Here is a 55849-nt window from a genome sequence, read left to right on the forward strand (position 1 = left end):
TCGAGAGCCTGAACCTGGACATCACCCAGATCAACGCGCTGAACCAGCAAGGCGTGGAGAACCTCAACGAGACCCTGCGCCACTGCGACGCCCTGAGCCAGCAGGCCGGGCGGTTGAAGCAACTGGTGAGCAGTTTCAGGATCTGAAACACCGGAGGGTTTTATCCAGGGCCAGTCGTGGGTACATGACTGGCCTTGCTGCCTAGGAACCCTCCGAAACAAACTTCCTGCCGAAAACCACATCGCCAGCCAAATAGGCAAGTGTGCCTTCCCGCTCGGTGTACCAAGCTCATCAAGACTCGCGGGCATTTCCCGAATGATGACGCGGCGACCAAACTGATTCGGTTGGGATTGAGCAACATAACAGCCAATTGGAGGAAACCTGCACATGATTGGAAAAGCGCGATGAATTAATTTGCGATTCTGTACGGAGACCGGTTTATCAGGCCGACCTGGTGAGAATCAGGGCCTACCTGACGGCAGGCCGTTACCGGCCCGAACACAAAAAATTGACAGACCCTGGAGCGCTTACAACCCGACTTAGTTGCTTCCCGAACCCGCCCAACCAACAGCACTCTATTGCACAGCCAATAGGTCACACCCTAAACAAACCATGCATGAAATAAAATCATAAAAACACTCAAAGTCACAACAAAATTGAACTCCCATTCGAAACCATGGCCATATTCAAACGAATAGTCAATAAATCCCGACCCACCGAACAATTTCAAATACACCGCCATCATAAAGATACTGAACAGGCTCATGACAATGGCCAATAGTCTCCAGCGCAGCACTAGCTTGGCAAGACACAGAGTACACAAGACATCAAACCCAATAAACATAAGAAAATACGGCATAGTCACTTTCTGTACTCTTTATACAAATCGATAGCAGCAGGGGTATTGACAGCTCCCTCTCCCCTAATCTACGACTCGACGTGCGTAATACGCCAACTCCCGATTGAACTGCAATGGTTGTTCACTCCAGGAGGCGTGCTCGGTGGTGCCGGCGGCGTGATGAATCCAGCTGATGGACCGATAGCTTATCAACAATCGCTCCTCGGCATCCTGGTCGGTCAATAGCACCCCGTGAGGCACTTCCAGTTCTTGGCTGACGATCAACGCACCCTCCAGCCTTACGGAGAAGTACTTCTCTCGATGGCCCGCCGAGTGATTGCGGTACAGATGGATATCGCAGTCGCCCACTTCCCGGCTATCCACAGCCTGAGCCAGCAAAGGCATGGCCTTGTCGATAAGCCTAGTGATGACGACGGGCTGATGCCGCGCTCGTTGGCCATTACCGAAGTTGGAAGTACCGTGATTGAAAGACAGCACCGTTATCTCGTTCTGGTGCACGAGCTGGTACTTGTTACCAATGGATGGCTGGGTACTACACCCCGCCGAGATCAACCCCTGCCGCTTGCCGTTGATACTCATGTAGCCGTTGAACGCCATGGACTGCACTCCTTGTAGACAAGGAATACAGCCTACGAAAACGACAACATGGCGTATGCCAGCCGCTTCCCAAATTTTCGCGGGTTGCGGAACACTCTGTTTACTGCAGCCAGAGGCACTGCAGGAGCGGAAGACGTCAGATCGCAGCACAGATACGCCCAAAGCATGATGCCATTCTGACGTCATGCCACGCTAATCTAGGAGCACTGCCAGCCTGTCGCCATTCAGCAGAACATCAGGCCAAGCAGCACCTGGGAGGCGCCTTTAGCCCACCCAATCCGTATGGATTTCCTTCCCTTTCCCCGTCACACCGCTCAGAAGGTATGGACACACGATGGCAACCTCAGGAATCGATTGCGACGACGACTTGTTCACCAGCCTGATCAGGGCCACCCCCGAAGAAGTGGACGTGCTGGTGGACATCATCACCGATTTCTCCCGGGGCCGCGCCGGTCTGGATGCGGACATCAAGAAGCAGCTGGTACAAGCCAAGCACAGCTCACGACCAGCAGGCTATACCGAGCAGCAACTCGATCTGCTTGGCCATGAGCTGCAGCAGTTCGGCGGACATTCGGCAATGAACCTGGCCCGACGTCTGTTGAAGAAATCGGCGGTCCCCTATGCCGAAATCGTCAATGACGTGTACCAGAAGCTCAACGGCAGTGGCGCAACCAGCGTGGCGGACAAGGAACGCCAGATCGCCCTGGCGCTGTTCGGTGCCGGCTGGCGGGAGCTACCAGCCAGCGAACGTTTCGAACGGGCCACCAGCACCAAGGTGCTGACCGGGCTGTTCAAACTCGAAAAGGCGCTGCCCAAAGGGGCCGCCAGCATGATCGGCCTCTCCGCCTCGCGCAGCGCTGCATTGTTCACCATGGCCGCAACCACCGGATTACGCCTGAACCCCTTTGGCGCCGCCTTCACAGCTGGCGTGGGCTTGCACAGCAGCGTGGCTGAAGCCTACCGCGTGACCGTGCCCTTCGTTGCCCAGATGGGCTGGATCCGCCTGCGCCGGGAAACGCCCGCGACGCCCACGGCCACACGCCCTGATAGCCGGCCAGTGGCCTCTCCCTCGCCGACCATTGCTGACCTGGTGATTCAGGATAATCAGGGCGGCACATTGCTCAAGCTCACCGCACTGCAACGCCCGCCCGCAGGCCTCCACCGGTCGCTACCAACCGACCAGATCAACGCACTCAACCCTCTGTTGGCCAATGTCCCCGGGCTGGCCGCCATGGGCGAGCTGAGCAACGGCAACTACGTGATATGCAGCCTGCCATTCGAGACACTGACCAAGAACGCCAACGGCGACGGCAGCGTCCGGGCCTTCGTGCGTACCCGCGGCAAGATCAGCGAACAGGCCAGCCTGTCGCTGCCTGAAGACCTGCAGAACGTGCTACTCAGTGGCGTGGTCTGGAACGCGGTGTCCTCGGCGGTGGGCCAGAAGCACTTGCATGACATCAACGAGAAGCTGAATGCCATCAAGCGTCAACTGGATGCCGTGCAGCACGATCTGGACGAAAAACAGTGGGAAAAGCTGACCGGGATGTTCGAGTACACCCAAGGCGTGCTCGATCACTATCCGCAAGAAGGCATCGACAGCACTGCCCGCCAGACACTGGAAAATCACCATAGCCAGATCACCTCCCTGGCCCAGTACTTCGCTCGCAAGATGAACGAAGAACTGAAGCGCGCCCAGGATGTGCAGGCAGACAAACTGTTCGGCGTGGACAGCACCCGCCAGGCCTTGCAGGGCAGCCTGACGAAGATGGAGGGCTGGGTCAGCGGTTACCTGCAGACCGCACAGTTGCAGGTGGTCAGTAGTGCCTTGCGCTACCTGGCCGAGCCACTGCAGCGCTATCGCGCCCAGGCGGCCAAGGCTCTCGAAAGCCTCGGCCAGCTGGAAGAAATCGGCAACCAGAGCCGTAGCATCTACAACTCGCAGATGGAACTGACCAGCTCACGCATGTTCAGCCTCGACGCCTCGCTGAAACAGAGCTTCACAGCGCAACTGGACGGCCTGACCAACGTCTTGACCCATGGCCCGCGGGACACCCAGCAACTACAGCAGTCACTGTTCGATCAAGGGGAACGCCAGGTACTGCTGCGTTATGAAAACGGACAGATCACCGAGGCCCAGCTGCTGGAACATGCAGTCTGAAGGCGACCAACGTAGCCTTTGGCGTAAGCGACAAGGAGGACGGCACAGGCAGGACTGAGGGGCGCGAGTATGCATTACCGTTCGATCGGAACAGGCGCTTGCTCTACATCGCAGCTGAACGCTAATGGCCTTTGGCCATTAGCACAATCGCCCTAATCGACCTTACTCACCCAGTGCTCGTATAGTCCCTTTTGGACTATAAAAACCAGGAAAGGACGCCATGGGCCACAAACTTCCCCCCCTCTGCCAATGGCTAGCCATCCTGGCCCTCACCTGTAGCACCCCGGCCCTGGCCGCACCCGCCTCAGGCGACTACTGGATCATCTACGGCAAAGGCGAACGCCTGCACAACGAGGTATACGTCGCCGACGCCGCCGGCATCGTGCAAAAGCCCGGCGGCGTGCAATCGGCCCAGGTCATGCAACTGTTCGAAGACCCGGCCTTCCCGACCCTCGTCGCCTACGAGGTGCAGGCCAAGTGCAAACAGCGCCAGATCCGTCTGGACAGCGCCCGGGCGATACGTCGCTTCGACGGCGCCGTGCGCGATGTGAAAACCAATGCCAAAGACTGGGTCGCACCAAAGGACTACTGGTTGCAGCGCTCCTTCGCTTTCGTCTGCGCCCCCGACAACCGCGCGCGCAACCAGATGCTGTCGATCGGCAAGATGCCGGCGGCGAAGATGGTCGCCACCATCCAGGCCATGTTCATCCAGTTGATCGGCGTCCAAGCCAACAGCCAGGCGGTGCAGGAGCTGGATGACATGCTGGCGAATACCCCACGATGAGCACGCCCCCTCTGCTGTTCCTTGGCCTGTTGCTGCCGGCGTTGGCCGGCTGCATCCCGACCCTACCGGAGCTGATGGCGGGCAACCAATGGCAAGGCCGCGACGCCAAGCAGGCCATAGACTTCTTCGGCCCGCCCATGCGTATGGAGCCGTTGCCCGACGGAGGTGGGGTGCAGTTGGGCTGGTACCGCGATACCACCTACGTGCAAAAGGAGGTGGTCGGCAGCACCGCCGAGATGCAAGGCAACGTGATGGTCCATACCAACTACTGGGACGACGTGGCTCATCCTGGCGGCTGCACGATCCTGATGTCGGTGAACAAGGCGCGACAGATTAACGATTTCGCCACCAAGGGGCGCTGTAACGGGGTAACCTTGGCGCCGTAGCGGCTTGCCGAAACGCAGGAGCAGGCCTGTGAGATCGGCTTGTGGGCACGGATTTGTAAGAGCAGACTCTTGGGAGCGGGCTTGCCCCGCGATAGCGTCCACCCAGGCAACCAAGCCCCAAGCCAGATACCCTCCCCCTACTCACCCCCCTCCCAACCATCAACCCATGATTCACATCTTGAGCCAACGCCTTGGCCATGCCGCTGAGGTAATGCACCGCCGTCAGCAGCGTAGGCGGATGATCCGTCTCAACCATCGCCAGATCACTGATCTTGTGCACCGCACACATCAGGACGGTCGCCTGCTCCACCGCATGGTCCAGCGGATGCCCCGCCACCACGCGGAACAGCGGGTCTTGCACACCCACCTCCGCGCCTTCGCCGAAATGCCCGACGCCGGTGGTGGCGAGTTTCTTGATGCGCGGGGTTTGCAATTCCTTATCCATACCATTCCTCCTGCGGCCCCGCGAACGGCGCGGGGCCTGATCGGTGAACATCAAGTGCGAGCCCAGGCTCGGCAGGTCAGTGGCGGGATTGCAGGCGGCTCAGCGCCACTTCCACCAGGGTGCGGGCGCTGTCGATTTCGTGCATGGCGGCGAGGGTCAGGACCTGGCCTGGGGGTTTGGCATGGAGCAGGACGGTCTGCTGGCTGACGGTCAGGGCGCAGACTAGGTATTCGGAGATCTGGACCAGGAGGTCTTCGAGGGTGTGGGTGGTGTATTTGTCGTGTTGGGGTGGATCGGGGACGATCTTTAACATGATAAAGCTCCGATATCTGATTGGAGCTACCACATCTCTGCTGTCAAACAAATGGGTGGCAGCGGTGCGTGGGTTGACAGACCGAGGATATCGGAACTCGGCGCACCGAAGTGCCCCACGCACTGCCGCCATAAAGCGTTGCGCGTGTCCGATATCAAGGGACGGTCTGTCAAAACCGTGTCGTCGAATTTGCGGCGACTTGGCGAGACTAGATGGCTGATGGGACAGCTGCAATGGCTGCAAAGCGCTAGGAGTATGTTTCGGAAACGGACTACATAGAAGAGGGAAAATCCGATTCCGTAGACGCTGAGCACGCCTGCTAGCACAACGCGTATGTCCCTGAAATGCATACGAGCTCTCGCGAGGTCACCACTATCGCAGTGGCGCTTTGCCAGTTTTTCTTGAACCGTTTGATCAATTTGGCGACGATGGGGAAATTTCCTACAAGCATCGGCGACAAAGGACAGCAAACGTGGCGATCAAAGCTGTATCGAAGGAACGTATTGACGAGGCTTTGCTGGAATTTGACCGCGACTACAGAGGCAGACGAGAGTGGCTTGGTTGGGAGACGAACCTGGCCCACCGCTACGCGATTGCTGTAGGGGGTACATCGTATCCAGCAAAGAAAATAGTCTCCTTAGCTACCGGCATCGCAGCAAGCCAATTTCCGGGCGGACACCTCACAAACCGCTATTTAGAAAAGCGTGGGTTTACCATTATCGAGCTGCAAAGCACTGGTCTAGAGCCAGTCCTGCAGTTCGAGCCTGGGGCCATTTACGATCGCGTAAGTGAAATCAACGGACCATTCGGGGGTAGCCGGCAGAGCGGCATAGCGGCATCCGCTACCTACCCGGCGATTTTTTTGTTTACTGGCGATAGTGGCGAGCAATACGGCTATGCCGACCGCTGGGACAACGGTGCGTTTCTCTACACGGGTGAAGGACAGCGTGGGCCTATGACGTTGAACCGTGGCAACAGAGCTGTCGCTGAGCATGCTGAGACAGGCCGTGCGCTCCATCTGTTCACATCGCTCGGTAAAGGAAAAGGTAACCGTTATGTAGGTGAGTTCAGTTGCGCCGATGTCTTTGAACGAACCCAGCCGGATGTTGATGGCAAGGATCGTACTGCTCTTGTATTCAGATTGGTACCTGTGGGCAGTCCAGAACTGGATATCGAAACTGAGTTGGAGAGAGGGGTTGAACTCGCAGATTCGTTAGCTGCGGCTCGGATAGCTGCTCTGGCTGCCTGTAAGCCGGTAACTAATGCAATGGACCAATCAGCACAGCGCAAAATTTACCAACGTAGCCGAAAGGTCGCTCACTACGTTCTCATGCGTGCCAAAGGCTTATGTGAAAGCTGTGAAAAGCCAGCTCCCTTCATTAAGAAGGATGGAACCCCGTACCTGGAGCCGCATCATGTAAATCGGCTCTCCGACGGAGGCCTCGACCACCCTCGGTACGTAGGTGCTGTCTGCCCATCTTGCCATCGCGAGATTCACTCAGGTTTAAACGGGGTGTCGCTCAACGAGAAGTTGAAGCAGCGACTTCACGCAATTGAAGGCTGAGTTTAATTTGTCAACCTGGCAGATCCGTCATTACCTATAGCCATATTCTAGAACTTGCCGTCGAAGTCTCGGAGCACGCGCCTCTTCGGTGAAAGAGTGGGACGAAAGCAGCGCCCTATAATCTGCTATACACTGACAGGCCGTTCCGTATGCAAGGAATCTGCGTTTACTTTTATAGTGGCCAAATGACATGATCTGTCCCCAGGTAAGTGTCCGCTTTCGATCCTAAGCTGCCGGTGGGCATAGGCAGAAATCGGCCAGAAGCTGCCGCTCACGCCAGGTCGATTCTGACTCGACTCGGAAACTCATTAACTAAAATAGTATAAATGTCCCATTCGGTAATGATTTTAGCGGATACCTAGCCAGCCAATACGATTGAAGTGAGGGAACATGGAGACGGCACCGACAACCGAAGAGTTGGTTGAGCTTTTCAAGCGCGGAGAATTGGCTAGTCAAATGGCACGCCGATTTGGATTGAGTGGCAGGTCGGACACCAGAGTGATCGAAGAGCGTTGCATCGCTTTGCACAACGCAAGAACCATCGATTTGTTAGCGCTTGTTGAAAACAATGCCTTGCAAAAGCTTGCTGGCACTGATTTTTTCTTGGCTTCGCACTTTTTCTGCCAGCTTTTGCCCGAGTTACAGGCTGAGCCCGGACGAATGATGGCTTGTGTCGACGCACTTGTAACGCGTGGAGGGGAAGACGGTGCCGCTAATCAGCCCAATGGCGCGTTTCAGAAATGGTGTGCGAATGTTCCCCAGCGTGCTAGCGAGGTCATTGCCGGAGCGCATCAAGGTGATGAACTCTCGAGTCACCATCTTTCGTTCGCGCTAACGGCAACTAGCGATTTGGCTGAGGCGCGCCGCATTGCTGTCGGATATGAAGATGTACGTCGTCACGCAGCCATTGCTGCCTTGGGGCGTATTGAACACCAAAATTCAGAGTCAAGCTCTGATACTTTTGCAGTTTTCAAGGCACTGCTAGAGCTAGGTATTGGCGACCCCGTTAGGGCGAGCGTATTGCATGCGACTATGGAAATCTTGGCGCGCTGCCCTGACATCGCACCGGCAGATGCGAACGTATTTATAAGCCAGTTGGTGATGAATCCCGGCAAGTTCACCATACACCAGTGTGCACGTGCGCTTTGGGTCTACCGGGAGGCGCTCACTCCGGATATTGTCGCTTGCTTACTGGGGGCATTGGATCATCTAGAGTCAGCCAACAAGGGGACCGTAGAAGAGCTAGATATGGGCCTCCAGGTGCTTATGGAGCACGGGCATGCCGAGGCTGCATTATCTTTCGTAACAAGGCTGCTCTCACGCACAGATGATGATCTAGAACTTGAAACCTTGGATAGTTTCACTAGGACATTACTGGCCGGCTCTTCTGATGTTCTCAGTCGAGTAGTAGTTCGGTGGCTAAAGCTTGGCGCCCCCCGCCTCTGTGGTGGTCTCGCTAAGGCCATACAGGGCCCAGGGCTAGACGGCGCGCCCCTAAGCCTAAAGGCTGTAGACCTGGCAATTTCTCCCACCGAACAATTGTTCATTTGTCGAAAGGCTGTTGGCTGGTTCTTTTTCAAACCGACCACCGCCTCTTCCGTCTTGGTCTCGGTGCTACGGGTCTGCGATATGGATACATGCCGAGAGGTGCGGAAGCTGCTGGTTGATCCGTTGCTCCAAAACTATGGTGGTGTGCGGGAGTATCTTGGCAGCCTTGCACCCGAGGATGCTGCGAGCGAGGCTGTGACCTGGGCTCTCGCTCAAAACGACTCTTATCTCGAAGCACAGCGGACCATTCCACCCATCGTCGAACTCCAACCATCGGAGCACCATTGCCGCATAGAGCGACTGCGCATTTCTGATCAGATGCGAGATGCTCATAAACAGGCGGAAAGCGGGTCGGTTTTCTTGAACCTAGTGAGCCGCTCTGTGCTGCTTTATGGCAATCGCTCACTTACCTTTGTAGACGATGGCCAAGACAATCTTCGCCCTATGGAAATCAACCTTCACTCCCACGGAATCTCCTACGAGATGCCGCGAATGGAGGTCATTGATCCTGTGGGTCTTGAGTATGTCCTCCGCATTTTCCGCCATGAGAGGATGGAAGAATGAAGCTCCTAATTCGTGATTACTTGGGATCGTTAAGGGAACGAGATGAGCTGGATGCAATCCTCCCCGATCTGTTGAGTGAGCTTGGCTTCCATGTCTATTCACGCCCTCAGAGAGGTACAAGCCAGCTTGGAGTAGACATTGCGGCCGTTGGGAAGGACGACGACGGAGAGAAGAAAGTTTTTCTGTTTTCCGTCAAACAGGGCGACCTTACGCGTCAAGACTGGGACGGAACTCCGCAAGCTCTACGATCATCTTTGGATGAAATTCTAGATGCATACATCCCTCACAGAATTCCCGCCAGATACAAAGGATTGAAGGTTGTCATCTGCCTGGCATTTGGAGGAGATGTGAATGAGCAAGTGCGAGAGAAGCTAACGGGTTTCATCGCAAGAAACACCACCGCGAGAGTCACTTTTGATGAATGGAATGGCGATAAGATCGCCGGAATGATTCTGAAAGGAATACTGAGGGAGAAAATTCTTCCAAAACCGTTGCGCAGTAGCTTCCAGAAAGCCGTTGCTATGGTCGATGAGCCTGAGGTCTCTTATGAGCACTTTAGTCGATTTGCAGGGGATTTATGTCAGGCAGGCACCATGTCGGGAAAAGCCCGCGTGCGTGCTGCCCGGCAGTTAAACATCTGCCTGTGGATCCTTTTTGTTTGGGCCCGCAGTGCAGGCAACATCGAATCACCTTATCGTTCGAGTGAACTGGCTCTGCTCACATCGTGGGAATTGCTCCGACCTACCCTCGGCAGCAATGGCCGGGAAATAAAGGCGCTTAGCATCGTTGTTCGGCAGATGATCGAACTTCATCTTACCATCTCTATGGAATTCATCGAATCGCGGGTGTTGCCGTACGCGAAAATACGCCATGGGATATCGATGGCAACAGGCTCCCGAAGCTCGCTTGATGTAAACCTTGCTCTATTTGAGGTACTGGGTCGTATTGGTTTGGCGGGCCTATGGCTCCACTGGATCGGAGAAAGGAGTGACGAAGCCCACCAGGGGAAAATCAGAAGCAGTGTCGTACAGCTCACACAAACGGGCCTGGAGCTAATTCGAAACAACCCCGCTTTGTTTCTGCCGATAGCAGATAGACAAGGAACCAACATCGCCCTTTTCCTCCAGCTTTGGCTGGCTAGTGAGGTTGATGCGACAGGCGTAACTTCTTGGCTCGAAGAAATGGCTTATCGTCTGAACTTCTCTATTCACACAAGAAGTCGTTACACCAGTTCTTTCACAGATTACCGTGACCTTGCCGAACACCCGCGCGATAGATCCGACGAGTATTTCAAAGAGGCTATGGCAGGAAGCACAATTGTTCCATTACTTGCTGCTTGGTTGCATGCGCTTGGTGCGACTGAGGCGGTCGAGGCGCTGAGCCGCCTTGCTCAGAAGGAGTTGAAGCACTGCACCTTGCAGCTTTGGCTACCGGACGCCTCGTCGGAAGAGAATCTTTATGTAGGTAACAGCTCTCATGGGCGGGCCCTTTGTGGGCTGCCGTTGAACAAAGGTGGACACCAACTCATTGCCACCATAGCAGAGGCATGCAGTACGGATTCGGGCTTGCAGGGTCTGTCGCCTATCAAGTCGGGTTTCTGGCCAGTGGTCATGGTCGCCTGCCACCATCATCAGCTACCAATCCCTCCGGGGTTTTGGATCAGCTCTCTAATGGAGCCTGAGTCGGAGCTTGAAACTGATTAGCATCGACCCTCTGTTGGTGTCGCATCAACCTTAAGCGGGCCCGTGTGATGAGTCCGCTCTTGGCCGATAGCTGTCCTTGGTGAAGGGCTGCTATGGGTCGAAAGCAGCCATCCACAACCGGCAGCTAACGTTCTATACAGGACAATAATGACTGACCCTCATCGGCCAATAGCTACTATCAAAAAAGACCACCGTTGACTAGATGCTATCAGTTACTGGAACCAGTCTCGACCGAGACCTTGAAATATATATTAAGTAGCATACAGTCCCAAAAACGTCACTTTCACCCAAGCCCACACACAGCAGCGCGAATTGACATGGCAAGAGTAAAAAAAGAAAGACCAGTTTTTGACGCAACCAGTATTAGCCTCGAAGAGTGGCTCTCTATGGTTTTCACTTATAAAGAAAATAGAAAATATAGATTCATAGATTACCGCTTTCCAACAGATACACATGCAGCCGAATATCTGGCCTCGGCAGAAGTAAGATCGGAGCTTGAAACTAAGCACCTAATACGCTCATTCCTGATCCCCCCTGGGATTCAAGGACATGATCATCAATTCTTCCACCTTTGGGTAGATAATGGTGACATCGCCAAAATGATGGAGACGAGCGAGTACGCTCGCCGCCTTTTCAGAAATGAAGGCTGGGAAGGCTTGACTTGGATATTAGATCTCCTCCCAGATTGGCCTCAGCACGCTATTGACGCGCTGGACGCCTTCATACGAGCGCATACACTTTACCTTTCTGATGACCGTATATTGGGCCTCTGTGACGTGATTTCTATAATTCGCCACAAGTACCTACTTTCATCAAATCCTCGCGACATACTCAATGATGTTTCATCAAGGGATTTTGAGTTCCTCATCGCTGCCTTGTTTAGAAGGCAGAAGTACAATGCAGAAGTCACTAAGCAGTCGCGGGATGGAGGAGCTGATATAATATGCAGCTCACTAGAAACCCCCATCAAGCAAAAGGTACTTATTGAATGCAAGCACCACACAGGCACCATTGGAGTTGAAGTAATTCGCAAGCTGGCAGGAGTTGTGAGTGAAACCGGAGCCACAAGCGGCTGGGTTGTGACCTCTAGCAAATTTAGTTCGCCAGCGGTGGAGTTTGCTAGTACGACAGGGAGAATTCAGCTTCTAGATTACAAGGCATTGAACCTTAAATTTAACGAGTATTTTGGTGCGCGTTGGAGTGAGCGTTTACCATTTCTAATCAGCGAGGGGCAACGAACTCAAGTCAAGAATGCAGCTAAAGACAGTTGAAAGCGCTTAGTACGTATCGGGCAGATCCGACCAGGGCTCCCTCACCCCTACTGCTCTAGAGGAGGGGCAGTTCTGGATCAAAAGCGGCCAAAATTCATCATTTGCAGATCAGTTGGATGCGAGCATCTGCCCCCCCTTGAGGTAAACGGCCCTGAGCAGCACTCCGTCATGGATTTCGATGTGCTGAGCAGCCCGCGAAATCTGATCAACATCTCGGTGGGGCAGAAAGTGAGGCAAAATTTCTATCAGCGGCAAAATGTGCAGGCATAAAAAAATCCAGTCACCGCTAAGTGACTGGATTCTTTGGAGTATTTTGGTCGGGACGGAGTGATTCGAACACTCGACCCCTTGCACCCCATGCAAGTGCGCTACCGGGCTGCGCTACGCCCCGACATCATTCTCGATACCGCTGAGAACTTTGAAGAATTTAACCTAACCTTTTGAATAATGGAAGCTTTTTTTCAAAAATTTCCACTCGTCGCCAACCAGATCACTTCTTCAGAACCACCAACACATCCTCCAACTCCGCAATCATCTGCCGAATCAGCTGCTTGTACTGGCTGGACTCATCCTTGACCTCATCACTGGAGAGCCGCAACCGCGCCCCGCCAATGGTAAAGCCCTGGTCATACAGCAAAGCGCGGATCTGGCGGATCATCAGCACGTCCTGGCGCTGATAATACCGCCGGTTGCCACGGCGCTTCACCGGGTTGAGCTGCGGAAACTCCTGCTCCCAGTAGCGCAGCACGTGCGGTTTTACCGCACAGAGCTCGCTGACTTCACCGATGGTGAAGTAGCGTTTGCCCGGGATGGGGGGCAGCTCGTCGTTATGGCTTGGTTCCAGCATAGGCCTCTACCCGGGCTTTCAGCTTCTGCCCTGGACGAAAGGTGACGACGCGGCGCGCGGTGATCGGGATCTCTTCCCCAGTCTTGGGGTTGCGGCCCGGCCGCTGGCGTTTGTCGCGAAGGTCGAAGTTGCCGAAACCGGACAGCTTGACCTGCTCGTTGTCTTCAAGTGCGTGCCGAATTTCTTCGAAAAACAGCTCGACCAGCTCCTTGGCCTCGCGCTTGTTGAGCCCCAGCTCCTCGTACAGCCTTTCGGCCATCTCAGCTTTCGTCAGAGCACCCATGCCGTTATTTCCTTAACGTGGTGTTCAACCTTTGTTCAAGCGAGGTGAGGATAGTCTGCAGGGTTTCATTCACCTCATCGTCGTTAAGAGTGCGCGATGGATGTTGCCAGGTCAAGCCGACGGCCAGGCTTTTTCTATCAGGATCAATGCCTTTACCCTGGTAGACGTCAAACAGCCTGAGGTCTGTGAGCCATTCGCCCGCATTGTCACGAATTACTTCAAGCACCGAGCTAGAAGCTACATCACGTCCTGCGATCAAAGCCAGGTCACGACGGGTTTCCGGGAACTTGGACAGTTCGCTGAACTTCGGCAGGCGGCCTTCGACTACATCGCCGAGCACCAGCTCGAAGACGAACACCGGGCGGTCGAGACCGAGGGTCTTGGCCAGCTCTGGGTGGATGGCGCCGAGGTAGCCGACTTCCTTGCCGTCGCGCTCGATGCGGGCGGTCTGGCCGGGGTGCAGGGCCGGGTGCTTGCCGGCAGCGAAGGTGAAATCGCTCAGGGCACCGGAGTAACCCAGCAGGGCTTCCACGTCGGCTTTGACGTCGAAGAAGTCGATGCTGTCACGACCGTTGGCCCAGCCTTCCGGCAGGCGGCTGCCGGTGACGACGCCGGCGATCATTGGCTGCTGCTTGAGGTCACCGAGCTGGCCGACGAAGCGCAGGCCGCTTTCGAACAGGCGCACGCGATCTTGCTGGCGGTTGAGGTTGTGCTGCATGGCCTTGACCAGGCCCGGCCACAACGAGGCGCGCATGGCGGCCATGTCGTTGGAGATCGGGTTGGCCAGCAGCAGCGGCTCGACGCCTGGGGTGAACAGCTCGAACAGTTTCGGGTCGATGAAGCTGTAGGTGATGGCTTCCTGGTAGCCGCGGGCAACCAGCAGACGGCGCAGGTTCGGCAGCTCGCCACGGGTTTCCGGGCGGGCTTGCGGAGCCAGGCGGGCCTGCGGGTAGCGGACCGGCAGGTTGTTGTAGCCGTACAGGCGGGCCAGCTCTTCGATCAGGTCGACTTCCAGGCTGACGTCGAAGCGGTGGCTTGGGACGGTGACAGTCCACTCCCCTGCCCCATTGGCGCTGGTTTTCAGCTCCAGGGCGTTGAGCAGTTGCTCGACCTGGGCGGCGTCCATCTCCATGCCGAGCATCTGGGTGATGCGTTCGTCGCGCAGGGTGATCGGCGCGATGTTCGGCAGGTGCTGCTCGCTCACGGTCTCGACGATCGGACCGGCTTCGCCGCCGACGATCTCGAGGATCAGGGCGGTGGCGCGCTCCATGGCTTCACGGGCCAGTTGCGAGTCCACGCCGCGCTCGTAGCGGTGCGAGGCGTCGGTGTGCAGGCCGTAGGAACGGGCCTTGCCGGCGACGGAGATCGGCTCGAAGAAGGCGCTTTCCAGGAACAGGTCGCGGGTCTTCTCGGTGTTGACGCCGCTGTGCTCGCCACCCATCACGCCGGCAATGGCCAGGGCGCGGGTGTGGTCGGCAATGACTAGGGTATCGGCGCGCAGGGCAACTTCCTGGCCGTCCAGCAGGACCAGCTTCTCGCCCTCCTCGGCCATGCGCACGCGGATGCCACCATTGATTTCGGCGAGGTCGAAGGCGTGCATCGGCTGGCCGAGTTCGAGCATCACGTAGTTGGTGATGTCGACGGCGGCGTCGATGCTGCGCACGTCGCTGCGGCGCAGGCGCTCGACCATCCACAGCGGGGTCGGCTTGCTCAGGTCGACGTTGCGGATCACGCGGCCCAGGTAGCGTGGGCAGGCGGCCGGGGCGCTGACTTCGACCGGGCGCACTTCGTCGTGGGCGGCCGGTACGGCTGGCACCACCGGGCGGGTGACCGGTACGTCGTACAGGGCGCTGACGTCGCGGGCCATGCCGGCGATGGACAGGCAGTCACCGCGGTTCGGGGTCAGGCCGATTTCGATGCTGGCATCGTCCAGGTTCAGGTACTGGCGAATGTCCTGGCCAACCGGGGCATCGCCCGCCAGCTCCAACAGGCCGTCGTTCTCTTCGCTGATCTGCAGCTCGGCAGCCGAGCACAGCATGCCGAAGGACTCGACGCCGCGCAGCTTGGCCTTCTTGATCTTGAAATCGCCCGGCAGCTCGGCGCCGATCATGGCGAACGGGATCTTGATGCCTGGACGGGCGTTAGGAGCGCCGCAGACCACCTGGAAGGTTTCCGCGCCGTTGCTCACCTGGCACACGCGCAGCTTGTCGGCGTCCGGGTGTTGTTCGGTGGTGAGGATCTCGCCCACCACGATGCCGCTGAACTGGCCGGCAGCGGGGGTCACGCTGTCGACTTCGAGGCCGGCCATGGACAGGCGGGCGACCAGTTCGTCACGGGAGACTTGCGGGTTTACCCAACCGCGCAGCCACTGTTCACTGAATTTCATGCTGTTCTCCTGAAAGTTGCGTCGATTGGGCCTAGCGGAATTGAGCCAAGAACCGCAGGTCGTTGTCGAAGAACAGACGCAAATCGTTGACGCCATAGCGCAGCATGGCCAGGCGCTCGGCGCCCATGCCGAAGGCAAAGCCCTGGAACTCTTCCGGGTCGATGCCGGACATGCGCAGCACGTTCGGGTGGACCATGCCGCAGCCCATCACTTCCAGCCAGCCGGTCTGCTTGCACACGCGGCAGCCCTTGCCGGAACACATCACGCACTGGATGTCGACTTCGGCGCTCGGCTCGGTGAAGGGGAAGAACGACGGGCGGAAGCGCACGGCCAGTTCTTTCTCGAAGAACACCCGCAGGAATTCCTCGATGGTGCCCTTGAGGTCGGCGAAGTTGATGCCACGGTCGATCAGCAGGCCTTCGACCTGGTGGAACATCGGCGAGTGGGTGATATCCGAGTCGCAACGGTACACACGGCCTGGGCAGACGATGCGGATCGGCGGCTGGGTGCTTTCCATGGTGCGGACCTGTACCGGCGAGGTATGGGTGCGCAGCAGCATGTTGGCGTTGAAATAGAAGGTGTCGTGCATCGCCCGGGCCGGGTGGTGGCCGGGGATGTTGAGCGCTTCGAAGTTGTGGTAGTCGTCTTCGACCTCGGGGCCTTCGGCGATGCCGTAGCCGATGTGGGTGAAGAATTGCTCGATGCGCTCGAGAGTACGGGTGATCGGGTGCAGCCCGCCGGTGGTCTGGCCACGGCCTGGCAGGGTCACGTCGATGCATTCGGCGGCCAGGCGAGCATTGAGCTCAGCCTCTTCAAAGCCGGCCTTGCGTGCGTTGAGCACGTCGGTGACGCGTTCCTTGGCGTCGTTGATCAGCGCGCCGACCTTGGGGCGCTCTTCGGCTGGCAGGTTGCCCAGGGTCTTCATCACCTGGGTCAGCTCGCCTTTCTTGCCGAGGAATTGAACCCGGATCTGTTCCAGGGTAGTGATGTCTTCAGCGCGCTCCACGGCCTCGAGGGCTTGGGCGACCAGCGCGTCCAGGTTTTCCATGTACAGACTCCAGATACGAAAATAGGGGAAGAGCTTTTGAAGGCTCTTCCCCTATCCGATGACGTTTTACACCCGACGGCGCAGGCGCCGCCGGATGATTGTCGTGGGTACTTAAGCCAGTACGGCTTTAGCCTTCTCGACAATCGCAGCAAACGCCGCTTTTTCGTTCACTGCCAGGTCGGCCAGAACCTTACGGTCGATTTCGATCGACGCCTTTTTCAGGCCAGCAATCAGACGGCTGTACGACAGACCGTTGGTGCGGGCACCGGCGTTGATACGAGCGATCCACAGAGCGCGGAACTGACGCTTCTTCTGACGACGGTCGCGGTAGGCGTATTGGCCTGCCTTGATGACCGCCTGCTTGGCAACGCGGAATACGCGCGAGCGTGCACCGTAGTAGCCTTTAGCCAGTTTCAGAATTTTCTTGTGACGCTTACGAGCGATGACGCCACGCTTTACACGAGCCATGAGTAACTTCCTCTATCTTTGACCGAAATTAACGTACGCGCAGCATGCGCTCGACTTTTGCAACGTCAGACGGGTGCAGCAGGCTGGCACCGCGCAGTTGACGCTTACGCTTGGTCGACATTTTGGTCAGGATGTGGCTCTTGAAAGCGTGCTTGTGCTTGAAGCCGGAAGCAGTTTTCAGGAAACGCTTCGCAGCACCGCTCTTGGTTTTCATCTTTGGCATGTTGGAACTCCGCATTCGATAAAATTACACAATAATCATCAGGCCTGCCGTGCCCGGGAGATTACTTCTTCTTTTTGGGGGCGATGACCATCATAAGCTGGCGTCCTTCCATCTTCGGATGCTGCTCAACGGTGCCGTATTCCACAAGGTCAGCTTCGACCCGCTTCAACAGCTCCATGCCCAGCTCCTGGTGGGCCATCTCACGGCCGCGGAATCTCAGAGAGATCTTGGCCTTGTCCCCATCGCTAAGGAAACGTACCAGGTTGCGTAGTTTTACCTGGTAATCCCCTTCTTCCGTCCCTGGACGAAACTTGATTTCTTTGATCTGGATCTGCTTCTGGTTCTTCTTGGCTTCGTTGGCCTGCTTCTTCTTCTCGAAGAGGTGCTTGCCGTAGTCCATCACCTTGCAGACGGGTGGTACCGCGTCTGCAGAGATTTCCACCAGATCCAGCTTCGCTTCATCAGCGATACGCAGCGCTTCATCAATCGAGACGATGCCAATCTGCTCGCCGTCAGCACCAATTAACCGAACCTCGCGTGCCGAGATATTCTCGTTGATCGGGGCTTTCGGTGCAGTTCGTTTATCGTTTCTCATTTCACGCTTAATAGTCATTACTCCGATTCTAGGCGACCGCGCTGGGCGACAGCGCTGTTGAGCAGCTGCGTGAATTCAGCCACCGGCATGGAGCCGAGGTCTTTGCCTTCACGGGTGCGTACGGCGACGGTCTGCGTTTCGACTTCGCGATCCCCTATAACCAGCAGGTATGGGACCTTGAGCAAAGTATGCTCGCGGATTTTAAAGCCGATCTTCTCATTTCTCAAGTCCGACTTGGCACGGAATCCGCTTCCGTTCAGGGCTTTTTCCACCTCGAGGGCGAAATCGGCCTGCTTGTCGGTGATGTTCATGATCACCGCCTGGGTCGGTGCCAGCCAGGCTGGGAACACGCCGGCGTAGTGCTCGATGAGCATGCCGATGAAGCGCTCGAACGAACCGAGGATGGCGCGGTGCAGCATCACCGGGCGCACACGGCTGTTGTCTTCGGCGATGTAGCTGGCGTCCAGGCGCTCCGGCAGGTTCGGGTCGTACTGCAGGGTGCCGCACTGCCAGTTACGGCCGAGGCAGTCGCGCAGGGTGAACTCGATCTTCGGACCGTAGAAGGCACCCTCGCCCGGCTGGTATTCCCACTCCAGGCCCGATTCGTTCAGGGCGTCGGCCAGCGCGCCCTCGGCGCGATCCCACAGCTCTTCGGAGCCGACACGCTTGGCCGGACGAGTGGACAGCTTCATGGCGACATCGGTGAAACCGAAGTCCTTGTACACATCCAGGGTCAGCTTGATGAAGTCGGCAGCTTCCTTCTTCACCTGCTCTTCGGTGCAGAAGATGTGCGCGTCGTCCTGCACGAAGCCACGTACGCGCATGATGCCGTGCAGCGCGCCGGACGGCTCGTTGCGGTGGCAGGCGCCGAACTCGGCCAGGCGCAGCGGCAGGTCGCGGTAGGATTTCAGGCCCTGGTTGAACACCTGCACGTGGCACGGGCAGTTCATCGGCTTGACTGCGTAGTCGCGGCTTTCCGAAGCCGTGGTGAACATGTTCTCGGCGTAGTTGGTCCAGTGACCGGAACGCTCCCAGAGGATGCGGTCGACGACCTGCGGGGTCTTGATCTCCGAGTAGCCGTTCTCACGCTGCACCTGGCGCATGTACTGTTCGAGCACCTGGTACACGGTCCAGCCGTTGGGGTGCCAGAACACCATGCCCGGGGCTTCTTCCTGCAGGTGGAACAGATCGAGCTGCTTGCCGATCTTGCGGTGGTCGCGCTTCTCGGCTTCTTCGATGCGCTGGATGTACGCAGCCAATTGCTTCTTGTCGGCCCAAGCGGTGCCATAGACACGCTGCAACTGCTCGTTCTTGGCATCGCCGCGCCAGTAGGCACCGGACAGCTTGGTCAGCTTGAAAGCCTTGAGGAAACGCGTGTTCGGCACGTGCGGACCGCGGCACATGTCGACGTATTCTTCGTGGTAGTACAAGCCCATGGCCTGTTCATCCGGCATGTCCTCGACCAGGCGCAGCTTGTAGTCCTCGCCACGCTGGGTGAACACGTCGATGACTTCGGCGCGCGGGGTCATCTTCTTGACGACGTCGTAGTCGGTATCGATCAGCTGTTGCATGCGCTTTTCGATGGCGGCGAGGTCTTCAGGGGTGAAGGGCCGCTCGTAGGCGATGTCGTAGTAGAAACCTTCGTCGATCACCGGACCGATCACCATCTTGGCGGTCGGGTACAGCTGCTTCACGGCGTGGCCGATCAGGTGGGCGCACGAGTGACGGATGATCTCCAGTCCCTCTTCGTCTTTCGGGGTGATGATCTGCAGGGTGGCGTCGTGGTCGATCTTGTCGCAGGCATCGACGAGCTTGCCGTCGACCTTGCCGGCCAGGGTGGCCTTGGCCAGGCCGGCGCCGATCGAGGCGGCGACTTCGGCTACGGATACCGGCTGGTCGAACGTGCGTTGACTGCCATCGGGAAGAGTAATAACGGGCATGGCGCCTCCTCTCCTAGTGGTGACCCCTACCAAAGGTCACGTGGGTTGGGATGAGCCAGTACAAGATCCGCCCTGCCTTTCCCGCGGGAAAGCCTGCCTCACAGTGGCAGAGACCTTTCGGCCTGCCAGGGTCGAACCAGAGTGACTGGAAGGTAAAAGTTGCAAGCCGCACGTGGCGCACTGCAAGCCAGGCATGCTAGCACGCAGGCCGCACAGCACGGAGAAATATTTGGAAATTACGCAGTCGCGGTGAACTTGTACGGAAAATTTCCTATCAGACTTTGTGAAGCAACCTACTCTTGATGAGACCTTAAACCAAGGAGTGTCTGGTTATGCGAGTTCTGTCCCTTCTGGCCGCGTGTGCCGCAAGCGCCCTGCTGATGCCGCTGACTGCCACTGCGGGCAATTTCCCCGCCGGCAGTGAAGCCACCTACATGACTCAATGCGAACAAGCAGCGAAAGGCCAGGGCCTGGACGCGGCAAAGGCGAAGCAACACTGCGCGTGCGGCGCCCAAGCCATCAAGAAGAATTTCAATGACAAGGAAATTGCCGATCTCGACAGCAAGGATGGCGTCGACGCCGCACTGATGCACAAGGCCCAGGCCGCCGTGCAGGCCGCCTGCAAACCCTAGTAGACTGGCCGCGCAGGCCCTGACTAGGCATCTTTTGCCCTGGATCAACATCCTGCGAAGGTAAAAGGCGCTAGATTCGCAGAAATGCACTATGATGTTGCCGGTGCTCCTGTAGCCTCGGCAACGTTGCACCCCGATAAAAAATCATGTTTCTGGAGATTCACCTCATGTCCAATCGCCAACAAGGCACCGTCAAATGGTTCAATGATGAAAAAGGCTACGGCTTCATCACTCCAGCAGGCGGCGGCGACGACCTGTTCGTTCACTTCAAGGCCATCGAATCCGACGGCTTCAAGAGCCTGAAAGAAGGCCAGACCGTTTCCTTCGTTGCCGAGAAAGGCCAGAAGGGCATGCAGGCTGCACAGGTTCGTCCGGAGTAATTTCGGATAGCTGTAAAAAAACCCGCCACTTGTGGCGGGTTTTTTTATGGGTTTCCCAGCACACAGGACTTGCATCCTGCGCCCAAAATCCCCTCCCAGCAGGAGCGGCCTTGAGTCAACCGCAGTTGACGCGCGTGACCACACCCTTGTCGTCGACATTCAGGTTAAGCCGCTCGGAACGGTACTCCAGGGTGATCACATCGTGAGGCTTGAGCACGCGGGCCATCTGCGATCCACTGGCCTTGCGCGCCTGCTCCAGCAACTCGGGACTGGCCGGCTTGCCGATGGTGAAGTCAGCACCACTGGCCTCGCAGCGGCCATGGTTATCGGCCGGGGCGGCGGCGCTGCCGCCATCCGAGGAACCGCCAGTGCTGCAACCTGCCAGGACGGAAGCCAGCAGCAGGGTCGCCAGGGAAGCGCGGGTACGGAACATGAATCCTCCTAAATCAATCTGGGAACTGTCCTATCCGACAGCTCCTCCCTCTGTTTGTTGCAAAACCGCACGATTCTGCCTGAGTTTACCGCCTGACGCGAAAGGCAATCGTGACGGGATTTTGCACCAAACTGCCGGTTCGGGTGGATGCGCCGCTTATGCCCAAGTCGCAGGCCCCTTGACGCCAGGACATGATTTACTGCAAGAAGTGGAGTGCAACATACCTCCCCTCGAACGCCAGGGTTCGGCATTCGACCTCCAGCCCCGGCCCCCACGAGAGCCCTCATGAGCAACCACAGTATCGACGCCGATATCAAGGTCAGATGGGCCGAAGGCCAGAGCGCCTACAGCCCCGGCACCCCGGAAGAACTCCTGCTGATCGCCATCGACCTGCTGGTGCGCGATCGCGGCAGCGAAGCGGCGCGCACCTTCATCGACCAGGTGTTCGAACGCTACGCGGCTACTTCAACAGCGCCAGACGCGCACTGAGCAGATCGAAGAAACCCTGGGCATCGCCCTGTTCGAGCCACATGACATTGGCCGGTTGCCCGAGCACGCCATACCAATCGGCGACCGTCTGGCCGAAGGTCGGGCCTTCACGGCTGTCGACCGTCATGTGGATCTGCCGCCCCTTGAACAGCTCGGGCTTGAGCAGATAGGCGATGACACTGGCGTCATGCACCGGGCCGCCGGGCATGCCGTACTTTTCCATGTCGAACTTGATGTAGGCCTTGAGGATGTCCACCACCACCTGGCTGGCGTGGTTGTTCAGCGCCGCCAGTTGCTTGAGGCGAGCATCGCTGGTGAGCACCTTGTGGGTCACGTCCAGCGGCACATAGGTCAGCTTGACCCCGCTGGCCAGCACCACCTGGGCGGCATGCGGATCGGCGAACAGGTTGAACTCCGCCACCGGGGTGATATTGCCGCCATTGAAGTGGGCGCCGCCCATCACCACCACCTCCTTGATACCGTTGACGATCTCCGGCTTCTGGATCAGGGCCAGGGCCAGGTTGGTCTGCGGGCCGAGCATGGCGATGGTGATGCTGTGCGGCTCGGCCTTGTCCAGCGTGTCGATCAGGTACTGCACGGCATTACCCTTGGCCAGGCCCTGCTTCGGCTCGTGGACCTGAACACCTGTAAGCCCTTCCTCGCCATGCACGTTGGCCGCGTAGATCGGCTCGCGCACCAGCGGGCGCCCTGCCCCGGCGTACACCGGGATGTCGGCGCGACCACCCCACTCGCGGGCCAGGCGGGCATTGCGGGAAGTCTTTTCCAGGCGCACGTTGCCGGCCACCGTGGTGATGGCGCGGATCTTCAGCTCTTGTGGGGAAGCCATGGCCAGCAGCAGGGCGACAACGTCGTCGGCGCCGGGATCGGTGTCGATGATCAGCTCGCGCGGGGCGGCCATGAGAGACGTCGCGGCCAAGGCAGACATCAGGACGGCTCCTTGGAGCAGGTTCTTGAGGGACATTCAGCACTCCTTGTTGCTAGGTTTCCAGGTAAACGGAACCTGCAGGAACCGGCCTTGCTGGCAATGCAAGGCTGGCGCCTGCAACGACCGCGCACCCATTTAGAAGGTGACACCGGCCACCAGCGCGATATTGCTGTAGGGCCGGCATTCGCCGGTACGCACCACGGCCCGCGCCTGCCGGCACAGCGCCTTGAAATCGGCATGGCTCATGACCTCGCGCCGGCCGAGGTCGCCATGGGCATGCAGTTGCTCGACATCGATCAACCCCAGCGGCGCAGCCTGGAACATCTCCTCGGCCAGCACATGTCGCTCGATCTGCATCTCGCTCAGCACCGTGCGCAATACGCTGGCGAAATCCGGGATACCTGGCGTCAACGCCAGGTCGATCAGTTCAACACCCGGCGGCACCGGCAAGCCAGCATCGCCGATCACCAGGATATCGCCATGCCCCAACCCGGCGACGACCCGCGACAGGGCTATGTTCAGCAGTGGCGTCTTCTTCATGGCGCCAACTCCTTGAGATAGGGAATCGAGGGCTGGGCACCAGCTCGCGTGACAGACAACGCTGCGGCGCGCTGGCCAAGAACGATCGACTCCTCTTCCGACAAGCCACGGGCCAGGCCGGCAGCAAAGCCGCCAACGAAGGTGTCGCCGGCCGCCGTCGTGTCCAGCGCCACGACCTTGGCCGCCGGGAAGTGACGACCACCCGCCCCGTCGACCAGCAACGCACCCTCGGACCCCAGGGTGACGATGACCTTGCCCGCCCCCAACTGACGCAGACGCTCGGCAGCCCGGCGCGCGCTGTCCTGGTCGTTGACCGGCACGCCAGCCAGCGCCTCGGCCTCGCTCTCGTTGGGAATCAAGTAGTCGATATGGGCGAACCATTCCGATGGCAGCGGGCCGCTGGCGGGTGCCGGATTGAGAATCACCGTCTTGCCCAGTTCACGGCCACGGGCCAAGGTCCAGGCCACGGTGGCGCTGGGCACTTCCAGCTGGCAGATGATCACCTCGGCCTGCTGCAGCAGGCTGTCGAAACGACGCACCGATTCCGGCCCGAGCAGGCCGTTGCCGCCCGGAATGATGACGATGGCGTTCTGGCTGGCGGCATCCACCACGATCAGCGCCACGCCACTGGACACGCCCTCGCACACGCTCACGCCCTGGCAATCGACGCCCTCGGTCTGCAGGGCCTGGCGCAACTGCTGGCCATAGGCGTCGTCGCCGACGTTACCGACCATCGCCACGCTGGCACCCAGCCGGGCCACGGCCACTGCCTGGTTGGCGCCCTTGCCGCCGGGCGCGGTGAAGAAGCTGTCACCGGCCAGGGTCTCGCCACCGCGCGGCAAGCGCTGGGCGCGGGCCACCAGGTCCATGTTGAGGCTGCCGACCACTACCACCTTGGCATCCATGACTCTTCCTTAACGGTAATCGTTGAACAGGTCCGGGCGCGGCCCGGTGGATTCGCGCAGCACCAGGCGCGGCGCGACGATGCGTTGCTCGACGGCATCCCGGCGCGGCGCGGCGATACGCGACAGCAGCAGCGCCGCGGCGCTCTCGCCCAGCTCGCGGATCGACTGGCCGACCGTGGTCAGCGCCGGATACACATAGCGACTGAGCTCGATGTCGTCGAAACCGATCACCGACAGCTCGCCCGGCACGTCGATGTTGCGCTCGGCGGCGGCGCGCAACACGCCGAAACCGATCATGTCGTTGCCGGCGAAGATCGCCGTGGGCCGCTCGCCATCGAGCAGGCGCACCGCCGCGGCATGGCCGCCTGGACTGGTGAAATCGCTGTGCAGCACGTGCCCGGGGGCAATGCTCGCCCCGGCCTCGGCCATCGCCCGGCGAAAGCCCGCCAGGCGCAGCTGGCTGACGCCGGTGTCGAGGGGACCAGCAATGGTGGCGATCTCGCGGTGGCCGAGCTCCAGCAAGTGGCGCGTGGCCAGGTAGGCGCCTTGCTCGTGATCGATGCGCACAAGATCGGCATCCACCCCGTCCAGCGCACGGTCGACGATGACCATCGGCGTGCGCACGCCGGCCAGGCTGTCGACCAGGTCGCGATCCTCGCCCACCGAGGCGACGATCAGGCCGTCGATGCGCTTTTCCAGCAGCACCCGCAGGTAGCTGCGCTGCTTCTGCGGATTGTCGTCGGAGTTGCACAGGATCACGCAGTAGCCATTGCGCTCGCAGGCATCCTCGATGCCCCGCGCCAACTCGGCGAAGTACGGGTTGACGCTGCTGGGCACCAGCAGGCCGATGGTGGCGGTGCTGCGCGCCTTGAGCGAGCGGGCCACGGCGCTGGGCACGTAGTCGAGCTCGGCGATCGCCGCCTCGACTTTCAGGCGCACAGGCTCACTGACTGGCCGGGTCTTGTTCAGTACATGGGACACGGTGGTGTAGGAAATACCCGCCAATGCCGCGACATCTTTGATGGTTGCCATGGTTTCAGTTCCGCCGGCTCGCACGCCGGCTACGGTAAGTGTCGAGTACCACGGCGATGACGATGACCGCCCCGGTGATGATGCGTTTGGTCGGCTCCGAAGCGCCGATCTGCGCCAGCCCCGCGGCCAGCACGGAGATGATCAGCACGCCGAAGAAGGTGCTGATGACCGAGCCGCGCCCGCCCATCAGGCTGGTACCGCCGATCACCACTGCGGCGATCACCTGCAGTTCCAGGCCGGAGCCGGCATTCGGGTCGGCGGCCTCCAGGCGGGAGATCTGGAACAGTGCGGCAAGGCCGGCGAGCACGCCCATCAGGGCGAACACCAGGACCTTGTACGGTCGCGGATCGATACCGGCCAGGCGCACCGCCTCTTCGTTGGTGCCGATGCCGATCAGGTAACGGCCGAACACCGTGCGGGTCAGCACCAGCTGGGCCAGCACGATCACCAGCAAGGCGATGATGAACGCCGGCGAGATACCGAAGGCGACGGGATTGGAAAACCAGGCGTAGGCATCGCCGATGTAGGCGGTGCGCGAGTCGGTGAACTGGTAGGCCAGGCCACGGGCCATCTCCAGCACACCCAGGGAGACGATGAACGAGGGGATGCGCCAGGCCACGGTGATGCCACCGGTGATGCTGCCGGCCAGCGCCGCCGTCGCCATGCCGAGCAGTGCCGCAGGCATCACGCTCCAGCCCCAACCGAGAATCGCCACGCTGACGGCGGACGCAGCCAGGGCCAGCACCGAGCCCACCGACAGGTCGATGCCGCCGATGATCAGCACGAAGGTCATGCCGACCGCCAGCACCATCAGATCGGGGATCTGGTTGGCCAGGGTGCTGAAGGTCGCGTAGGACAGGAAGTGGCTACTCAGCAACGAGAACAGCACGATCATCGCCAGCAAGGCGCCAGCCAGGCCCAGGTAGGTGCCCAGGCCAAAATAGGTGCCGCTACGGCGAACCGGGGCTACGCCGGCAGTATCGAGGGGAGTGGTTTTCATGCGTCCATCCTGGGGGCTGCGTCGTGCAGCAGGGCATCACGTTTCTGGTAGCCGGCGAACGCGGCGGCGAGCAGTTGGTCCTGGCTCCAGTGCTCACGCTCGAAGGTGTCGATCAGGCGGCCCGCCGAGAGCACGGCGATACGGTCACAGATCAGCATCAGCTCGCGCAGGTCGCTGGACACCACCACCAGGGCCTTGCCCTGGCGGGCAAGCTCGGCGAGCAGGCCATAGATGTCGAACTTGGCGCCGACGTCGATGCCGCGGGTCGGCTCGTCGAACAGCAGTATCTGGCAATTACGCTCCAGCCAGCGGCCGATCACAACTTTCTGCTGGTTGCCGCCGGACAGCTCGCCGACCGCCTGGGCAGGACTGGCGCTGCGAATGCGCATGGCACTGATCTGGCGTTCGGCCAAGGCGCGCTCGGCGTCGCGGTCGAGCACCCCGCCCCGGGACACCGCCCCGAGATTGCCCAGGGCGATATTGGCACTGATCGATTGCGACAGCAGCAGGCCTTCGCCCTTGCGGTCTTCGGTGATCAGGGCGATACCCGCACGCACCGCCGCCCTGGGCGAGTCGATGCTCACCACTCGCGGCGGCTGGCCGAGGGCGACCGTGCCGCTGTCGGCGAGGTCGGCGCCGTAGATCAGGCGCAACAATTCAGTGCGCCCGGCGCCGATCAGCCCGGAGATGCCGAAGATCTCCCCTGCCCTGACCTCGAACGACACCTCGCGCACCTTGTCGCCACGGCAGAGCCTGTCGACCTTGAGCAACGGCGTACCGATCTCGCGGCGGCCCAGGTCGATATGCTCGCCCAGTTCGCGGCCGACCATCAGGTTGACCAGTTCGCTGCTGGTGTAGCGCTGGATCGGCTCGGCGCACACCAGCTTGCCGTCTCGCAGCACGGCGATACGCTGAGCCACCCGTTGCAGCTCCTCGAGCCGGTGGGAGATATAGACGATAGCCACCCCACGCTGGCGCAGGCGCTCGATCTGGGCGAACAGCAGTTCCACCTCACGGGCGGTGAGCATCGCCGTAGGCTCATCGAAGATCAGCACATGGCAGTCGCCGATCAGGTTGCGGGCGATCTCGACCATCTGTTGGTGGCCGATACCCAGCTCGCCAACGGGCGTGTCCGGATCGATGGCATCCAGCCCGACCTGGGCCATGGCTGCGCCGGCCAACTGGCGCAGGCGCTTGCGGCTGATCCAGCCAAAGCGGCCGGGCAGGTTGTCGAGGAACAGGTTCTCGGCCACGGTCAGGGTCGGCAGCAGGTTGAGTTCCTGCATCACCATGCGCACGCCGAGACGCTCGGCTTCGGCGCGACTGACCGGCGCGTAGGACTGGCCGCGATAGCGCATCTGCCCCGCCGTAGGGGTCTCCAGCCCACTGATCAGCTTGGACAAGGTCGACTTGCCCGCGCCGTTCTCACCCGTCAGGGCCAGCACCTCGCCGCCACGCAGCTCGAGGGTGACATCGCCCAGCACCGGCTGGGCGTAAGTCTTGCCCAGCCCAGTGACGGCGAGCACGGTTTCATTGGCCGCTACTGACATGGCCATTTTCTCCTGGAACAAACCATGACACGTTTATCGGGCAGGCTTTTCGTGAGAGCGGCCTGCCCTGCGACAACGCCAAAGCAGACTCCCTTATTGCCTCTGGGCAAGCCCGCTCCCGCAAGATCACCTCACTGGGTAACCAGTTCGACCGGCGTCTGGATGACGTTGTCGGCATCCACGGCGGGCTTCTCGCCCTTGAGCATCTTCAGCGCCGCCTGGATGCCGAAGACCGCCTGCTGGCTGGCGGCCTGGTCGAGCGTGGCGAGCACGCGACCATCCTTGAGCATCGGCTTGATGGCATTGATGTTGTCGTAGCCGACCACCTGCACCTGGCCGGTCTTGCCGGCGGCGCGCACGGCCGAGACCGCGCCCAGGGCCATGCTGTCGTTACCGGCCAGCAAGGCCTTGAGCCCGGGGTATTCGTTGAGCATCGAGGCGGCCACGGCGTTGCCCTTGTCGATCTCCCAGTTGCCGGACTGCACCGAGACGACCTTCATCTGCGCAGCCTCCATCGCGTCCTTGAAACCGGCGGTGCGCTGCTGGGCATTGGTGGTGGTCGGCACGCCCTCGATGATGCCGACCTGGTCGCCAGCCTTGAGCTTCTGCCTGGCCAGGTAGTCACCGACCAGTTCTGCCCCCTTGCGGTTGTCGGGGCCGACGAAGGGCACGCTGATGCCTTTGCTCTTGAGCACATCGGGGTCGAGACGGTTGTCGATGTTGACCACGATGATGCCGGCGTCCATGGCCTTCTTCACCACGGGCACCAGGGCCTTGGAGTCGGCCGGGGCGATCACCAGGGCCTTGGCGCCCGTGGCGATCATCTGCTCGACGATGCGGATCTGGTTGCCGGTATCGGTCTCGTCCTTGATGCCGTTGGCCACCAGTTCGAAATCTGCGGGATGCTCTTTCTGGTAGGCCTTGGCGCCGTCCTCCATGGTGCGGAAGAACTCGTTGGCCAGGGACTTCATCACCAACGCGACCTTGGGGGCGTCGTCGGCGTGGGCGGCAGAAACGGAAAAGATCAGGGAGGACAGTACGGCGAGGGCCAAGGGACGACCGAGGAACGGCAGCTTCATGGAGTTGACTCCGAATCTTGTGATTTTTATCGGATCGCAAACGTTTGCGGTGACTCACTATGGAAACGGGCCCCGCTTTTGTCAAATCCATTGCGTAGTACAGCCGCTGTCACGCGCGTCGGATTATCCGCGATTTATACGAAAAACCGAACATCTTTCCTACGCTTGTTCGGAAAGCCGAACAATACCGGCAATCATGACTTCGCAGTCGCAACGAGTACCCCCAGTCAGCGCAAGGGTTTTACGATGAAAATCGACGAACGGTAGTTGCTGGTACGAAACCTGCCTTACTCCCCTGTGCGACATAACGTACATCTCATCCTGGAAGAGAGAAGTAGACATGATGACATCCGCACTGAAGAGCTTCGCCCCGGGCGCCCTGGCCCTGCTGCTGGTCCTGCCGACCGCGGTTTGCGCCAAGGAAGCCGCACAACAGCAGAAGCTCGCCAACGTGGTGATTCTCGCCACCGGCGGCACCATTGCCGGTGCTGGCGCCAGCGCCGCCAACAGCGCCACCTACCAGGCTGCCAAGCTGGGCGTGGACAAACTGATTGCCGGCGTGCCGGAACTGGCCGACCTGGCCAACGTGCGTGGCGAGCAAGTCATGCAGATCGCGTCCGAGAGCATCGGCAACGACGACCTGCTGAAGCTGGGCAAGCGTGTCGCCGAGCTGGCCGACAGCAAAGATGTCGACGGCATCGTCATCACCCACGGTACCGATACCCTGGAAGAGACCGCCTACTTCCTCAACCTGGTGGAGAAGACCGACAAGCCGATCATCGTGGTCGGCTCGATGCGCCCGGGCACCGCCATGTCCGCCGACGGCATGCTCAACCTGTACAACGCCGTGGCCGTGGCCAGCAGCAAGGAAGCCCGCGGCAAGGGCGTCCTGGTGACCATGAACGACGAGATCCAGTCGGGTCGCGACGTGAGCAAGGCCGTCAACATCAAGACCGAAGCCTTCAAGAGCCCATGGGGTCCACTGGGCATGGTCGTGGAGGGCAAGTCGTACTTCTTCCGCCTGCCGGCCAAGCGTCATACCATCAATTCGGAATTCGACATCAAGACCATCAGCAGCCTGCCAGCGGTGGACATTGCCTACGGCTATGGCAACGTGACCGACACTGCCTACAAGGCCCTGGCCCAGGCCGGTGCCAAGGCGATCATCCATGCCGGTACTGGCAACGGTTCGGTGTCGTCGCGGGTGGTGCCTGCACTGCAGGAGCTGCGCAAGAACGGCGTGCAGATCATCCGTTCGTCCCACGTCAACGAGGGCGGCTTCGTACTGCGCAATGCCGAACAGCCTGACGACAAGAACGACTGGGTCGTCGCCCATGACCTGAACCCGCAGAAGGCCCGGATCCTGGCGATGGTCGCCATGACCAAGACCCAGGACAGCAAGGAGCTGCAGCGGATCTTCTGGGAGTACTGACAGACGCCTGCATCGGGCCGCATGCCGGCCCGCTTGCCTCCCCTCCCCCGCAACGTCGAAGGAGGGGGCGCAAAAGCCTTGGGCAAGAACACTCACCGCAGCAGCAAACCTTGCTGGCAAATACCGGCACAGCCGATGCCAGATACACAGCGCCTGACTCCGCAGCAAGGCTGACCCCTACAGACCGGAACACCTCCTTACTCGATGTTGCGAAATAGCTTACAGTGAAATACTGTATGCACATACAGCAACCCGAGGAAAGCTCCGTGGCCAGCACCGCCCCCGCAACTCCCAGCAGCTATGAGCAACTGGGCCAGCGCATCCAGAAGATCATCAACAGCCCCACCGCCCAGCGCAGCCGCGCCGCGCTGATCTTCCGCCTCGAGCACGAATCCTCCGACGACTGGGAAACCTTGCTCGAAGAGATTGCCGAGAATGACAACGTCACCCTCGCCCATCGCGACGATGGCGGCGTACAGATCTTCTGGACCGTCCCCAAGGAAGACTGACCACGCATGAGAGTTTCGTTTTTCGCTGCCGCCTGCCTGCTGCTGGCCACTCCGCTCGCCCAGGCCGATGCGCCGCGCACCTTCCAGGAGGCCAAGAAGGTTGCCTGGAAGCTGTACGCGCCACAGTCCACGGAGTTTTATTGCGGCTGCAAGTACAACGGCAACAAGGTCGACCTGGCTTCCTGCGGCTACACGCCTCGCAAGAGCCCTCAACGCGCATCGCGCATCGAGTGGGAGCACATTGTCCCGGCCTGGCAGATCGGTCATCAACGCCAGTGCTGGCAGAACGGTGGGCGCAAGAACTGCTCGCGCAACGACAAGACCTACCAGCGTGCCGAGGCCGACCTGCACAACCTGGTGCCGAGCATCGGCGAGGTCAACGGCGACCGCAGCAACTTCAGCTTCGGCTGGCTCCCTGTGCAGCATGGCCAGTATGGCAGTTGCCTGACCCAGGTCGATTTCAAGGCGAAGAAGGTCATGCCGCGACCCTCGATCCGAGGCATGATCGCGCGCACGTATTTCTATATGAGCAAACAGTACGACCTGCGTCTGTCCAGGCAGGACCGCCAGCTGTTCGAGGCCTGGAACAAGACCTACCCACCGCAGGCCTGGGAGCGCCAGCGCAACCAGCAGGTGGCGTGCGTGATGGGACATGGCAATGCATTCGTCGGCCCCGTGAACCTCAAGGCCTGCGGCTGACCTAGATCAGACCAGCGTCTGCAGGTAGGCGCTGGCCTGCTGATAACGGGACAAGCGGGCAAGGTCGGCAGGCCCCGGGCGGGCGATGCGCGAGAGGTCGCTGTTATCGGCAAGGTCGGCCAGCTTGACCTCGCGCGCCAGGGGATCGACACCCAGGCGGACGACGAACGCTTCATAACTCTCGCCATCCCGCCGGCTCAGGGCCAGCAGCGCAGCAAGGATCTTCAACGGAAAGCCTTCGCGGGCAAGGTCGGACAGGGTCAACGGGGTATCCTCCAGCACATCGTGGAGCACCGCGACAATACGCTGCTCAGGCGTGACCACCCGGGCCATCACCCGCAACGGGTGGAGGATATAGGCCGCCCCACCTTTGTCGTACTGCCCTTGATGCGCCCTGGTGGCCACGGCGATGGCTTTTTCCAGCGTTGCCATGAGGTGCCCTCCCGCTCGACCCTTGCCCTTGTCAGCATAGCTGCGTCCTTGCAGCTATGACAGTAGAGCGCTGGCGTCCGTTCCTGCCAGCACAGCGATCAGCGCTGGGCGCCGTGCTGGATGACGATCGAATCGGTACCCAGCTTGGCCATCACTTCAGCCTTGCGCGCATCGGCTTCGGCCTTGCTCGGGAACGGCCCCATCAACACTACCGGCTTGCCTTCACGGTATTCGACCGAGGACGGGATGCCCTTCTCGATCAGGCGCGCGGTCATGTCGGTCAGTGCCCCCATGTTCGGCCCCTGGATCACTTCGACATCCCACCCCTGCGGTGCGGGCTGGTCAGCCAGCGCCTCGGCGCGACGCTGCAGGTCGGCACCGCCACAGACCTCACGAATACGCAGGTTGTTGCCGGTCTCGTCGATGAGCACTTCATACTGGTCGCCATGCTTGATGGCCGCATAGCTACGGAAGGGCTCGTACCGCCCCGCGTCGTCCTTGCCACGCACCTGGCCACAGATGGAACCCTGGGTATCGAAGCGCACGTTGGCGAACTTGGCTGTCTTGGGGTTGCTCAGGTGCTCGGCTACCTGCTTGTGCACCCCCTCGACTTCGTTATCACAGCCCGCCAAGGCCAGCACCGCCATTACCACCGCCAGTTTGCGCACGTGTCTACCTCCAGATTCGAAGGGGCGGATTCTACCATGAGCAGAGGCCAGGACTCAGGCGCAGAGTGTCACCCTCAGGCAGCGGCCACCTCCGACGGCGCTGACGGATAGACCCACGGCCCGAGATCGGCGAAGCGAACCTCCCGGTTGTCACGCACCAGCTCGGACGGCATGAGGTAGTGCCTGCCCTCCAGCGGGAAGAAATAGTACTCGCCAACGAATACCAGCCGCTCTTGCGGATCGGGATGCATGGCGCGCACGGCACAATCGGGGTCCGCCGGGTCGTAGCAGGATCCGGCGTGGCGGAACACGAAATCCAGCACCGGATCATCGGCCGCGTACTGGAAGCGGTTATGCAAGGTGCGGCGACTGCGCTGCGCAAGATCAGCCAGTAGCACGAAATGCTCCATCGCCCGGGCCGCGGCCGCGAACGCACCCTGGCCATCGAGCAGATGATGCAAGGCCGAGAGCATCACGTTCTGCTGGTACCAGGAACGCCCCTCGAAGCCGAACGTCACGAACTGGTAGATGAGCTCGTTGATGATCTGAAACTTGAACAACGGCAGGCTCGACGCACCATAGACCAGTCGGTCCGCGTCGTAGGCGATCTCGTGGTGGATGATCTTGTTCCTCAGCACCCGGCAGAACGCATAGAGCTCAACCAGGAACAGCTCGGCAATGCGCGATGGATCGATGCTCGCCTGGAGCAGCTCGAGCTTTTGGGCAAAGGCGATGTCCGGGCGCCCCAGGCGCTTGTCGACATGCAGATCGAGCAGGTCGAAGAAGATCGGGAAGGCAACCATCTTGGCGTAGGCGCTGCGCATATGCGGCTGCCAGTCGAAACTGCCCACGCAGTTGGCATGATGAACGGTCCAGGCGCCATTCGCGTCGGGCGCCGTGCGAAACAGCGCATGCTGCCTGGCCGTCCAGTCCAGGAAGGCATTGCTCAGGATCGCCTGGGTGACTCTGGCATGTTCGGTGATCGATGGATTATCAATGGGCTTGGCTTGCATGATCTCTCCTTGTCAGCGGCATGGCGGCATGCGAACGGACCCTACGCGAGCGGATCACCGGCAGCAATGAACGAAACGTTGAGAGACGAGCCCCGACCCTGAACCCCGGCAAGCACTTTTTCCGAGGCAAACGAAAAAGGCGACCCTTTCGGATCGCCCTTCTCTGATTTGGTAGGCACAATTGGACTCGAACCAACGACCCCCACCATGTCAAGGTGGTGCTCTAACCAACTGAGCTATGTGCCTGTCGTGTGGTGCGCATATTAGTGATCGGATGCGTACCTGTAAAGCGTTTTTTTCAAAAAAATCAAAAACTTTGCGAAATCCCTGAAGACCACTCCAGCGTCACGGGGCAAAGCGGCGAGCACGTACCGATGACAGCAGGAAAAGACCTTGCCGCTCCACCCAGCACTGTCATGAAACAAAGCCAAAGCTGCGGGCCCTGCCTCGACCTTGCGAGCTCATATAAAGGAAGAGCATCGGGAAGACCAAAGCAAAAAGGGCGACCCTTGCGGGTCGCCCTCTTCTGATTTGGTAGGCACAATTGGACTCGAACCAACGACCCCCACCATGTCAAGGTGGTGCTCTAACCAACTGAGCTATGTGCCTGTCGTGTGGGGCGCATTCTACCCGTTCCAGAATGCCTGTCAACAGTTTTTTTCACGCTAACTCACTGAATATTAAAAATATTTGCAGGAGGGCCGGCGACTGCATGGCAGTAAAGGATTTTCACCGGACGACTAGCGGGTGTTTATTATTATTGATAGCATCGGTACATTCGTTAAAAATATAAAACACGAGGTTTCTCGAGCATGGCAAACACCCCCTACCCCCAGTCCTACTACGCCGCCTCGGCCAACCCGGTGCCGCCACGTCCGGCGCTGCAGGGTGAGGTGGAAACCGATATCTGCATCATCGGTGCCGGCTATACCGGCCTGTCCAGCGCCCTGTTCCTGCTGGAGAACGGCTTCAAGGTAAGCATCGTCGAAGCCGCCAAGGTCGGTTTCGGTGCCTCGGGCCGCAACGGCGGCCAGATCGTCAACAGCTACAGCCGCGACATCGACGTCATTGAACGCACCGTCGGCCCCAAGCAGGCGCAACTGCTGGGTCAGATGGCCTTCGAGGGCGGCCGTATCATCCGCGAGCGTGTGGCCAAGTACAACATCCAGTGCGATCTGAAGGACGGTGGCGTGTTCGCCGCACTGAGCGCCAAGCAGATGGGTCACCTGGAGTCGCAGAAACGCCTGTGGGAACGTTTCGGCCACACCCAGCTGGAGCTGATGGACCAGAAGCGCATCCGCGAAGTCGTCGCCTGCGACAACTATGTCGGCGGCATGCTCGACATGAGCGGCGGCCACATCCACCCACTGAACCTGGCCCTGGGCGAAGCCGCAGCGGTCGAGTCGCTGGGCGGCATCATCTACGAACAGACCCCGGCCGTACGCATCGAGCGTGGCGCCAACCCGGTCGTGCATACCCCACAGGGCAAGGTCCGCGCCAAGTTCATCATCGTCGCCGGTAACGCCTACCTGGGCAACCTGGTACCGGAGCTGGCCGCCAAGTCGATGCCATGCGGCACCCAGGTAATCACCACCGAGCCCCTGAGCGACGAACTGGCACGCACCCTGCTGCCGCAGGATTACTGCGTCGAGGACTGCAACTACCTGCTCGACTACTACCGCCTGACCGGCGACAAGCGCCTGATCTTCGGCGGCGGCGTGGTCTACGGTGCTCGCGACCCGGCCAACATCGAGGCGATCATTCGTCCGAAGATGCTCAAGGCCTTCCCGCAACTGAAGGATGTGAAGATCGACTACGCCTGGACCGGCAACTTCCTGCTGACCCTGTCGCGCCTGCCGCAGGTCGGCCGTATCGGCGACAACATCTACTACTCGCAAGGCTGCTCCGGCCACGGCGTCACCTACACCCACCTGGCGGGCAAGGTCCTGGCCGAAGCCCTGCGTGGCCAGGCCGAGCGCTTCGACGCGTTCGCCGACCTGCCACACTACCCGTTCCCGGGCGGCCAGATGCTCCGCGTACCGTTCAGCGCCCTCGGCGCCTGGTACTACAGCCTGCGTGATCGCCTGGGGATCTGACGGACAGCGTCACCCCGCAGCGTACCCGATGAAAAGCCCGCGTCTGTCGCCAGACGCGGGCTTTTTCGTACTGCCAGTTGTGCGCAAGCCTCTCAGCGCAGCGGTATATGAATGTCCGTCTGCCACTGCTCCAGAGGCGTCTGCGGATAGATGCTCAGGTAGTGGAAGAACAGTGGGTGGTCGCGCAGTTCCTCGCCACTGGCCGGCAGCCAGTCGCGGTAGATCGGGTAGATCGTCTCGCCGATATGGTCCGGCGAGCCGACATGCCGCACCACCGCGCATCGCCCGGCAGGCAGGATCAGCTCCCGCACACCGTCGCTGTTGGCCATCAGCGCCTCGCGCAGCTCGCCACAGACAGAAAAGCAAAAATCCTCCGGGGCCGTGGTGTCCGGGTTGTTCCACGGGATACCGAAACTGCGGCTGGTGGCCACCGGCGACTGTCCGCTGCGCTGGCGCCAATCGATGAACCGGCGCACGGTCTCGCTGACCTGACCTGGCGCGCCGCGGTGCTCGAGCGCTGCCAGACGGACCTCGGCGAAGTCGATGATTCTTACCTGCATGGTGATGCTCCTGGAAAAGTGAGGGATGGCGAAGACCGCATTCCAGTGCTGCCAGGCCGGTGCGCGACGAAACACGCTGGGCGACACCCCGAATGCCCGCCGAAATGCTCTGCTGAAGGCCTCCGGACTGTCGAATCCAGCGCCCAGCGCCGCCTCCAGCACGCTCTGGCGCGCCGTGCCGGCCAGGCGATGAGCAGCCCGACGCAGACGCATCAGCTGCACATAGCGCGCGACCGGCACGCCAACGAAAGCGCTGAACTGGCGGTGGAAGTGAAACACCGAGAAGTGCGCCACGGCACTGAGGGTTTCCACCGACAGGTCGCCTTCGAGGTTGTCCTCGATATAGGCGAGCACCGCGTCGAAGCGCTTCTGGTAAGGGGCATTGACTGGCAATTCGGATGGCTCCTGGAAATACGGTAGGCCACAGGCTCGCCGATTCGACCCTGGTCCTGCCTAGCCGCGCTTGCTCAATCGCGGCCGCCCTGATGAAAGTAGGCGTATTGCCCCTCTCCTGATCACGACCCAGTCGTGCATTCATGACTTCAGGTCAAATGACCTTGACTTGCCGAGGTCTTAATCAATGCATGCGCAACACGCACACTGCCCCCACTTGCTCGAACCCGTACCACACTCTCCAGGGTTCGCGTCTTTCGTCACTCACCAGGAGCAGATCCATGAGCATTCCATCTTTCGGCCTCGGCACCTACCGCCTCACCGGCCAAACCGTCATCGATGCGGTCAGGTCGGCGCTGGAACTGGGCTACCGCGCCATCGACACTGCACAGATCTATGCCAACGAAGCCGAGGTCGGCCAGGCCATCGCCGAAAGCGGCGTGCCCCGGGAAGACCTGTTCATCACCACCAAGATCTGGACCGACAGCTACGCTGCCGACAAGATGATCCCAAGCCTGCAGAAAAGCCTGAAAAAGCTGCGCACCGACTATGTCGACCTGCTGCTGATCCACTGGCCGGCCCCAGGCAACGGCGTTGCACTGACCGAGTACATGCACGCCCTGGCCGACGCCAAACAGCAAGGCCTGACCCGTCAGATCGGGGTCTCGAACTTCAACATCGAACTGACCCGACAGGCCATCGCCGTGGTCGGCAAGGGCGAAATCGCCACCAACCAGGTCGAGCTCAGCCCCTACCTGCAGAACAGCAAGCTGACCACGTTCCTGAAAACGCAAGGCATCACCACCACCTCCTACATGACCCTGGCCTACGGCAAGGTTCTGAAAGACCCGGTGCTGGCCGACATCGCCGCCAAGCACAAGGCCACTGTCGCCCAGGTAGCCCTGGCGTGGGCCATGCAACTGGGCTATGCGGTGATCCCATCGTCGACCAGGCGTGAGAACCTGGCCAGCAACCTGCTTGCCCGCGACCTGCGCCTGGACGCCGACGACATGGCGCGCATCGCCAGCCTGGAGCGCAACGGCCGCGAAGTCAGCCCTGACGGCCTGGCGCCAATCTGGGATTGATGCCATGACCACGCCCCGCGCCAAGGCGCCGGGCGAGTCGGTCTGAGCGGGCGGGCGCCACACCGTGGTGCCTCAGCCCGCCTGCAAGGCCGCCAATGCCATCTGCGCCACGCCCAGCCGAACCTCGGGCGGCTGCCCGTCCTCAAGCATCCACGCCGCCGACAATCCAGCCCAGGCCAACACCCACTGCAGCATCCGTCGACGCTCGATAGCCGATACCCGCACCACCTCCGCCAAGCGCCGTGCAAATACCTCAGGCGCCAGTGCCAGCCGGGCCTCGGGGTTGCAGAACAGGTTCGCGTAGTCGAAGCCACGCTCGCCGTACAGCCCCTTGGGATCGATGGCCAGCCAGCCCTTGTCGGCGAAATCGAGCACATTGCCGTGATGGATATCGCCATGCAGCACCCCTTGCTCGCGAGGCGCGGCCAGCAAGGCGTGGGCCGTGGCCGCACAATCCACGAACAAGCCGCCGTGACGCTGCGCCGCCTCCCACAGCGCCTGGAACCACTGGTGCAGCGGCACCAACACCGGCAACGACCTGGGCCGCGGCTGGTGCAGACGCGCCACGACCTCGCAGAGGATCCCGGTGGCCTCCAGGTCCCGTCCATTGACGGCCATTTCTGCCAGCGACCCCGCCCCCTGCGCGCGCAGCATCAGCAGGGCCTCGCCGTCCAGGGCCAGCACCGGCGCCGCGCCCTCGCCCTGCCACCAGGCCATCAGCAAACTCCCGGCCTGCTCCTCGGCGGCGTCAGAGACTTTCAGCATGGCCGGCAGCTCGCCCTGGCGCACCGGCAGCAGACTGCCACTCGACGAGGTAAACGCCTCGCCGTCGACTGACAGTTGCCAACGCTGCAGGTAAGGGGCAAATACGGACTCGATCACGTCCCACTCTCCAGACTTTGTTCCACCAGGCGTAATTATGTAGTGTCCGGACCGATCATTCACGGTCTGCGTCAGCACGCGTAGCCTCCCGTTGATCAGGCCACTTCCACGGCCGCTTCCCCAAGGAGCCGCACCATGTCCCGTCCCCCCTTGCCTCCCTTCACCCGTGAGTCCGCCATCGAGAAGGTCCGCCTTGCCGAGGATGGCTGGAACAGCCGCGACGCCGCCAAGGTCGCCCTGGCATACACGCCCGATACCCAGTGGCGCAACCGCACCGAGTTCTGCCACAACCGCGAGCAGGCACAGGCCTTTCTCACCCGCAAGTGGAACCGCGAACTGGAGTACCGACTGATCAAGGAGCTCTGGGCCTTCACCGACGAGCGTATCGCCGTGCGCTACGCCTACGAATACCGCGACGACAGCGGCCAGTGGTACCGCGCCTATGGCAACGAGAACTGGGCGTTCGCCGAGGACGGCCTGATGCGCCAGCGCCACGCCAGCATCAACGAACACCCCATCAGCGAGGCCGAGCGCAAGTTCCGCTGGCCGCTGGGGCGACGTCCGGATGATCATCCGGGGCTGAGTGATTTCGGTTTCTGAGCAGGGCCACCCCGAGAAACCCACTCACCTCATGGCATAGAGAACTGTTTCCTTGTCGCCAGCAAATCCACAGCCTGGGAGCTCCTGAACGACACCATATGCCAGAAATTTCTCCAGCAGATAGAGGTGCTGCGCCGTGCAGCTAGCACGGCGCACGAACCGGGTCAGTGCGCTCCGCCCCCCGTCTGCAAACGGTTGAAGATCACCTCCAGCGCTGGCCCCAGGTCACCGTCGCCATGGGCCACCGCCGGCACGCCGCGAGGCACCGGCAGCGACGGATCGCCATGCATGCCCAGCGCCGGCGCGGCCATGGCCACGTCGCTCGAACGATCGTAGATGACCTTGCCCTCCTTCACCGTCTTCAGCACCTTGAGCGAGGCCAGGCGGGCCGGATCGACCTTCACCGGGTTCTCCGAGAGCACCACGAAATCGGCCAGCTTGCCTGCCACGATCGAGCCCTTGGTGTCCTCTTCGAAATGCTGGTAGGCCGACCACAGGGTCATGGCCTTGAGCGCGGTCAGCGCATCGACCCGCTGATCCGGGCCGAGCACATGGCCGGAACGGGTGGTGCGGGTAACCGTGGCCGAGAGCACGCGCATCGAGTCCGGCAGTGCCACCGGGGCGTCATGGTGGGTGGTGAACTTCAGCCCCTGTGCGAGTACCCACTGGGTCGGCGAGATATTCTCGGCCAGTTGCGGGCCGAGCACCGAGCTGCGGTACCAGTCGCCCCAGTAGAACGTATGCATGGGGAACAGCGACGGGAAGATCCCCAGACCGCGCAGGCGCTGCACCTGTTCGAGGGTGATGGTCTGGCCGTGGATCATCACCGGGCGCCCCTCCACGCCTGCATGGCGCTGCCGCGCATAGGCCATGGCATCGAGCATCTGCTCGATCGCCTTGTCGCCGTTGGTGTGCGACAGCACCTGCCAATGGTTGGCCAGCGCCTTGTCGTAGATCGCCTTGACCTGCTCGTCTTGCAGCACGCCATAACCGGAGTAGTCGTCCGGCTTGCCGTCGGGCACTACATAGTAGGGATGGCTGAGCCAGGCCGTCTTGCCCTGGGGCGAGCCGTCGAGGGTGACCTTGATGCCGCCGATGCGGAAATGGCTGTCGTTGTAGCTGACCGGCTCCACGACCGGGCGGTACCACGGCTTGACCATCAGCGCCTCGGTGCCGTCCTGGGTGATGTCCGGGTAGGCCACTATATCGGCGACGAAGCGTTTGTCCTGCGCAGCCTTGATGGCAGTGCGTACCTGGTCCGGGCTGGCCCGGCCATCCTGGAGGGTGGTATAGCCGAAGCTGATGTAGAGCTTCTCGCCCGCCTTCATCATCGACACCGCCTGATCCGCCGTGAGTTTGGGGAAGATCTTCTCCAGGTTCTCGAACAGCGCGTTCTCCTCCAGCACGCCATTGGGCGTCTTGCCATCGGCCTCCCGGCGGATCACCCCACCCTTGGGATCGATGCTGTCGGCATCGAGGCCGACCTGCGCCAGGGCCTTGCTGTTGAACGCCCCCAGGTGTGCCGACTGGTGGATCACCACCACCGGAATGTCGGTGGCGACCTTGTCCAGGTCCTCGCGTGTCGGATGGGTCTGCTCGGCCAACTGCGAGTCGTCGTAGCCAAAGCCGAACAGCACGCCGAAGGTGTCCGGCGTCTTCGACTGCTGGCGGAACGCCTTGAGGATCGTCTGCAACTGGGCAATCGACTGGTCCGTACCGTCCGGCGGGGGCAGCAGGTTGGCGCTGGCGGCCTGGAAGCCTACCAGCGAGACATGGCCATGGGCATCGATGAAGCCAGGCAGCAACGTCGCACCCTTGAGGTCGATGATCTGCGTGTGGCTGTCCTGGGTGCGGCGGACCTCCTGCTCCGTGCCGACGGCCAGGATCCGCCCGTCCCTGACCGCCACCGCCTGGGCATGGGGCCGGGCATCGTCGATGGTGACGACATCGCCGCCGAGCCAGATGGCATCGGCCTTGGGCAGGCTTTCGGCCCTGGCAGTGGCGCAGGCCAGGGTCAGGACGCTCAGGGCGAGCAGGCGTATTGCAGGCTTCATGGGGTTCCTCCTTGGAAGTGCCGATGGCGGCAGGCGCTGCGGATCCGTGCAGCGTTCGCTGCCGCAGAGCATAGGCCGTGCCTGCGCTTTGGCAAGGCCGCGACTGCGCTGCAGGCGTACCCATCACCTTGTACGGAATTATTTAGCGCGCCGTTGTATCAGATCCCTTAGAACCCACTGGCCAGACCCTGGCCACGCCTTTTCGCCATCCAAGGACAACGGCCCATGAAAGCACGCAGGAAACCGGTCAAGCCGATCGGCTTGAAAGACATCACCATCGTCGACGACGCCAAGATGCGCAAGGCGATCACCGCCGCCGCCCTGGGCAACGCCATGGAATGGTTCGACTTCGGCGTCTATGGCTTCGTCGCCTTCGCCCTGGGCAAGGTGTTCTTCCCCAACGCCAGCCCCGGGGTGCAGATGATCGCCGCGCTGGCCACCTTCTCCGTGCCCTTTCTCATCCGTCCGCTGGGCGGGCTGTTCTTCGGCGCCCTGGGCGACCGCTACGGGCGCCAGAAGATCCTCGCCGCGACCATCGTGATCATGTCCCTGAGCACCTTCGCCATCGGCCTGATCCCCTCCTACGCGAGCATTGGTATCTGGGCGCCGATCCTGCTGTTGCTGGCCAAGATGGCCCAGGGCTTCTCGGTGGGCGGCGAGTACACCGGCGCGTCGATCTTCGTCGCCGAGTACGCCCCCGACCGCAAGCGCGGGTTCCTCGGCAGTTGGCTGGACTTCGGCTCGATCGCCGGCTTCGTGCTCGGCGCCGGGGTGGTGGTGCTGATCTCGACGATCCTCGGCGAGCAGCAGTTCCTCGACTGGGGCTGGCGCCTGCCGTTCTTCCTTGCCCTGCCGCTGGGCATCATCGGCCTGTACCTGCGCCATGCGCTGGAAGAGACGCCCGCCTTCCAGCAGCACGTCGACAAGCTCGAGCAAGGCGACCGCGAGGGCCTGGCCAGCGGCCCGAAAGTGTCGTTCAAGGAAGTCGCCACCCAGCACTGGCGCAGCCTGCTGACCTGCATCGGCGTGGTCATCGCCACCAACGTCACCTACTACATGCTGCTCACCTACATGCCCAGCTACCTCTCGCACAACCTGCACTACAGCGAGGACCACGGGGTGCTGATCATCATCGCGATCATGGTCGGCATGCTGTTCGTGCAGCCGATGATCGGCCTGCTCAGCGACAAGTGGGGGCGCAAGCCGTTCATCATCGTCGGCAGCGTCGGCCTGTTCCTGCTGGCGGTCCCGGCCTTCATGCTGATCACCAGCGGCAAGCTGGCAGTGATCTTCGCCGGACTGCTGATCCTCGCCGTGCTGCTGAACTTCTTCATCGGCGTGATGGCCTCGACCCTGCCGGCGATGTTCCCCACGCATATCCGCTACAGCGCGCTGGCCAGCGCCTTCAACATCTCGGTGCTGATCGCCGGCCTGACCCCGACCATCGCCGCCTGGCTGGTGGAAACCACCGACAACCTGTACATGCCGGCCTACTACCTGATGGTGATTGCCGTGATCGGCCTGCTCACCGGCCTGACCATGAAGGAAACCGCCAACCGCCCGCTGCGCGGCGCCGCCCCGGCCGCCTCGGACATCGACGAGGCCCGCGAGCTGCTGCAGGAGCACCACGACAACATCGAGCAGAAGATCGAGGACATCGACGCCCAGATCGCCGAGCTTGAAGCCAAGCGCAAGAGCCTCGCGCAACAGCATCCGCGCATCGACTGAGGACCGGTTGCGCATTCCGCCGGATTGCTTGCCTGATCCTCTGAACCTGCCGGGTGCATCGATTCCGCGCCGGCAGCCTTGTGCTAGCGTTTCTGGACTGGGGAACAACGTATTCCCCGCGTCCACAACCGTGACTGCAGCAGGTGAGCCCGATGGAACTACGTATCAACCAGAAGACCTACCAGGTCGAGGCTGACGCCGACACGCCCTTGCTCTGGGTGATCCGCGACGACCTGGGCCTGACCGGCACCAAGTATGGCTGCGGCCTGGCCCAGTGCGGCGCCTGCTCGGTGCTGGTGGACGGCAATGTGGTACGCGCCTGCGTCACCCCGGTGGCTGGTGTGGTCGGCCGCGAGGTGACCACCATCGAGGCCATCGAGGACGACGCCGTGGGCAAGCGCGTGGTCGCCGCCTGGGTCGAACACCAGGTCGCCCAGTGCGGCTACTGCCAGTCCGGCCAGGTGATGGCGGCCACCGCTTTGCTCAAGCACACCGCCAGGCCCAGCGCCGAGCAGATCGACGCAGCGATGGTCAACCTGTGCCGCTGCGGTACCTACAACGCCATCCATGCCGCCCTGAACGACCTGGCCGAAGGGGGGAATGCCTGATGAGCACGCGCATCGAGACCCCCGAGGACCTGCTCGCCCTCCCGGCCGGCGAAGCCATCAACCTGTCGCGCCGGCGCTTTCTCGCCGGCACCGCCGTCGGCGCCCTGGTGCTCGGCTTCGGCCTGCCACTGGGTATCCCACGAGCCTTGGCCGCCAGCGCCGCCACCGCCGAGCGCGGCACCCAGGTGCCGGCGTTCCTGGAAATCCGCCCGGACGGCAGCGTGCGCCTGCTCAGCCCGTTCATGGAGGGCGGCCAGGGCGTCAACACCGCCATGGCACAGATCGTAGGCGAGGAGCTGGATGCCGACCCGGCCACCTTTGTGGTCGAAAGCGCGCCGGCGGGCGAAGCCTACGTGGTGATGGAAAACGGCCTGCGCATCACCGGCGGCAGCATGTCGGTGCGCATGAGCTACCCGACCATGCGGCGTCTCGGCGCCCTGGCCCGAGCCATGCTGCTGGAGGCCGGTGCCCGTCAGTTGGGCGTGCCGGTCGGCGAACTGGGCACCGAGCCCGGCAAGGTGGTGCACGCTGCCTCCGGTCGCACGCTCGGCTACGGCGAGCTGGCCACCACGGCGATGGACCTCGCGGTGCCGGATCCGGCCAGCGTCACCCTGCGCGACCCCGGGCAGTTCCGCTGGATCGGCAAGCCGGTCAAGCGCCTGGACGCCTACGACAAGTCCACCGGCAAGGCGCTGTACAGCATCGACGTCAAGGTCGACGGCATGCTGCATGCCGCCGTGCAGCACGCCCCACGCCTGGGCATGACCATCGGCGCGCTGCGCAACGAGGACCAGGTCAAGGCCATGAAGGGCGTGCACTCGGTCCATCAGTTGCCCGGTGCGGTGGCGGTGGTGGCCGAGCGCTGGTGGCACGCCCGCCGCGCGGTGGAGGCACTGCAGGTCGACTGGCGCGAGCCTGGTGCCGACAGCCCGGTGCGCCCAATGCCGGCGGACTTCTCCAGTGAAGGCTGGCGCGAGCACCTGGCCAGCCAGCCAGGCCCTGGCCGTGACGAGGAACACCAGGGCGACGTGGCGGCAGCCCTGGCCAGCGCCAAGACCACCGTCGAAGCCACCTACCACAACCAGTTTCTCAACCACGCCCAGCTCGAACCGCCGTCGGCCACGGCACGCTTCAACCCCGACGGCAGCCTCGAGGTGTGGCTGCCCAACCAGGCCCAGGACATGTTCCGCGACGACATCGCCCGACGCACCGGCCTGGCGCCGGAGCGCATCACCCTGCACTCGCCGCTGCTCGGTGGCTTCTTCGGTCGCCACTTCCTGTATGACTCGGCCAACCCCTACCCCCAGGCCATCGCCCTGGCCAAGGCGGTGGGCCGTCCGGTCAAGCTGATCTGGACCCGTGAGGAAGAATTCCTGCGCGATGCCATGCGCCCCATGGCGGTGGTCAAGTTCCGCGCCGGGCTCGACGCCGCAGGCCTGCCGGTGGCGATCGAGGCGGTCAGCGCCACCGAAGGGCCTACCGAGTCCATCGCCGGCAAGCAGGGCGAGCAGCTCGATCCCACCGCCCTCGAAGGGCTCTCGGGCAAGGCCTATGCCATCGCCAACAAACGTACCGCGCAGATCTACGTCAAGACGCCGGCCATGCAGGGCTACTGGCGCTCGGTGGGCAACTCGCTGAACGATTTCTTCTACGAGTCGTTCCTCGACGAACTGGCCGACAAGGGCGGCCACGACCCCTATGAACTGCGCCTGCACCTGCTGCGCGACAACCCGCGCCTGACCACCTTGCTGCAGGCGGTAGCCGAGCTGTCCGGCGGCTGGAAACGCGGCCCGTTCAGCGCCGAGGACGGCAGCCGACGCGCCCGCGGCGTGGCCATGGCTTCGCCGTTCGGCTCGGAGGTCGCGGTGATCGCCGAGGTCTCGCTCGAAGGGGGGCAGGTCAAGGTCCATGATGTCTGGCAGGCCATCGATCCGGGCAGCATCGTCAACCCGGCGATCATCGAGGCACAGGTCAACGGCGCGGTATCCCTGGGTCTGTCTCAGGTGCTGCTGGAAGAAGCGGTGTGGATCGACGGCATGCCACGGGCGCGCAACTACGACCTGTATCCGGTACTGCCACCGTCGCGCATGGCGCGGGTGCATGTGCGCATCGTCGAAAGCGGGGCGAAGATGGGCGGCATCGGCGAACCGCCGCTGCCGGCCGTGGCACCGGCGGTGGCCAACGCCGTGGCGCAGCTCACCGGCCAGCGCGTGCGCAGCATGCCCCTGAGCCGCCATACCTTCAGCTGAGACGACAAGGACTGCCCATGAACCACCGTCGATTCGCAAGAACCGCGGGCTGGCTGGCCCTGCCGTGCCTGCTTGCAGCGGGCCTGCTGGCCTGGTACGTCAGCCGTGAGCCGGCCTCGCCCTTCACCGTGCAGGACGGCCCCGACAATGCCCTGGTCAGCCGTGGCGAATATGTGGCCCGGCTCAGCGACTGCGTGGCCTGCCACAGCCTGCCGGGCCAGGCGCCGTTCGCCGGCGGCCTGGCCATGGCGACCCCGCTGGGGGCGATCCATGCCACCAACATCACTCCGGACCGCGAGCACGGCATCGGCGCCTACAGCCTGGCCGACTTCGACCGCGCGCTGCGCCAGGGCGTGGCGCCCGGCGGGCGCCGGCTGTACCCGGCCATGCCCTACCCGTCCTATGCCAAGCTCAGCGACGATGACGTGCGCGCCCTGTACGCGTTCTTCATGAAGGGCGTGCAACCGGCCGCGCAAGCCAACCTGCCCAGCGGCATTCCCTGGCCGCTGAACCTGCGTTGGCCCATCGCCTTGTGGAACGGCCTGTTCGCCCCGGCCACGCCCTATGCGCAGCAACCCGGACAGGATGCACAGTGGAATCGCGGCGCCTACATCGTCCAGGGCCCTGGTCATTGCGGCAGTTGCCATACCCCGCGAGGCCTGGCCTTCAATGAAAAGGCCTTGGACGACAGCGGTGCGCCGTTCCTCGCCGGCGCCCTGCTCGACGGCTGGTACGCGCCAAGCCTGCGCCAGGATCACAACACCGGCCTCGGGCGCTGGAGCGAACCGGACATCGTGCAGTTCCTCAAGACCGGGCGTAACCCGCATGCGGTGGTGTATGGCTCGATGACCGAGGCGTTCAACAACTCCACGCAGTTCATGAGCGACGACGACCTCGCGGCGATCGCCCGTTACCTCAAGTCGCTGCCCGGCGACCCGCAGCGCGATGGAGCGCCCTGGCAGTACCAGACCACCAGCATGCCGATGGACGCGCCCGGTGCGCACACCTATGCCACCCGCTGCGCCAGTTGCCATGGCCCTGACGGCAAGGGCCAGGCCCCGTGGATGCCAGCGCTGGCCGGCGCCACCTCGATGCTGGCCAGGGAAGACGCCTCGGCGATCAACATCACCCTCAATGGCTCGCAGCGCGTCGTCGCGGCAGGTGTACCGGATGCCTACCGCATGCCGGCGTTCCGCACGCAGTTGTCGGATCAGGAGATCGCCGCAGTGCTGAGCTTTGCCCGGGCCGCCTGGGGTAACCACGGCGGCGCGGTGCCGCCTGGCGCGGTGGCCAAGTTGCGCGAACATACCGATCCGGCCAGCAGCAGCCCGATCATCCTGCACATGCGTTGAGGTCACCCTCGCGGGACAAGCCCGCTCCCACGCCAGTCCAGGCATCATGTGGGAGCGGGCCTGCACAGACGCTCCCATTGGTCGCACCCCACACCTGCCAACCTGTGGCTATGCTTCACCTCGCAAACCCACTTCAGCTATCGACCACAAGGAAGACAGGCCAATGCATCCAACCCGTTCCCTCGCCCGCGCCATCGCGCTCGCCTCGCTGGTGTCTGCCGCCAGCCTTGCCGCCCACGCCGCCGAACTGCCCATCGCCAGCGAGGCATTGGAAAGCCATGTCACCACCCAGGTGACGGCGATCGACCTGGCCAACCGCCAGGTCACGGTCAACGGCCCCCACGACAAGGACGTGACCTTCCAGCTCAGCGAGGAGGCCAAGGCCCTGCCCAACCTCAAGGTCGGCGACCAGGTCGACATCTATGTCACCCGCGCCGTGGCCTACGTGCTCGACACCGATGTCGGCGGCGCGCCGAAGGCCACCGAGGAATCGGGCACCATCCGCGCCACCAAGGACAACCCCAACCCGGGTGGCGAAGCCTTCCGCCAAGTACGGGTGACCTCGCAGATCAAGAAGATCGACCTCGACAGCCACGAGGTCACCCTGCTGCCACCTGAGGGCAAGCTGCAGGTGGTCAAGGTCGAGAAGCCCGAACTGCAGGCGCGCATGAAGGACCTCAAGGTCGACCAGACCGTCGATGCGATCTACACCGAAGTGCTGCGTGTGGAGACCTCGCGCCCAGCCGCCCTGTAGGGTCTTTTCCGGTCGCGCATCGGGTGAGCCCTCGGTCTACGAGCGGCTCCCCGTGGCGATGCGCGCGACCCTGCCTGACTGATATCCCCGATTACACCGCTGCCCCCTCTCCCCGACAGATGCTGCGCACAGTCCCTTGTCACCGCCCCGCCCCCTCGTCCCGCTCTGGCGCTGGGTTCAATACCCGGCCAGCCCTTCGATATTCGCAATCCAACAGACGATCCCGATAAAATCGATATTTTTTCCCTAACGAAAATGTAAAATTCGATTTCGCATACCTATAACAAGCTTGGAGCTTCACATGTTTGCCTTCTTCCGCCCTGCCGCGCACCAGGCGCCGCTGCCCGACGAACAGGTCGACAGCACCTACCGACGCCTGCGCTGGCAGATCTTCGCCGGTATCTTCTTCGGCTACGCGGGCTACTACCTGCTGCGCAAGAACTTCTCCCTGGCCATGCCCTACCTCATCGATGAAGAGGGCTACACCCGAGGCCAACTGGGCCTGGCGATCTCCGCCATCGCCATTGCCTACGGCCTGTCGAAGTTCCTCATGGGACTGGTTTCGGACCGCTCCAACCCCCGCTACTTCCTGCCCTTCGGCCTGTTGATCTCGGCCGGGGTGATGTTCATTTTCGGATTCGCGCATTGGGCCACGTCCAGCGTGGCGATCATGTTCGTGCTGCTGTTCATCAACGGCTGGGCCCAGGGCATGGGCTGGCCACCGAGCGGAAGGACCATGGTGCACTGGTGGTCGCAGAAGGAACGCGGTGGCGTGGTGTCGGTGTGGAACGTCGCCCATAACGTCGGCGGTGGCCTGATCGGCCCGCTGTTCCTGCTGGGCCTGGGCTGGACCAACGACTGGCACGCCGCCTTCTACGTACCCGCCGCGGTGGCGGTGCTGGTGGCGGTGTTCGCCTTCGCCGCCATGCGCGACACCCCGCAATCGGTGGGCCTGCCGCCAGTGGAGCAGTACAAGAACGACTACCCCGAGGGCTACGACGAGAGCCACGAGCAGGAGTTCAGCGCCAAGCAGATCTTCGTCCAGTACGTGCTGCGCAACAAGATGCTGTGGTACATCGCCCTGGCCAACGTGTTCGTCTACCTGTTGCGTTATGGCGTGCTCGACTGGGCGCCGACCTACCTGAAGGAAGCCAAGCACTTCAGCGTCGACACCACCTCGTGGGCGTACTTCTTCTACGAGTGGGCCGGCATCCCGGGCACCCTGCTGTGCGGCTGGATGTCCGACAAGATCTTCCGTGGCAACCGCGGCTTGACCGGCATCGTGTTCATGGCCCTGGTCACCGTCGCCACCCTGGTGTACTGGCTCAACCCGCCGGGCAACCCGACCGTGGACATGATCGCCCTGTTCGCCATCGGCTTCCTGATCTACGGGCCGGTGATGCTGGTCGGTCTGCAGGCCCTGGAGCTGGCCCCGAAGAAAGCCGCCGGCACCGCCGCGGGCTTTACCGGGCTGTTCGGCTACCTGGGCGGCTCGGTCGCGGCCAGCGCGGCGATGGGCTACACCGTCGACCACTTCGGCTGGGACGGTGGCTTCGTGCTGCTGGTGAGTGCCTGCGTGCTGGCCATCGCCTTCCTGATACCGACCCTGCGCCATACCCGCGCCGCCAGTACCGGCCGCGAGGCCATCGCCTGACGTTCGCGCCAGGCTCGCGTTAACGACGAAGCCCGGGGCCTGTGCCCCGGGCTTCGTGCATTCAGGCCGCCTGGAACAGGCGCTTGACCACGGGTTGCTGGCGCTGGCGCGCCTGCCAGATGTCGTAGTCGACCTGAATGGTCAACCACTGCCGCGCGCTGCTGATGCCGGCCATTTCCAGGCGTATCGCCAGGTCCGGGGACACCGCTGCGCGGCCGTGCAGCACGCGGGACAGCGCTTCACGCGAGAAACCCAGGTGGGCAGCGAACGCCTTGACCGTCAGGCCCAGCGCGGGCAGAACGTCCTCGCGCAAGGTTTCCCCTGGGTGGGGTGGGTTGTGCATGGGCATGATGGGGCCTCCTGATCAGTGATAGTCGAGGTAGTCGACCAGTTCGACATCGCCCGCCGCAAAACGAAACACCAGCCGCCAGTTGCCCGACACACTGAGCGACCAGAAGCCGGCGTGCTCGCCCTTGAGCGGATGGAGCTGCCAGCCCGGCACACGCATGTCATCGGCGACCATGGCACTGTCGAGAAACTGCAGTTGCCGGCGCAGGCGCTGGGCGTGGGCGGCATGGATACCGCGGGTGTTGCCTGTCTGGTGGAACAAGCGCAAGCCTTTGTGGCGAAAGCTGATGATCATGGGGAGCACACCGTATCCGTTCAGTGCGAAGCGGCGAGTGTGATCCCATGCGTCACATGGCGCAAAGTAACATGTGTGACGCAATGCGTCACGACCAGATACGAAGGCCCTTGCACGTCCATGCCTGCCCGGCCCATCGCGATCAACCCTCGGCGTGTCCCGGCCAGATCACTGCCTGGGCGGCCACTACATGGCCCTTGGCGCTGTCGAAGGTCACGCTGGGCGAACCGTAGAGCCGATAACCGGTGGCCAGGATCTCGGAAATTCGCTGGCAGAAGCTGGCGTCGTCCTTGCCCGTGATCAGGCGATAGGTCGGCAGGCCGTTGGGCGGGCTGGAGGTCATTGCAGGTTCCTTGTCGAGACGGGGCGTCGATAGCGGGCGGCACAGGCTCGCCCGGTCGGGGATCATGCCATAGCCGCCACGAACAGGATGCAGCTAGCCGCTTCTGGCCCGATCCCGCAACGGACACTGGGCCCGGTGCAGGTTCAATGCCGTGTTGATGATGCCGATATGGCTGAACGCCTGGGGGAAATTGCCCAGCATGCGCTTGGCCTGCGGATCGTACTGCTCGGCCAGCAGCCCCAGGTCGTTGCACAACCCGGTCAGGCGCTCGTACAACGCACGCGCCTCATCGCTGCGACCGAGCAGCACATAGACATCCGTCAGCCAGAACGAACACACCAGGAACGTCCCCTCCCCCGGCGTCAGGCCATCGCCGCAGTTGTCGCTGTCATAGCGCAGCAGCAAGCCATTGCGCAGCAGGCGCCGTTCGATCTGCGCCAGGGTGCGCAGAAAGCGCGGGTCATCCGCCGGCAGAAAGCCCGTCAGGGCGATCTGCAGCAGGCTGGCGTCCAGTTCGCGGGAACCGTAGGCCTGGACGAAAAACTGGCCGTCGGCATCCAGCCCGTACGCACAGACCTCCTGGTGTATGGCGTCGGCCACCTGCCGATAGTGCTGCCCGCGCCCGCGGTCTTCCTCGGTGGTCTCGGCCAGGCTCGCCGCGCGGTCGAAGGCCACCCAGGCCATGACCTTGGAGTGCACGAACTGCTGGCGCCCGCCTCGCACCTCCCACAACCCTTCGTCCGGCTCGCGCCAGACACTCTCCAGGTAGGGCAGGATCAACCGGGCGATGGCCGAGCTGCGTGGATGGCGCGGCAGCCCGCCCTTGATCGCCTGGCTCATGGCATCGGCCAGCTCGCCGTAGATATCCAGTTGCAATTGTCCGGCTGCGGCGTTGCCGACGCGTACCGGCTGCGAATGCTCATAGCCGGGCAGCCAGGGCAAGTCGAACTCCGGCAGGTCGCGCTCGCCGGCCAGGCCGTACATGATCTGCATCTGCTCGGGATTGCCGGCCACCGAGCGCAGCAGCCATTCGCGCCAGGCCTGGGCCTCGTCGAAGTAGCCAAGGTTCATCAACGCCAGCAAGGTCATGGTGGCATCGCGCAGCCAGCAGTAGCGGTAGTCCCAGTTGCGCTCGCCGCCGAGCCGCTCGGGCAGTGAAGTGGTGACCGCGGCGACCATGCCACCGGTGGGGGCGTAGGTCATGGCCTTGAGGGTCAGCAACGAACGGCGGACCAGATTACTGTAGGGGCCGACTTCGGGGCAGCGGGCGGCGAACGCCTGCCACTGGGCGATGGTCTGCGCGAGGTCGCGGTCGGCGTCGCTGCCAGGCAGCAGCGGCAGGTGCGAAGGCTGGTGGCTCAGGCTGAATACCTGGCGCTCGCCTGTACGGACACGAAAACGAGCAACACTGTGATGGTCGCGGCCATGGACTTCGGTGCTGCTGCGCAGGATCAGACGGTCGGGGCCGGCGACGGCACTGAGGGTCAACGGGTCGAGCTTTTCGATCCAGGGCACGCTGCGGCCATAGTCGAAACGCAACACCAGGTCCATCTCGAAGGCGGTTTCGCCAGCCAGGCCCTCGACAATGCGCAGCACGGTATTGCGCTCGCCCAGGGGCATGCAGTCAAGCACCCGGGCGCGGCCGCTGGCAGTGATCCAGGTGGTTTCCAGCACCAATGTGTCATCGAGGTAACGGCGCGTGCTGCGTTCGACGGGATCACTGGGGGCGATACGCCAGCGGCCGTTCTCCTCGTTGCCGAGCAAGGCGGCAAACACGGCGGGAGCGTCGAAACGCGGCAGGCACAGCCAGTCGAGAGCACCGTCGCGATTGACCAGGGCGGCGCTGCGGCAGTTGCCGATGAGGGCATAGTCTTCGATGTGGGCAGGCATCTCAGGACCTCTGACAGGGTACTGGAGGTTGGATGCCGAAGAGCGATCACCGGTTCCGCTGACGTGCCATCAGTGTTGGGCATGGTCGATGCCGGGCAAAGCTCACCTTGTCATTGATGGCGCGCGATCTTCGAACAGCTCGTCATCGAGCAACATGACCCGCCCCTCAGATGACCACTCGCGCTCAACTTCGATGACCATTAAACGGTTCAGCCCTCGACACTTTGATTGCAATTGAGTGTACGAGAAACCTTTTGATACAGATAAGGGCGCACGCTTCGACAAACGCTCCAGCAGCGACGCACAAGAACTTCCTCAACAAACTTGCTTTGCTATTTTTTTGTGCTAGAAGTATTGGCCAGCGGCTACTTGCAAGGATGAGAACGCCTCTGCCAATGTAAAAAAACATTGAGCTGGATCAATACTATCAACAAGGAAGTTATATGAAAATCATCGGACTATCCGGAATACTGCCTTCGCGTTGCGTCAACAACCAGGAGATCATCAACCTGGTTGAAGAGCACTCCAAAGACACCTTCCAGGATGACTTGCCGAAAACCTTGAAGACCATTGGCAAGTTGCTGGAAAAAAGTGGCAGTGGCACACGTCATTGGCTGGCCGCGGACGAGACGCCGATGCAATTGATGGAGGCGGCGTTCGACGCCGCGCTGGCTCAGGCCAATATCAGCAAGGCCGACCTTGACCTGTTGCTCTACCCTAACGTCACCCGTGGCTTCATCGAGCCCGCCAACAGTACCTTCATCGCCAAGGCACTGGGCCTGCGCTGCCGGAACTTCGATGTCGTCGATGCCTGCAACGGCTGGGTCACGGCCATGGACGTCATCAACAGCAAGATGCAAGCGGGTGAAATCCGCTACGCCGCCATCGTCAACATGGAGTTTGGCATGTCGGCTGGCGGGCCGGTCATGCCCAAGAACTTCTCGCTGCAGTCGCCGGCTGAACTGGCTTACAAGTTCCCAAGCTTTACCATCGGCGAAGCTGTCACGGTCACTATCCTCAGCAATGAGGCATCCGGAAACTTCAAGTTCTCCTATATCAACAGGCCCGACCTGAGTGATCTGTCGACGATTTCCCTGCCGGACTGGAAACTATTCTGCAACGAAGAGGACATCGAGCGAATTGCGCCAACGGGCGGACAGTATCAATTCAACTCCTATGCCGCCGCCTTGCACGAAGATGGTCGAAACGAAGCGATAAAAGTATTCAACATGCAGAAGCTTTCTGCAGACGACGTGCATAAAGTATTCATCCATACTGGCTCGCCAAAGATGTGGGAGCATATTGGCCAGATGATCGGCATAGATCACAAGTTGCATCATGTCGGACACCGGACCGGCAACATCATTACCGCGTCCATTCCCTTTGGCATTTTTGATGCCATGAGCCGGGGCGAGGCCGAGAAAGGGCAGTTCTGCATGGGCTGGGCGGGCAGTGGCGGGATGGTGTTCTCGGCGCTGTCATTCACCTTGTAGGACACGGCTGAAAACCTCCGCCGTACTGCAACGGCGGAGCTCGGGACGTGCCTGCTGGCAACATCACCCCAACGTGTGCCACTCGCGCTTGTCCCGCGCCAGCAGCTCGTCTCCCGCCTCGGGGCCATCCTCGCCGGCCGGGTACGCGTGCACCTCCCCGGCCCCGCTGGCCCAGGCATCGAGGAACGGCTGCACCGCACGCCAGCCGTTCTCGATGTTGTCGGCCCGCTGGAACAAGGTCTGGTCCCCGGTCAGGCAGTCGTAGATCAGCGTCTCGTACCCTGTCGCCGGGGCCATCTTGAAGAAGTCCTTGTAGGCGAAACCCAGCTCGACGTTCTCCATCACCAGCTCCGGCCCCGGACGCTTGGCCTGCAGGTCGAACCACATGCCTTCGTTGGGCTGGATCTGGATCTTCAGGTAATTGGGCTTGGGCCGTTCCAGCTCGCTTTCACGAAACTGCGCGTACGGCGCGGGCTTGAAGCAGATGGCGATCTCGGTGTCGCGCACGCTCATGCGCTTGCCGGTGCGCAGGTAGAACGGCACCCCCGCCCAGCGCCAGTTGTCGATCATCACCTTGAGCGCGACATAGGTCTCGGTACGGCTGTCGGCCGCGACATTGGGTTCGTCACGGTAGCCGACGAGCTTGCGCCGCCCCTGCTTGCCGGCGGCGTACTGGCCACGCACCGAGTGCTTCAGGGCCATCTTCTGCGACCAGGGCCGAATGGCACCGATCACCTTGGCCTTCTCGCCACGCACGGCATCGGCGCCAAAGGCCGCCGGGGGCTCCATGGCGACCATCGCCAGCAACTGGAACAGGTGGTTGGGCACCATGTCGCGCAGGGCGCCAGTGCTGTCATAGAAAGCACCGCGGGTCTCGACACCGACCGTCTCGGCCGCTGTGATCTGCACATGGTCGATGTAGTGGTTGTTCCAGAACGACTCGAACAAGCCGTTGGAGAACCGGCTGACCAGGATGTTCTGCACCGTCTCCTTGCCCAGGTAATGGTCGATGCGATAGATCTGCCGCTCGCTCATCACCTTGAGCAGGCAGGCATTGAGCGCCTCGGCGCTGGCCAGGTCGGTGCCGAAAGGCTTTTCCACCACCACCCGGCGAAAACCACCTGCCGACTCGTCGAGCAGGCCCGCCTCGCCCAGGCGCTTTGCCACCTCCGGGAAGAAGCGTGGCGAAGTGGCCAGGTAGAAGATGGCGTTGCCATGGCTGGTCTTGCCGATGCGCCGGGCCAGCGCCTGGTAGGTCTGCGGATCGAGGAAGTCACCGGTCTGGTAGTCCAGGCGTTTGGCCAGGCGTGCCCAGAGCTTCTCGTCCAGGCACTTGGCCGCGCCCTCGCCGCCTGTGTCGCGGTCTTGCATGAAACCATGCAGGCGTTCGGCGAACTGCGCTGCCGTGGCCGGGTTGTGATCGACCCCGACGATACGCAGGTTACGGTCGAGCAGCCCGTCACGGCCGAGGTTGTACAGCGCCGGCATCAGCAGGCGCTTGACCAGGTCACCGTTGGCACCGAACAGAAACAGCGTGCACGGCGGCGCAGCAGGGATGCTCGACGATTTCATGGGGCCTTCTTCTCGACGTGGCCGCCAAAGCCCAGGCGCATGGCGGACAGGATCTTGTCGCCGTAGGTGCCCTGCTGCTGGCGCGAACGGAAACGGGCGAACAGCGCGCTCGACAGCACCGGTACCGGCACCGCCTGCTCGACAGCGGCGTCGATGGTCCAGCGGCCTTCGC

At 61.7% G+C, this 55849-nt stretch carries 54 protein-coding genes, 3 tRNA genes and 1 pseudogene (1 of these 58 cut by a window edge); 24 read left to right on the forward strand and 34 right to left on the reverse strand.

The window, feature by feature from the left end; genetic code table 11:
- Window positions 1–272: 272 nt before the first annotated feature.
- Window positions 273–413 (forward strand): annotated as a pseudogene (locus F3J43_RS15455) (IS256 family transposase); the annotation flags it as partial.
- 509 nt (window positions 414–922) lie between these two features.
- Here the strand turns inward: F3J43_RS15455 and F3J43_RS15460 are convergent.
- Window positions 923–1456 carry an Hcp family type VI secretion system effector gene (locus tag F3J43_RS15460; RefSeq protein ID WP_166888103.1) on the reverse strand — a complete coding sequence of 178 codons (534 nt, stop codon included), beginning with the start codon at window positions 1454–1456 and terminating at the stop codon, window positions 923–925.
- A gap of 334 nt (window positions 1457–1790) precedes the next feature.
- Here F3J43_RS15460 and F3J43_RS15465 point away from each other — a divergent pair, with 334 nt between their 5' ends.
- From F3J43_RS15465 to F3J43_RS15475, 3 genes are all read left to right on the forward strand, one after another.
- Window positions 1791–3614: a YaaW family protein gene (locus F3J43_RS15465; RefSeq protein WP_166888106.1), complete on the forward strand. Its 1824-nt coding sequence runs from the start codon at window positions 1791–1793 to the stop codon at window positions 3612–3614.
- A 220-nt stretch (window positions 3615–3834) separates the two neighbouring features.
- On the forward strand, window positions 3835–4398 hold the full coding sequence (locus F3J43_RS15470) for a hypothetical protein (RefSeq protein WP_166888109.1): 564 nt from the start codon (window positions 3835–3837) through the stop codon (window positions 4396–4398).
- Window positions 4395–4784: a hypothetical protein gene (locus F3J43_RS15475; RefSeq protein ID WP_166888112.1), complete on the forward strand. Its 390-nt coding sequence runs from the start codon at window positions 4395–4397 to the stop codon at window positions 4782–4784. The genes F3J43_RS15470 and F3J43_RS15475 overlap by 4 nt, the downstream gene beginning before the upstream one ends.
- Here F3J43_RS15475 and F3J43_RS24330 read toward each other — a convergent pair.
- Together F3J43_RS24330 and F3J43_RS15485 are read right to left on the reverse strand one after the other, a co-directional pair.
- Window positions 4732–5280: a DUF3077 domain-containing protein gene (locus tag F3J43_RS24330; protein WP_353618237.1), complete on the reverse strand. Its 549-nt coding sequence runs from the start codon at window positions 5278–5280 to the stop codon at window positions 4732–4734. The genes F3J43_RS15475 and F3J43_RS24330 overlap by 53 nt on opposite strands.
- 25 nt (window positions 5281–5305) lie before the next feature.
- On the reverse strand, window positions 5306–5542 hold the full coding sequence (locus tag F3J43_RS15485) for a hypothetical protein (RefSeq protein WP_166888118.1): 237 nt from the start codon (window positions 5540–5542) through the stop codon (window positions 5306–5308).
- A 472-nt stretch (window positions 5543–6014) separates the two neighbouring features.
- Between F3J43_RS15485 and F3J43_RS15490 the strand changes: the two genes are divergently transcribed.
- The 4 genes from F3J43_RS15490 (at window position 6015) to F3J43_RS15505 (ending at window position 12192) form a co-directional block, all read left to right on the forward strand.
- Window positions 6015–7106, forward strand: a complete 1092-nt coding sequence (locus tag F3J43_RS15490) for an HNH endonuclease (RefSeq protein ID WP_166888121.1) — start codon at window positions 6015–6017, stop codon at window positions 7104–7106.
- Between the two features lie 390 nt (window positions 7107–7496).
- Window positions 7497–9218: a hypothetical protein gene (locus F3J43_RS15495; RefSeq protein ID WP_166888123.1), complete on the forward strand. Its 1722-nt coding sequence runs from the start codon at window positions 7497–7499 to the stop codon at window positions 9216–9218.
- Window positions 9215–10921, forward strand: a complete 1707-nt coding sequence (locus F3J43_RS15500) for a chemotaxis protein (protein WP_166888125.1) — start codon at window positions 9215–9217, stop codon at window positions 10919–10921. The genes F3J43_RS15495 and F3J43_RS15500 overlap by 4 nt, the downstream gene beginning before the upstream one ends.
- A 317-nt stretch (window positions 10922–11238) precedes the next feature.
- Window positions 11239–12192 carry a restriction endonuclease gene (locus tag F3J43_RS15505; protein ID WP_166888128.1) on the forward strand — a complete coding sequence of 318 codons (954 nt, stop codon included), beginning with the start codon at window positions 11239–11241 and terminating at the stop codon, window positions 12190–12192.
- Window positions 12193–12506: 314 nt separating this feature from the next.
- On the opposite strand, the gene F3J43_RS15510 is transcribed toward F3J43_RS15505, so the two are convergent.
- The 9 genes from F3J43_RS15510 to thrS all read right to left on the reverse strand — a co-directional run bounded on the left by F3J43_RS15510 (window position 12507) and on the right by thrS (window position 19982).
- Window positions 12507–12583 (reverse strand) — tRNA-Pro (locus F3J43_RS15510).
- 99 nt (window positions 12584–12682) lie between these two features.
- Complete coding sequence (locus F3J43_RS15515) at window positions 12683–13039, reverse strand: MerR family transcriptional regulator (protein ID WP_011533210.1); 357 nt, start codon at window positions 13037–13039, stop codon at window positions 12683–12685.
- On the reverse strand, window positions 13020–13322 hold the full coding sequence (gene ihfA, locus F3J43_RS15520; protein WP_009394049.1) for an integration host factor subunit alpha: 303 nt from the start codon (window positions 13320–13322) through the stop codon (window positions 13020–13022). Before ihfA ends, F3J43_RS15515 begins: the two co-directional genes overlap by 20 nt.
- Window positions 13323–13326: 4 nt before the next feature.
- Window positions 13327–15708 (reverse strand): phenylalanine--tRNA ligase subunit beta, encoded by a 2382-nt coding sequence (gene pheT / locus F3J43_RS15525; RefSeq protein ID WP_166888131.1) that lies wholly within the window; start codon window positions 15706–15708, stop codon window positions 13327–13329.
- A gap of 31 nt (window positions 15709–15739) precedes the next feature.
- Window positions 15740–16756 carry a phenylalanine--tRNA ligase subunit alpha gene (gene pheS, locus F3J43_RS15530; RefSeq protein WP_028691467.1) on the reverse strand — a complete coding sequence of 339 codons (1017 nt, stop codon included), beginning with the start codon at window positions 16754–16756 and terminating at the stop codon, window positions 15740–15742.
- Between the two features lie 111 nt (window positions 16757–16867).
- Window positions 16868–17224 (reverse strand): 50S ribosomal protein L20, encoded by a 357-nt coding sequence (rplT, locus tag F3J43_RS15535; protein ID WP_003250671.1) that lies wholly within the window; start codon window positions 17222–17224, stop codon window positions 16868–16870.
- A 28-nt stretch (window positions 17225–17252) separates the two neighbouring features.
- Window positions 17253–17447: a 50S ribosomal protein L35 gene (rpmI, locus tag F3J43_RS15540; RefSeq protein ID WP_003250667.1), complete on the reverse strand. Its 195-nt coding sequence runs from the start codon at window positions 17445–17447 to the stop codon at window positions 17253–17255.
- A gap of 61 nt (window positions 17448–17508) precedes the next feature.
- Window positions 17509–18042 (reverse strand): translation initiation factor IF-3, encoded by a 534-nt coding sequence (gene infC / locus F3J43_RS15545; RefSeq protein ID WP_046857825.1) that lies wholly within the window; start codon window positions 18040–18042, stop codon window positions 17509–17511.
- Window positions 18043–18059: 17 nt separating this feature from the next.
- Window positions 18060–19982, reverse strand: coding sequence for a threonine--tRNA ligase (gene thrS, locus F3J43_RS15550; RefSeq protein ID WP_166888134.1), 1923 nt, complete (start codon window positions 19980–19982; stop codon window positions 18060–18062).
- A gap of 332 nt (window positions 19983–20314) precedes the next feature.
- Here thrS and F3J43_RS15555 point away from each other — a divergent pair, with 332 nt between their 5' ends.
- On the forward strand, window positions 20315–20614 hold the full coding sequence (locus F3J43_RS15555; protein ID WP_166888137.1) for a hypothetical protein: 300 nt from the start codon (window positions 20315–20317) through the stop codon (window positions 20612–20614).
- A 167-nt stretch (window positions 20615–20781) separates the two neighbouring features.
- The gene (locus F3J43_RS15560; RefSeq protein WP_012313861.1) at window positions 20782–20994 is read left to right on the forward strand and encodes a cold-shock protein; all 213 of its coding nucleotides are present in this window, start codon (window positions 20782–20784) and stop codon (window positions 20992–20994) included.
- Window positions 20995–21109: 115 nt separating this feature from the next.
- Here F3J43_RS15560 and F3J43_RS15565 read toward each other — a convergent pair whose 3' ends face one another.
- Window positions 21110–21427: an I78 family peptidase inhibitor gene (locus F3J43_RS15565; RefSeq protein WP_166888140.1), complete on the reverse strand. Its 318-nt coding sequence runs from the start codon at window positions 21425–21427 to the stop codon at window positions 21110–21112.
- Window positions 21428–21712: 285 nt separating this feature from the next.
- Here F3J43_RS15565 and F3J43_RS15570 point away from each other — a divergent pair, with 285 nt between their 5' ends.
- Window positions 21713–21916 carry a hypothetical protein gene (locus F3J43_RS15570; RefSeq protein WP_166888143.1) on the forward strand — a complete coding sequence of 68 codons (204 nt, stop codon included), beginning with the start codon at window positions 21713–21715 and terminating at the stop codon, window positions 21914–21916.
- On the opposite strand, the gene F3J43_RS15575 is transcribed toward F3J43_RS15570, so the two are convergent.
- From F3J43_RS15575 to F3J43_RS15605, 7 genes are all read right to left on the reverse strand, one after another.
- A complete protein-coding gene (locus F3J43_RS15575; protein WP_166888146.1) occupies window positions 21888–22898 on the reverse strand; it encodes a nucleoside hydrolase in 1011 nt (336 codons plus the stop codon). The genes F3J43_RS15570 and F3J43_RS15575 overlap by 29 nt on opposite strands.
- A 99-nt stretch (window positions 22899–22997) precedes the next feature.
- Window positions 22998–23402 carry a D-ribose pyranase gene (gene rbsD, locus F3J43_RS15580; protein ID WP_166888149.1) on the reverse strand — a complete coding sequence of 135 codons (405 nt, stop codon included), beginning with the start codon at window positions 23400–23402 and terminating at the stop codon, window positions 22998–23000.
- Window positions 23399–24307, reverse strand: a complete 909-nt coding sequence (gene rbsK / locus F3J43_RS15585; RefSeq protein WP_166888152.1) for a ribokinase — start codon at window positions 24305–24307, stop codon at window positions 23399–23401. The genes rbsD and rbsK overlap by 4 nt, the downstream gene beginning before the upstream one ends.
- Before the next feature lie 9 nt (window positions 24308–24316).
- Window positions 24317–25339, reverse strand: coding sequence for a LacI family DNA-binding transcriptional regulator (locus F3J43_RS15590; RefSeq protein WP_166888157.1), 1023 nt, complete (start codon window positions 25337–25339; stop codon window positions 24317–24319).
- 4 nt (window positions 25340–25343) lie between these two features.
- Window positions 25344–26339, reverse strand: coding sequence for an ABC transporter permease (locus tag F3J43_RS15595; protein WP_166888160.1), 996 nt, complete (start codon window positions 26337–26339; stop codon window positions 25344–25346).
- Window positions 26336–27889, reverse strand: coding sequence for a sugar ABC transporter ATP-binding protein (locus F3J43_RS15600; RefSeq protein WP_166888163.1), 1554 nt, complete (start codon window positions 27887–27889; stop codon window positions 26336–26338). Before F3J43_RS15600 ends, F3J43_RS15595 begins: the two co-directional genes overlap by 4 nt.
- A 131-nt stretch (window positions 27890–28020) precedes the next feature.
- Window positions 28021–28968, reverse strand: a complete 948-nt coding sequence (locus F3J43_RS15605; RefSeq protein WP_166888166.1) for a sugar ABC transporter substrate-binding protein — start codon at window positions 28966–28968, stop codon at window positions 28021–28023.
- Window positions 28969–29308: 340 nt separating this feature from the next.
- Between F3J43_RS15605 and F3J43_RS15610 the strand changes: the two genes are divergently transcribed.
- From F3J43_RS15610 to F3J43_RS15620, 3 genes are all read left to right on the forward strand, one after another.
- On the forward strand, window positions 29309–30400 hold the full coding sequence (locus F3J43_RS15610; protein ID WP_205297897.1) for an asparaginase: 1092 nt from the start codon (window positions 29309–29311) through the stop codon (window positions 30398–30400).
- Between the two features lie 266 nt (window positions 30401–30666).
- Window positions 30667–30909, forward strand: a complete 243-nt coding sequence (locus F3J43_RS15615) for a DUF1654 domain-containing protein (protein WP_205297898.1) — start codon at window positions 30667–30669, stop codon at window positions 30907–30909.
- Between the two features lie 6 nt (window positions 30910–30915).
- A complete protein-coding gene (locus F3J43_RS15620) occupies window positions 30916–31608 on the forward strand; it encodes an endonuclease (protein WP_166888172.1) in 693 nt (230 codons plus the stop codon).
- Between the two features lie 6 nt (window positions 31609–31614).
- On the opposite strand, the gene F3J43_RS15625 is transcribed toward F3J43_RS15620, so the two are convergent.
- The 5 genes from F3J43_RS15625 to F3J43_RS15645 all read right to left on the reverse strand — a co-directional run bounded on the left by F3J43_RS15625 (window position 31615) and on the right by F3J43_RS15645 (window position 34330).
- Window positions 31615–32040, reverse strand: coding sequence for a GTP pyrophosphokinase (locus F3J43_RS15625; RefSeq protein WP_166888174.1), 426 nt, complete (start codon window positions 32038–32040; stop codon window positions 31615–31617).
- Window positions 32041–32138: 98 nt separating this feature from the next.
- Window positions 32139–32708, reverse strand: a complete 570-nt coding sequence (locus F3J43_RS15630; protein ID WP_166888177.1) for an SPOR domain-containing protein — start codon at window positions 32706–32708, stop codon at window positions 32139–32141.
- A 74-nt stretch (window positions 32709–32782) separates the two neighbouring features.
- Complete coding sequence (locus tag F3J43_RS15635; protein WP_166888179.1) at window positions 32783–33721, reverse strand: hypothetical protein; 939 nt, start codon at window positions 33719–33721, stop codon at window positions 32783–32785.
- Window positions 33722–33890: 169 nt separating this feature from the next.
- Window positions 33891–33967, reverse strand: a tRNA-Val gene (locus F3J43_RS15640).
- Between the two features lie 286 nt (window positions 33968–34253).
- Window positions 34254–34330, reverse strand: a tRNA-Val gene (locus tag F3J43_RS15645).
- 203 nt (window positions 34331–34533) lie between these two features.
- Here F3J43_RS15645 and F3J43_RS15650 point away from each other — a divergent pair.
- Window positions 34534–35817 (forward strand): NAD(P)/FAD-dependent oxidoreductase, encoded by a 1284-nt coding sequence (locus F3J43_RS15650; RefSeq protein ID WP_166888182.1) that lies wholly within the window; start codon window positions 34534–34536, stop codon window positions 35815–35817.
- Window positions 35818–35909: 92 nt separating this feature from the next.
- On the opposite strand, the gene F3J43_RS15655 is transcribed toward F3J43_RS15650, so the two are convergent.
- On the reverse strand, window positions 35910–36770 hold the full coding sequence (locus tag F3J43_RS15655; protein ID WP_166888184.1) for an AraC family transcriptional regulator: 861 nt from the start codon (window positions 36768–36770) through the stop codon (window positions 35910–35912).
- A 281-nt stretch (window positions 36771–37051) separates the two neighbouring features.
- Here F3J43_RS15655 and dkgB point away from each other — a divergent pair, with 281 nt between their 5' ends.
- Complete coding sequence (gene dkgB / locus F3J43_RS15660) at window positions 37052–37855, forward strand: 2,5-didehydrogluconate reductase DkgB (protein WP_166888187.1); 804 nt, start codon at window positions 37052–37054, stop codon at window positions 37853–37855.
- Window positions 37856–37927: 72 nt separating this feature from the next.
- Here dkgB and F3J43_RS15665 read toward each other — a convergent pair whose 3' ends face one another.
- The gene (locus tag F3J43_RS15665) at window positions 37928–38734 is read right to left on the reverse strand and encodes an aminoglycoside phosphotransferase family protein (protein WP_166888555.1); all 807 of its coding nucleotides are present in this window, start codon (window positions 38732–38734) and stop codon (window positions 37928–37930) included.
- 138 nt (window positions 38735–38872) lie between these two features.
- Between F3J43_RS15665 and F3J43_RS15670 the strand changes: the two genes are divergently transcribed.
- A complete protein-coding gene (locus F3J43_RS15670; protein ID WP_166888190.1) occupies window positions 38873–39337 on the forward strand; it encodes a nuclear transport factor 2 family protein in 465 nt (154 codons plus the stop codon).
- Window positions 39338–39501: 164 nt separating this feature from the next.
- Here the strand turns inward: F3J43_RS15670 and F3J43_RS15675 are convergent, their stop codons facing one another.
- Complete coding sequence (locus F3J43_RS15675; RefSeq protein ID WP_166888193.1) at window positions 39502–41391, reverse strand: amidohydrolase; 1890 nt, start codon at window positions 41389–41391, stop codon at window positions 39502–39504.
- Window positions 41392–41616: 225 nt separating this feature from the next.
- Here F3J43_RS15675 and proP point away from each other — a divergent pair, with 225 nt between their 5' ends.
- The 6 genes from proP to glpT all read left to right on the forward strand — a co-directional run bounded on the left by proP (window position 41617) and on the right by glpT (window position 49736).
- Window positions 41617–43119 carry a glycine betaine/L-proline transporter ProP gene (gene proP, locus F3J43_RS15680; protein ID WP_166888196.1) on the forward strand — a complete coding sequence of 501 codons (1503 nt, stop codon included), beginning with the start codon at window positions 41617–41619 and terminating at the stop codon, window positions 43117–43119.
- Between the two features lie 152 nt (window positions 43120–43271).
- Entirely contained in the window at window positions 43272–43727 is a 456-nt protein-coding gene (locus F3J43_RS15685; protein WP_166888199.1) for a (2Fe-2S)-binding protein, read from the forward strand.
- Entirely contained in the window at window positions 43727–45976 is a 2250-nt protein-coding gene (locus F3J43_RS15690) for a xanthine dehydrogenase family protein molybdopterin-binding subunit (RefSeq protein WP_166888202.1), read from the forward strand. The genes F3J43_RS15685 and F3J43_RS15690 overlap by 1 nt, the downstream gene beginning before the upstream one ends.
- 17 nt (window positions 45977–45993) lie before the next feature.
- Window positions 45994–47328, forward strand: a complete 1335-nt coding sequence (locus F3J43_RS15695) for a c-type cytochrome (RefSeq protein WP_166888205.1) — start codon at window positions 45994–45996, stop codon at window positions 47326–47328.
- A 163-nt stretch (window positions 47329–47491) separates the two neighbouring features.
- A complete protein-coding gene (locus tag F3J43_RS15700; RefSeq protein WP_166888210.1) occupies window positions 47492–48082 on the forward strand; it encodes a hypothetical protein in 591 nt (196 codons plus the stop codon).
- A gap of 301 nt (window positions 48083–48383) precedes the next feature.
- Window positions 48384–49736 carry a glycerol-3-phosphate transporter gene (glpT, locus tag F3J43_RS15705; RefSeq protein WP_166888213.1) on the forward strand — a complete coding sequence of 451 codons (1353 nt, stop codon included), beginning with the start codon at window positions 48384–48386 and terminating at the stop codon, window positions 49734–49736.
- A 61-nt stretch (window positions 49737–49797) separates the two neighbouring features.
- Here glpT and F3J43_RS15710 read toward each other — a convergent pair whose 3' ends face one another.
- The 4 genes from F3J43_RS15710 to F3J43_RS15725 all read right to left on the reverse strand — a co-directional run bounded on the left by F3J43_RS15710 (window position 49798) and on the right by F3J43_RS15725 (window position 52612).
- Entirely contained in the window at window positions 49798–50085 is a 288-nt protein-coding gene (locus F3J43_RS15710; protein ID WP_166888216.1) for a HigA family addiction module antitoxin, read from the reverse strand.
- 15 nt (window positions 50086–50100) lie between these two features.
- The gene (locus tag F3J43_RS15715) at window positions 50101–50379 is read right to left on the reverse strand and encodes a type II toxin-antitoxin system RelE/ParE family toxin (protein ID WP_166888219.1); all 279 of its coding nucleotides are present in this window, start codon (window positions 50377–50379) and stop codon (window positions 50101–50103) included.
- A gap of 142 nt (window positions 50380–50521) precedes the next feature.
- A complete protein-coding gene (locus tag F3J43_RS15720) occupies window positions 50522–50722 on the reverse strand; it encodes a DUF1737 domain-containing protein (RefSeq protein WP_166888222.1) in 201 nt (66 codons plus the stop codon).
- A 93-nt stretch (window positions 50723–50815) separates the two neighbouring features.
- Window positions 50816–52612: a glycoside hydrolase family 15 protein gene (locus F3J43_RS15725; protein ID WP_166888225.1), complete on the reverse strand. Its 1797-nt coding sequence runs from the start codon at window positions 52610–52612 to the stop codon at window positions 50816–50818.
- Between the two features lie 443 nt (window positions 52613–53055).
- Here F3J43_RS15725 and F3J43_RS15730 point away from each other — a divergent pair, with 443 nt between their 5' ends.
- A complete protein-coding gene (locus F3J43_RS15730; protein ID WP_166888228.1) occupies window positions 53056–54105 on the forward strand; it encodes a 3-oxoacyl-[acyl-carrier-protein] synthase III C-terminal domain-containing protein in 1050 nt (349 codons plus the stop codon).
- A 63-nt stretch (window positions 54106–54168) separates the two neighbouring features.
- Here the strand turns inward: F3J43_RS15730 and zwf are convergent, their stop codons facing one another.
- Window positions 54169–55677 (reverse strand): glucose-6-phosphate dehydrogenase, encoded by a 1509-nt coding sequence (zwf, locus tag F3J43_RS15735; protein WP_166888231.1) that lies wholly within the window; start codon window positions 55675–55677, stop codon window positions 54169–54171.
- Window positions 55674–55849, reverse strand: the 3' end of a protein-coding gene (gene gnd, locus F3J43_RS15740) for a phosphogluconate dehydrogenase (NAD(+)-dependent, decarboxylating) (RefSeq protein ID WP_166888234.1). 808 nt of this gene lie beyond the right edge of the window; only the last 176 of its 984 coding nucleotides appear in the window; its start codon lies off the right edge, out of view; its stop codon occupies window positions 55674–55676. Before gnd ends, zwf begins: the two co-directional genes overlap by 4 nt.

This window comes from Pantoea sp. Cy-639 (genome assembly GCF_011752525.1).
Lineage (GTDB): Bacteria > Pseudomonadota > Gammaproteobacteria > Pseudomonadales > Pseudomonadaceae > Aquipseudomonas.

What these genes read in the sequence shown, in the direction of transcription:
- F3J43_RS15460 (WP_166888103.1), bottom strand. Translation starts at nt 1,456, where the DNA reads ATGGCGTTCAACGGCTACATGAGTATCAACGGCAAGCGGCAGGGGTTG.
- F3J43_RS15465 (WP_166888106.1), top strand. Translation starts at nt 1,791, where the DNA reads ATGGCAACCTCAGGAATCGATTGCGACGACGACTTGTTCACCAGCCTG.
- F3J43_RS15470 (WP_166888109.1), top strand. Translation starts at nt 3,835, where the DNA reads ATGGGCCACAAACTTCCCCCCCTCTGCCAATGGCTAGCCATCCTGGCC.
- F3J43_RS15475 (WP_166888112.1), top strand. Translation starts at nt 4,395, where the DNA reads ATGAGCACGCCCCCTCTGCTGTTCCTTGGCCTGTTGCTGCCGGCGTTG.
- F3J43_RS24330 (WP_353618237.1), bottom strand. Translation starts at nt 5,280, where the DNA reads ATGTTCACCGATCAGGCCCCGCGCCGTTCGCGGGGCCGCAGGAGGAAT.
- F3J43_RS15485 (WP_166888118.1), bottom strand. Translation starts at nt 5,542, where the DNA reads ATGTTAAAGATCGTCCCCGATCCACCCCAACACGACAAATACACCACC.
- F3J43_RS15495 (WP_166888123.1), top strand. Translation starts at nt 7,497, where the DNA reads ATGGAGACGGCACCGACAACCGAAGAGTTGGTTGAGCTTTTCAAGCGC.
- F3J43_RS15500 (WP_166888125.1), top strand. Translation starts at nt 9,215, where the DNA reads ATGAAGCTCCTAATTCGTGATTACTTGGGATCGTTAAGGGAACGAGAT.
- F3J43_RS15505 (WP_166888128.1), top strand. Translation starts at nt 11,239, where the DNA reads ATGGCAAGAGTAAAAAAAGAAAGACCAGTTTTTGACGCAACCAGTATT.
- F3J43_RS15515 (WP_011533210.1), bottom strand. Translation starts at nt 13,039, where the DNA reads ATGCTGGAACCAAGCCATAACGACGAGCTGCCCCCCATCCCGGGCAAA.
- ihfA (WP_009394049.1), bottom strand. Translation starts at nt 13,322, where the DNA reads ATGGGTGCTCTGACGAAAGCTGAGATGGCCGAAAGGCTGTACGAGGAG.
- pheT (WP_166888131.1), bottom strand. Translation starts at nt 15,708, where the DNA reads ATGAAATTCAGTGAACAGTGGCTGCGCGGTTGGGTAAACCCGCAAGTC.
- pheS (WP_028691467.1), bottom strand. Translation starts at nt 16,756, where the DNA reads ATGGAAAACCTGGACGCGCTGGTCGCCCAAGCCCTCGAGGCCGTGGAG.
- rplT (WP_003250671.1), bottom strand. Translation starts at nt 17,224, where the DNA reads ATGGCTCGTGTAAAGCGTGGCGTCATCGCTCGTAAGCGTCACAAGAAA.
- rpmI (WP_003250667.1), bottom strand. Translation starts at nt 17,447, where the DNA reads ATGCCAAAGATGAAAACCAAGAGCGGTGCTGCGAAGCGTTTCCTGAAA.
- infC (WP_046857825.1), bottom strand. Translation starts at nt 18,042, where the DNA reads ATGAGAAACGATAAACGAACTGCACCGAAAGCCCCGATCAACGAGAAT.
- thrS (WP_166888134.1), bottom strand. Translation starts at nt 19,982, where the DNA reads ATGCCCGTTATTACTCTTCCCGATGGCAGTCAACGCACGTTCGACCAG.
- F3J43_RS15555 (WP_166888137.1), top strand. Translation starts at nt 20,315, where the DNA reads ATGCGAGTTCTGTCCCTTCTGGCCGCGTGTGCCGCAAGCGCCCTGCTG.
- F3J43_RS15560 (WP_012313861.1), top strand. Translation starts at nt 20,782, where the DNA reads ATGTCCAATCGCCAACAAGGCACCGTCAAATGGTTCAATGATGAAAAA.
- F3J43_RS15565 (WP_166888140.1), bottom strand. Translation starts at nt 21,427, where the DNA reads ATGTTCCGTACCCGCGCTTCCCTGGCGACCCTGCTGCTGGCTTCCGTC.
- F3J43_RS15570 (WP_166888143.1), top strand. Translation starts at nt 21,713, where the DNA reads ATGAGCAACCACAGTATCGACGCCGATATCAAGGTCAGATGGGCCGAA.
- F3J43_RS15575 (WP_166888146.1), bottom strand. Translation starts at nt 22,898, where the DNA reads ATGTCCCTCAAGAACCTGCTCCAAGGAGCCGTCCTGATGTCTGCCTTG.
- rbsD (WP_166888149.1), bottom strand. Translation starts at nt 23,402, where the DNA reads ATGAAGAAGACGCCACTGCTGAACATAGCCCTGTCGCGGGTCGTCGCC.
- rbsK (WP_166888152.1), bottom strand. Translation starts at nt 24,307, where the DNA reads ATGGATGCCAAGGTGGTAGTGGTCGGCAGCCTCAACATGGACCTGGTG.
- F3J43_RS15590 (WP_166888157.1), bottom strand. Translation starts at nt 25,339, where the DNA reads ATGGCAACCATCAAAGATGTCGCGGCATTGGCGGGTATTTCCTACACC.
- F3J43_RS15595 (WP_166888160.1), bottom strand. Translation starts at nt 26,339, where the DNA reads ATGAAAACCACTCCCCTCGATACTGCCGGCGTAGCCCCGGTTCGCCGT.
- F3J43_RS15600 (WP_166888163.1), bottom strand. Translation starts at nt 27,889, where the DNA reads ATGTCAGTAGCGGCCAATGAAACCGTGCTCGCCGTCACTGGGCTGGGC.
- F3J43_RS15605 (WP_166888166.1), bottom strand. Translation starts at nt 28,968, where the DNA reads ATGAAGCTGCCGTTCCTCGGTCGTCCCTTGGCCCTCGCCGTACTGTCC.
- F3J43_RS15610 (WP_205297897.1), top strand. Translation starts at nt 29,309, where the DNA reads ATGATGACATCCGCACTGAAGAGCTTCGCCCCGGGCGCCCTGGCCCTG.
- F3J43_RS15620 (WP_166888172.1), top strand. Translation starts at nt 30,916, where the DNA reads ATGAGAGTTTCGTTTTTCGCTGCCGCCTGCCTGCTGCTGGCCACTCCG.
- F3J43_RS15625 (WP_166888174.1), bottom strand. Translation starts at nt 32,040, where the DNA reads ATGGCAACGCTGGAAAAAGCCATCGCCGTGGCCACCAGGGCGCATCAA.
- F3J43_RS15635 (WP_166888179.1), bottom strand. Translation starts at nt 33,721, where the DNA reads ATGCAAGCCAAGCCCATTGATAATCCATCGATCACCGAACATGCCAGA.
- F3J43_RS15650 (WP_166888182.1), top strand. Translation starts at nt 34,534, where the DNA reads ATGGCAAACACCCCCTACCCCCAGTCCTACTACGCCGCCTCGGCCAAC.
- dkgB (WP_166888187.1), top strand. Translation starts at nt 37,052, where the DNA reads ATGAGCATTCCATCTTTCGGCCTCGGCACCTACCGCCTCACCGGCCAA.
- F3J43_RS15670 (WP_166888190.1), top strand. Translation starts at nt 38,873, where the DNA reads ATGTCCCGTCCCCCCTTGCCTCCCTTCACCCGTGAGTCCGCCATCGAG.
- F3J43_RS15675 (WP_166888193.1), bottom strand. Translation starts at nt 41,391, where the DNA reads ATGAAGCCTGCAATACGCCTGCTCGCCCTGAGCGTCCTGACCCTGGCC.
- proP (WP_166888196.1), top strand. Translation starts at nt 41,617, where the DNA reads ATGAAAGCACGCAGGAAACCGGTCAAGCCGATCGGCTTGAAAGACATC.
- F3J43_RS15685 (WP_166888199.1), top strand. Translation starts at nt 43,272, where the DNA reads ATGGAACTACGTATCAACCAGAAGACCTACCAGGTCGAGGCTGACGCC.
- F3J43_RS15690 (WP_166888202.1), top strand. Translation starts at nt 43,727, where the DNA reads ATGAGCACGCGCATCGAGACCCCCGAGGACCTGCTCGCCCTCCCGGCC.
- F3J43_RS15695 (WP_166888205.1), top strand. Translation starts at nt 45,994, where the DNA reads ATGAACCACCGTCGATTCGCAAGAACCGCGGGCTGGCTGGCCCTGCCG.
- F3J43_RS15700 (WP_166888210.1), top strand. Translation starts at nt 47,492, where the DNA reads ATGCATCCAACCCGTTCCCTCGCCCGCGCCATCGCGCTCGCCTCGCTG.
- glpT (WP_166888213.1), top strand. Translation starts at nt 48,384, where the DNA reads ATGTTTGCCTTCTTCCGCCCTGCCGCGCACCAGGCGCCGCTGCCCGAC.
- F3J43_RS15710 (WP_166888216.1), bottom strand. Translation starts at nt 50,085, where the DNA reads ATGCCCATGCACAACCCACCCCACCCAGGGGAAACCTTGCGCGAGGAC.
- F3J43_RS15715 (WP_166888219.1), bottom strand. Translation starts at nt 50,379, where the DNA reads ATGATCATCAGCTTTCGCCACAAAGGCTTGCGCTTGTTCCACCAGACA.
- F3J43_RS15720 (WP_166888222.1), bottom strand. Translation starts at nt 50,722, where the DNA reads ATGACCTCCAGCCCGCCCAACGGCCTGCCGACCTATCGCCTGATCACG.
- F3J43_RS15725 (WP_166888225.1), bottom strand. Translation starts at nt 52,612, where the DNA reads ATGCCTGCCCACATCGAAGACTATGCCCTCATCGGCAACTGCCGCAGC.
- F3J43_RS15730 (WP_166888228.1), top strand. Translation starts at nt 53,056, where the DNA reads ATGAAAATCATCGGACTATCCGGAATACTGCCTTCGCGTTGCGTCAAC.
- zwf (WP_166888231.1), bottom strand. Translation starts at nt 55,677, where the DNA reads ATGAAATCGTCGAGCATCCCTGCTGCGCCGCCGTGCACGCTGTTTCTG.